Annotated in this window: 53 protein-coding genes and 2 pseudogenes (2 of these 55 running past the window's edge); 40 read left to right on the top strand and 15 right to left on the bottom strand. The window is 70.9% G+C overall.

Annotation, left to right across the window (positions count from 1 at the left end; all coding sequences use genetic code 11):
- The 12 genes from typA to OG413_RS04185 form a co-directional block, all read left to right on the top strand.
- Positions 1-505, top strand: the 3' portion of a protein-coding gene (gene typA / locus OG413_RS04240; protein WP_266803068.1) for a translational GTPase TypA. It extends 1,370 nt beyond the left edge of the window; only the last 505 of its 1,875 coding nucleotides appear in the window; its start codon lies beyond the left edge, outside the window; the stop codon is at positions 503-505.
- A gap of 428 nt (positions 506-933) precedes the next feature.
- Positions 934-2,571, top strand: coding sequence for an ABC transporter substrate-binding protein (locus tag OG413_RS04235; RefSeq protein WP_266803067.1), 1,638 nt, complete (start codon positions 934-936; stop codon positions 2,569-2,571).
- Positions 2,572-2,737: 166 nt separating this feature from the next.
- Complete coding sequence (locus OG413_RS04230; protein ID WP_266803066.1) at positions 2,738-3,670, top strand: ABC transporter permease; 933 nt, start codon at positions 2,738-2,740, stop codon at positions 3,668-3,670.
- Positions 3,663-4,610: an ABC transporter permease gene (locus tag OG413_RS04225; RefSeq protein WP_266803065.1), complete on the top strand. Its 948-nt coding sequence runs from the start codon at positions 3,663-3,665 to the stop codon at positions 4,608-4,610. Before OG413_RS04230 ends, OG413_RS04225 begins: the two co-directional genes overlap by 8 nt.
- An 11-nt stretch (positions 4,611-4,621) precedes the next feature.
- Complete coding sequence (locus OG413_RS04220) at positions 4,622-5,680, top strand: ABC transporter ATP-binding protein (RefSeq protein WP_266803064.1); 1,059 nt, start codon at positions 4,622-4,624, stop codon at positions 5,678-5,680.
- Positions 5,673-6,815 (top strand): ABC transporter ATP-binding protein, encoded by a 1,143-nt coding sequence (locus tag OG413_RS04215; protein WP_266803063.1) that lies wholly within the window; start codon positions 5,673-5,675, stop codon positions 6,813-6,815. The genes OG413_RS04220 and OG413_RS04215 overlap by 8 nt, the downstream gene beginning before the upstream one ends.
- A gap of 153 nt (positions 6,816-6,968) precedes the next feature.
- Positions 6,969-8,600: an ABC transporter substrate-binding protein gene (locus OG413_RS04210; RefSeq protein WP_266803062.1), complete on the top strand. Its 1,632-nt coding sequence runs from the start codon at positions 6,969-6,971 to the stop codon at positions 8,598-8,600.
- A 108-nt stretch (positions 8,601-8,708) separates the two neighbouring features.
- On the top strand, positions 8,709-9,632 hold the full coding sequence (locus tag OG413_RS04205; RefSeq protein WP_266803061.1) for an ABC transporter permease: 924 nt from the start codon (positions 8,709-8,711) through the stop codon (positions 9,630-9,632).
- Positions 9,625-10,602 (top strand): ABC transporter permease, encoded by a 978-nt coding sequence (locus OG413_RS04200; protein WP_266803060.1) that lies wholly within the window; start codon positions 9,625-9,627, stop codon positions 10,600-10,602. The genes OG413_RS04205 and OG413_RS04200 overlap by 8 nt, the downstream gene beginning before the upstream one ends.
- Positions 10,603-10,615: 13 nt before the next feature.
- Positions 10,616-11,593: an ABC transporter ATP-binding protein gene (locus tag OG413_RS04195; RefSeq protein WP_266803059.1), complete on the top strand. Its 978-nt coding sequence runs from the start codon at positions 10,616-10,618 to the stop codon at positions 11,591-11,593.
- A complete protein-coding gene (locus OG413_RS04190) occupies positions 11,583-12,836 on the top strand; it encodes an ABC transporter ATP-binding protein (RefSeq protein ID WP_266803058.1) in 1,254 nt (417 codons plus the stop codon). The genes OG413_RS04195 and OG413_RS04190 overlap by 11 nt, the downstream gene beginning before the upstream one ends.
- A gap of 397 nt (positions 12,837-13,233) precedes the next feature.
- Positions 13,234-14,427 (top strand): hypothetical protein, encoded by a 1,194-nt coding sequence (locus tag OG413_RS04185; RefSeq protein ID WP_266803057.1) that lies wholly within the window; start codon positions 13,234-13,236, stop codon positions 14,425-14,427.
- A 79-nt stretch (positions 14,428-14,506) separates the two neighbouring features.
- Here the strand turns inward: OG413_RS04185 and OG413_RS04180 are convergent, their stop codons facing one another.
- Positions 14,507-16,633, bottom strand: a complete 2,127-nt coding sequence (locus OG413_RS04180) for a S9 family peptidase (protein ID WP_266803056.1) — start codon at positions 16,631-16,633, stop codon at positions 14,507-14,509.
- Between the two features lie 166 nt (positions 16,634-16,799).
- Here OG413_RS04180 and OG413_RS04175 point away from each other — a divergent pair, with 166 nt between their 5' ends.
- From OG413_RS04175 to OG413_RS04140, 8 genes are all read left to right on the top strand, one after another.
- The gene (locus OG413_RS04175) at positions 16,800-16,994 is read left to right on the top strand and encodes a hypothetical protein (RefSeq protein ID WP_003966517.1); all 195 of its coding nucleotides are present in this window, start codon (positions 16,800-16,802) and stop codon (positions 16,992-16,994) included.
- A 129-nt stretch (positions 16,995-17,123) separates the two neighbouring features.
- Positions 17,124-18,095 carry an N-acetyl-1-D-myo-inositol-2-amino-2-deoxy-alpha-D-glucopyranoside deacetylase gene (gene mshB, locus OG413_RS04170; protein ID WP_266803055.1) on the top strand — a complete coding sequence of 324 codons (972 nt, stop codon included), beginning with the start codon at positions 17,124-17,126 and terminating at the stop codon, positions 18,093-18,095.
- Positions 18,092-18,589: a DUF6113 family protein gene (locus tag OG413_RS04165; RefSeq protein ID WP_266803054.1), complete on the top strand. Its 498-nt coding sequence runs from the start codon at positions 18,092-18,094 to the stop codon at positions 18,587-18,589. The genes mshB and OG413_RS04165 overlap by 4 nt, the downstream gene beginning before the upstream one ends.
- Positions 18,590-18,764: 175 nt before the next feature.
- Positions 18,765-20,834, top strand: coding sequence for a hypothetical protein (locus tag OG413_RS04160; RefSeq protein WP_266803053.1), 2,070 nt, complete (start codon positions 18,765-18,767; stop codon positions 20,832-20,834).
- A gap of 194 nt (positions 20,835-21,028) precedes the next feature.
- Entirely contained in the window at positions 21,029-21,985 is a 957-nt protein-coding gene (locus OG413_RS04155; RefSeq protein WP_266803052.1) for an ABC transporter ATP-binding protein, read from the top strand.
- Positions 21,982-22,737 carry an ABC transporter permease gene (locus OG413_RS04150; RefSeq protein ID WP_266803051.1) on the top strand — a complete coding sequence of 252 codons (756 nt, stop codon included), beginning with the start codon at positions 21,982-21,984 and terminating at the stop codon, positions 22,735-22,737. The genes OG413_RS04155 and OG413_RS04150 overlap by 4 nt, the downstream gene beginning before the upstream one ends.
- On the top strand, positions 22,734-23,939 hold the full coding sequence (locus OG413_RS04145) for a sensor histidine kinase (protein WP_266803050.1): 1,206 nt from the start codon (positions 22,734-22,736) through the stop codon (positions 23,937-23,939). The genes OG413_RS04150 and OG413_RS04145 overlap by 4 nt, the downstream gene beginning before the upstream one ends.
- Positions 23,936-24,547 carry a response regulator transcription factor gene (locus tag OG413_RS04140; RefSeq protein WP_266803049.1) on the top strand — a complete coding sequence of 204 codons (612 nt, stop codon included), beginning with the start codon at positions 23,936-23,938 and terminating at the stop codon, positions 24,545-24,547. Before OG413_RS04145 ends, OG413_RS04140 begins: the two co-directional genes overlap by 4 nt.
- A 94-nt stretch (positions 24,548-24,641) precedes the next feature.
- Here the strand turns inward: OG413_RS04140 and OG413_RS04135 are convergent, their stop codons facing one another.
- Both OG413_RS04135 and OG413_RS04130 read right to left on the bottom strand, forming a co-directional pair.
- Entirely contained in the window at positions 24,642-25,301 is a 660-nt protein-coding gene (locus OG413_RS04135) for a response regulator transcription factor (RefSeq protein WP_266803048.1), read from the bottom strand.
- The gene (locus OG413_RS04130; RefSeq protein ID WP_266803047.1) at positions 25,298-26,578 is read right to left on the bottom strand and encodes a sensor histidine kinase; all 1,281 of its coding nucleotides are present in this window, start codon (positions 26,576-26,578) and stop codon (positions 25,298-25,300) included. Before OG413_RS04130 ends, OG413_RS04135 begins: the two co-directional genes overlap by 4 nt.
- Positions 26,579-26,710: 132 nt before the next feature.
- Here OG413_RS04130 and OG413_RS04125 point away from each other — a divergent pair, with 132 nt between their 5' ends.
- Positions 26,711-27,625 (top strand): ABC transporter ATP-binding protein, encoded by a 915-nt coding sequence (locus OG413_RS04125; protein ID WP_266803046.1) that lies wholly within the window; start codon positions 26,711-26,713, stop codon positions 27,623-27,625.
- Positions 27,622-28,470 (top strand): ABC transporter permease, encoded by an 849-nt coding sequence (locus OG413_RS04120; RefSeq protein ID WP_266803045.1) that lies wholly within the window; start codon positions 27,622-27,624, stop codon positions 28,468-28,470. The genes OG413_RS04125 and OG413_RS04120 overlap by 4 nt, the downstream gene beginning before the upstream one ends.
- Positions 28,471-28,548: 78 nt before the next feature.
- Here the strand turns inward: OG413_RS04120 and OG413_RS46860 are convergent, their stop codons facing one another.
- From OG413_RS46860 to OG413_RS04100, 4 genes are all read right to left on the bottom strand, one after another.
- Entirely contained in the window at positions 28,549-28,896 is a 348-nt protein-coding gene (locus tag OG413_RS46860) for an isocitrate lyase/phosphoenolpyruvate mutase family protein (protein WP_323137803.1), read from the bottom strand.
- A gap of 143 nt (positions 28,897-29,039) precedes the next feature.
- On the bottom strand, positions 29,040-30,815 hold the full coding sequence (locus OG413_RS04110; RefSeq protein ID WP_266803044.1) for a coagulation factor 5/8 type domain-containing protein: 1,776 nt from the start codon (positions 30,813-30,815) through the stop codon (positions 29,040-29,042).
- A 264-nt stretch (positions 30,816-31,079) separates the two neighbouring features.
- Positions 31,080-31,646, bottom strand: coding sequence for a GNAT family N-acetyltransferase (locus tag OG413_RS04105; RefSeq protein ID WP_266803043.1), 567 nt, complete (start codon positions 31,644-31,646; stop codon positions 31,080-31,082).
- A complete protein-coding gene (locus OG413_RS04100; RefSeq protein WP_266803042.1) occupies positions 31,643-32,908 on the bottom strand; it encodes an XRE family transcriptional regulator in 1,266 nt (421 codons plus the stop codon). The genes OG413_RS04105 and OG413_RS04100 overlap by 4 nt, the downstream gene beginning before the upstream one ends.
- A 185-nt stretch (positions 32,909-33,093) precedes the next feature.
- Between OG413_RS04100 and OG413_RS04095 the strand changes: the two genes are divergently transcribed.
- Positions 33,094-33,459 (top strand): hypothetical protein, encoded by a 366-nt coding sequence (locus OG413_RS04095; protein ID WP_266803041.1) that lies wholly within the window; start codon positions 33,094-33,096, stop codon positions 33,457-33,459.
- Between the two features lie 48 nt (positions 33,460-33,507).
- On the top strand, positions 33,508-35,337 hold the full coding sequence (locus tag OG413_RS04090) for a WD40 repeat domain-containing protein (RefSeq protein ID WP_266803040.1): 1,830 nt from the start codon (positions 33,508-33,510) through the stop codon (positions 35,335-35,337).
- A 58-nt stretch (positions 35,338-35,395) separates the two neighbouring features.
- Here the strand turns inward: OG413_RS04090 and OG413_RS04085 are convergent.
- A pseudogene (locus OG413_RS04085) lies at positions 35,396-35,927 on the bottom strand (HD family hydrolase); the annotation flags it as partial.
- A gap of 229 nt (positions 35,928-36,156) precedes the next feature.
- Between OG413_RS04085 and OG413_RS04080 the strand changes: the two are divergent.
- From OG413_RS04080 to OG413_RS04030, 11 genes and pseudogenes are all read left to right on the top strand, one after another.
- On the top strand, positions 36,157-37,389 hold the full coding sequence (locus tag OG413_RS04080; RefSeq protein WP_266803039.1) for a helix-turn-helix domain-containing protein: 1,233 nt from the start codon (positions 36,157-36,159) through the stop codon (positions 37,387-37,389).
- Between the two features lie 224 nt (positions 37,390-37,613).
- Positions 37,614-37,931 carry a hypothetical protein gene (locus OG413_RS04075; RefSeq protein WP_266803038.1) on the top strand — a complete coding sequence of 106 codons (318 nt, stop codon included), beginning with the start codon at positions 37,614-37,616 and terminating at the stop codon, positions 37,929-37,931.
- Positions 37,932-38,295: 364 nt separating this feature from the next.
- Positions 38,296-38,826, top strand: coding sequence for an NUDIX domain-containing protein (locus tag OG413_RS04070; RefSeq protein WP_266803037.1), 531 nt, complete (start codon positions 38,296-38,298; stop codon positions 38,824-38,826).
- Complete coding sequence (locus tag OG413_RS04065; RefSeq protein ID WP_266803036.1) at positions 38,823-39,209, top strand: hypothetical protein; 387 nt, start codon at positions 38,823-38,825, stop codon at positions 39,207-39,209. The genes OG413_RS04070 and OG413_RS04065 overlap by 4 nt, the downstream gene beginning before the upstream one ends.
- Before the next feature lie 191 nt (positions 39,210-39,400).
- Positions 39,401-39,904, top strand: coding sequence for a DUF4265 domain-containing protein (locus tag OG413_RS04060; protein WP_266809875.1), 504 nt, complete (start codon positions 39,401-39,403; stop codon positions 39,902-39,904).
- 100 nt (positions 39,905-40,004) lie between these two features.
- Positions 40,005-40,536 (top strand): annotated as a pseudogene (cpt, locus tag OG413_RS04055) (chloramphenicol phosphotransferase CPT).
- 108 nt (positions 40,537-40,644) lie between these two features.
- Entirely contained in the window at positions 40,645-41,517 is an 873-nt protein-coding gene (locus OG413_RS04050; RefSeq protein ID WP_266803035.1) for a DMT family transporter, read from the top strand.
- A 578-nt stretch (positions 41,518-42,095) separates the two neighbouring features.
- A complete protein-coding gene (locus OG413_RS04045; RefSeq protein ID WP_266803034.1) occupies positions 42,096-42,617 on the top strand; it encodes a MarR family winged helix-turn-helix transcriptional regulator in 522 nt (173 codons plus the stop codon).
- Between the two features lie 95 nt (positions 42,618-42,712).
- Entirely contained in the window at positions 42,713-43,177 is a 465-nt protein-coding gene (locus OG413_RS04040; protein WP_266803033.1) for a hypothetical protein, read from the top strand.
- 85 nt (positions 43,178-43,262) lie between these two features.
- Entirely contained in the window at positions 43,263-44,129 is an 867-nt protein-coding gene (locus OG413_RS04035; RefSeq protein WP_266803032.1) for an NmrA family NAD(P)-binding protein, read from the top strand.
- 158 nt (positions 44,130-44,287) lie between these two features.
- On the top strand, positions 44,288-45,412 hold the full coding sequence (locus tag OG413_RS04030; RefSeq protein WP_266803031.1) for an FAD-dependent oxidoreductase: 1,125 nt from the start codon (positions 44,288-44,290) through the stop codon (positions 45,410-45,412).
- Positions 45,413-45,473: 61 nt separating this feature from the next.
- On the opposite strand, the gene OG413_RS04025 is transcribed toward OG413_RS04030, so the two are convergent.
- Positions 45,474-45,932 (bottom strand): MarR family winged helix-turn-helix transcriptional regulator, encoded by a 459-nt coding sequence (locus OG413_RS04025; RefSeq protein WP_266809873.1) that lies wholly within the window; start codon positions 45,930-45,932, stop codon positions 45,474-45,476.
- A 170-nt stretch (positions 45,933-46,102) separates the two neighbouring features.
- Positions 46,103-47,338, bottom strand: coding sequence for an MFS transporter (locus OG413_RS04020; RefSeq protein WP_266803030.1), 1,236 nt, complete (start codon positions 47,336-47,338; stop codon positions 46,103-46,105).
- A gap of 60 nt (positions 47,339-47,398) precedes the next feature.
- On the opposite strand from OG413_RS04020, the gene OG413_RS04015 reads away from it, so the two are divergent.
- Positions 47,399-48,376 (top strand): helix-turn-helix transcriptional regulator, encoded by a 978-nt coding sequence (locus OG413_RS04015; RefSeq protein WP_266803029.1) that lies wholly within the window; start codon positions 47,399-47,401, stop codon positions 48,374-48,376.
- A 197-nt stretch (positions 48,377-48,573) separates the two neighbouring features.
- On the opposite strand, the gene OG413_RS04010 is transcribed toward OG413_RS04015, so the two are convergent.
- Positions 48,574-49,650 carry a transglutaminase-like domain-containing protein gene (locus tag OG413_RS04010; RefSeq protein WP_266803028.1) on the bottom strand — a complete coding sequence of 359 codons (1,077 nt, stop codon included), beginning with the start codon at positions 49,648-49,650 and terminating at the stop codon, positions 48,574-48,576.
- A gap of 25 nt (positions 49,651-49,675) precedes the next feature.
- Entirely contained in the window at positions 49,676-50,680 is a 1,005-nt protein-coding gene (locus tag OG413_RS04005) for a GNAT family N-acetyltransferase (RefSeq protein WP_266803027.1), read from the bottom strand.
- A gap of 117 nt (positions 50,681-50,797) precedes the next feature.
- On the opposite strand from OG413_RS04005, the gene fdxA reads away from it, so the two are divergent.
- On the top strand, positions 50,798-51,118 hold the full coding sequence (gene fdxA, locus OG413_RS04000) for a ferredoxin (protein ID WP_018956287.1): 321 nt from the start codon (positions 50,798-50,800) through the stop codon (positions 51,116-51,118).
- A gap of 175 nt (positions 51,119-51,293) precedes the next feature.
- The gene (gene dapC, locus OG413_RS03995; protein WP_266803026.1) at positions 51,294-52,391 is read left to right on the top strand and encodes a succinyldiaminopimelate transaminase; all 1,098 of its coding nucleotides are present in this window, start codon (positions 51,294-51,296) and stop codon (positions 52,389-52,391) included.
- Between the two features lie 107 nt (positions 52,392-52,498).
- Here the strand turns inward: dapC and OG413_RS03990 are convergent, their stop codons facing one another.
- A complete protein-coding gene (locus tag OG413_RS03990) occupies positions 52,499-52,936 on the bottom strand; it encodes an ATP-binding protein (protein WP_266803025.1) in 438 nt (145 codons plus the stop codon).
- A 298-nt stretch (positions 52,937-53,234) separates the two neighbouring features.
- Positions 53,235-54,167 carry a hypothetical protein gene (locus tag OG413_RS03985; RefSeq protein ID WP_266803024.1) on the bottom strand — a complete coding sequence of 311 codons (933 nt, stop codon included), beginning with the start codon at positions 54,165-54,167 and terminating at the stop codon, positions 53,235-53,237.
- 62 nt (positions 54,168-54,229) lie between these two features.
- Here OG413_RS03985 and dapE point away from each other — a divergent pair, with 62 nt between their 5' ends.
- Together dapE and OG413_RS03975 are read left to right on the top strand one after the other, a co-directional pair.
- Positions 54,230-55,309, top strand: a complete 1,080-nt coding sequence (gene dapE, locus OG413_RS03980) for a succinyl-diaminopimelate desuccinylase (RefSeq protein ID WP_266803023.1) — start codon at positions 54,230-54,232, stop codon at positions 55,307-55,309.
- A gap of 83 nt (positions 55,310-55,392) precedes the next feature.
- Positions 55,393-56,178 carry a TIGR00730 family Rossman fold protein gene (locus OG413_RS03975; RefSeq protein WP_266803022.1) on the top strand — a complete coding sequence of 262 codons (786 nt, stop codon included), beginning with the start codon at positions 55,393-55,395 and terminating at the stop codon, positions 56,176-56,178.
- A 209-nt stretch (positions 56,179-56,387) separates the two neighbouring features.
- Here the strand turns inward: OG413_RS03975 and folP are convergent, their stop codons facing one another.
- Positions 56,388-57,251: the 3' portion of a dihydropteroate synthase gene (folP, locus tag OG413_RS03970; RefSeq protein WP_266803021.1), read on the bottom strand. It continues 9 nt past the right edge of the window; only the last 864 of its 873 coding nucleotides appear in the window; the start codon falls outside the window, past its right edge — the gene reads right to left on this strand; the stop codon is at positions 56,388-56,390.

Genomic DNA, 57,251 nt, shown 5'->3' with positions numbered 1-57,251 from the left:
GGAGTGGATCGTCCCGTCCCGCGGCCTCATCGGCTTCCGTACGGAGTTCCTGACCCAGACCCGCGGTACGGGCATCGCGCACTCCATCTTCGAGGGCCACGAGCCGTGGTTCGGTGACCTGCGCACCCGTCACAACGGCTCGCTGGTCGCGGACCGTTCGGGCACGGTGACGCCGTTCGCGATGGTCAACCTCCAGGAGCGCGGTGTCATCTTCACCGAGGCCGGCACCGAGGTCTACGAGGGCATGATCATCGGCGAGAACTCCCGCGCCGACGACATGGACGTGAACATCACCAAGGAGAAGAAGCTCACCAACATGCGTGCGGCTTCCGCCGACACCACGGAGAACGTGGTGCCGGCCCGCAAGCTCTCGCTGGAGCAGTCCCTGGAGTTCTGCCGCGACGACGAGTGCATCGAGGTGACCCCGGAGACCGTGCGCATCCGCAAGGTCGTCCTGGACGCCAAGCAGCGTGGCCGTACGGCCTCGCGCGCCAAGAACGGCTGAGCCGGGCACTCCGGCGGACGGCCCGTCAGTACGAGCCGAATATGAGGCCCGGTCCCCCGCAGAGATTGTGGGGGACCGGGCCTTTCGTCAACGCGTTTTTCTGCCCCGGGTGTCCGGATATCGGACGTCGCTCTCCGGAACATGTGTTAACGGTCCGTTTCGGGCGTGTCTGTCTGGGATCACTTTGTCCGGATTTCGGGCACAGGGCCCGTACTGATGTTGTCAAACCGAGACCCTTTAAGTGTGGTTTACAGCCCGGGCGTACTTAATAGTTGGCTCCATTGAGCTCGGGTCAATGGGTCACGCACTGTGGGGAGTGCCGACTCACGAGCACACTCGGGGCACGGAAACGATCGCCGTCAGGGGTGTCGGTAGATCTCTCCAGTGCCCCTCTTGTAGTCAAAAGTGGACTCATGAGGAGGAAACCCATGCGCGGTGCCAAGAGCGCCAAGTGGGTCGCGGGAGCGGCAATCATCGCCCTGGCCGCGACCGCCTGTGGCGGCGGCGACGACAGCAAGGAGGGCGACAAGAGCGCGAAGGGCGCTGTTGACGCCAACGGCATCTTTTCCGTCGAGGTCGGTGAGCCGCAGAACCCGCTGCAGCCGGCGAACACGATGGAGTCGAACGGCAGCATCGTCACCGACGCCGTCTTCTCACAGCTCGTCGACTACGACCCCGACGGCAAGCTTGAGATGATCAACGCCGAGTCGGTGGAGACCACCGACTCGAAGCTGTGGACGGTCAAGCTCAAGAAGGACTGGAAGTTCCACGACGGGACCCCGGTCACGGCCAATTCCTACGTCAAGGCGTGGAACTGGGCCGCGAACATCAACAACGCGCAGACCAACGCGTCGTGGTTCGGCGACATCAAGGGCTACGCCGATGTCCACCCCGAGGGCAAGAAGGCCAAGCCGAAGTCCGACGCCATGTCGGGCCTGAAGGTCGTCGACGACTACACCTTCACCATCGAGCTGAACGGCGCCCTGCCGTACTTCTCGTACAAGCTCGGCTACACGGTCTTCTCCCCGCTGCCCGAGTCCTTCTACGCGGACCCGAAGGCCGCCGGCGAGAAGCCGGTCGGCAACGGCGCGTACAAGTTCGTCAGCTGGGACCACAAGAAGCAGATCAAGGTCGTCCGCAACGACGACTACAAGGGTCTCGACAAGGCGAAGAACGGTGGTGTGATCTTCAAGAACTACACCACCCTCGAAACCGCCTACGAGGACCTCAAGTCCGGCAACGTCGACGTGCTGCGCCAGATCGGCCCGAAGGACCTTCCGGTCTACCGTGCCGACCTCGGTGACCGCGCGGTGGACAAGGCGTACTCCGCCATCCAGACGATCGCCGTCGCGTACTACACGGACCAGTTCAAGGGCATCAACCCCAAGGTTGTCCAGGGTCTGTCGATGGCGATCGACCGCGACACCATCACCAAGACGGTGCTCCAGGGCACGCGTGAGCCGGCCACGGGCTGGGTCGCCAAGGGTGTTCTCGGCTACCAGCCGAACGCCACCGGTGACGTCACCAAGTACGACCCGGCGAAGGCCAAGAAGCTGATCGCGGAGGGTGGCGGCGTCCCCAAGAACGCCATCTCCATCCAGTTCAACGCCGATGGCGGTCACAAGGAATGGGTCGAGGCTGTCTGCAACAGCATCACCCAGGCGACCGGCGTCAAGTGCACCGGCGACTCGAAGGCCGACTTCCAGGCCGACACGAACGCCCGTGACGCCAAGCAGGTCAAGTCCCTGTACCGCTCCGGCTGGGTGCTCGACTACCCGGTGAACGCCAACTTCATCAGCGACCTGTTCCGTACCGGTGCTGCCGGTAACCAGGGCGACTTCTCGAACAAGGCGCTCGACGCCGAGATCAAGAAGGCTGACTCGGCCGCTTCGCTCGACGAGTCGGTGAAGGCCTACCAGTCCATCGAGAAGGAGCTGGTGAACTACATGCCCTCCATCCCGCTCTGGTACTACAAGGTCAACGCCGGCTACTCGGAGAAGGTCCAGAACGTCCAGTACGCCCAGGACGGCGACCCGATCCTGACCGAAGTCCAGGTCAAGAAGTAACCACCGACGTAGTCCGCGGGCCGGTGCCGGACCGAAACTGACATCGGTCCCGCACCCGCCTGCACGCCGTGGCCGGGGGGCCCTTCCATGCCGCAGACCACCCACTGGGTGCCTGCGGCGGGGGAGGGCCCGTCGGCTGCCGCTTGCCTATTTACATGGAGGCACGATGGGGCGCTATGTCGCACGACGACTGCTCCAGATGATCCCGGTGTTCATCGGGACAACTCTGCTGATCTTCCTGATGGTCTACACACTGCCCGGTGATCCCGTGCGGGGACTCTTCGGGGACAAGGGGGCCGACCCGGCGACCCTCGAAGCGATGCGGCACAAGCTCGGGCTCGACCAGCCGATCCTGGTGCAGTACTGGGAGTACATGAAGGGCATCGTCCTTCACTTCGACTTCGGTACCCAGATCGCCAGTGGACGCCCCGTCACCGACGTGCTCGGCGACGCGTTCCCGGTCACCCTGCGGCTCGCCGCCATGGCGTTCCTGATCGAGATCGTCCTCGGTCTCGGTCTCGGCATGGCCGCCGGTCTGCGCGCCGGACGGCTGACCGACAACGTCGTGCTGGTCCTGACGCTGCTGATCATCTCGATCCCGGTCTTCGTTCTCGGCTTCATCGTCAAGTCGGTGTTCGCCTTCCAGCTCGACTGGATCTCGCCGAACGTCTCGAACGACGCCACCTGGGGCGAGCTGATCGCGCCGGCTGTCGTTCTCGGGTCACTGTCACTGGCGTACGTCGCCCGGCTGACCCGTACGACCATGGCGGAGAACCTGCGCTCGGACTACATGCGCACGGCCGTGGCCAAGGGACTTCCCAAGCGCCGCATCGTGGGTGTGCACCTGATGCGCAACTCGCTGATCCCGGTCGTCACCTTCCTCGGCACCGACCTCGGCGCTCTGATGGGTGGAGCGGTCGTCACCGAGGGCCTGTTCAACGTGAAGGGCATCGGCGGCACCATCTTCGAGTCGATCGTCCGCCGCGAGGGCACGACCCTGGTCGGACTGGTCACCATCCTGGTGCTCGTCTACCTCTTCATGAGCCTTATCGTCGACCTGCTGTACGCGGTCCTGGACCCGAGGATCCGGTATGCCTGACCTGACCAAGACCGCTCCCGCGCCCGACGACGCCAAGGCTCCCCTCGCCGACCCGTCGGCCGTCGTCAAGGCCGAGAAGGCGCGCAGTCTCTGGGGCGACGCGTGGCAGGACCTGCGCCGCAACTGGTACTTCATCATCTCGGCCGTCCTGATCCTGCTGCTGCTCGTGATCACGGTCTTCCCGAGCCTGTTCACCAGCGCCTCGCCCACCACGGGTGACCTGGTGCACCACTTCCTGGGCAAGCCGGAGCTGAGCAAGATCGGTTCGCCCGAGTGGTTCGGCTTCGACGGCCAGGGCCGCAGTGTCTACGCGCGTGTCATCTACGGCACCCGCGCGTCGGTCATCGTCGGTGTCTCGGTGACGGTCGTCGTGACCCTGTTCGGCGGTCTGATCGGCATGCTGGCCGGTTACTTCGGCGGCTGGGTCGACGCGCTCCTCTCCGGCTTCACGAACATCTTCCTGGGCCTGCCCTTCCTGCTCGGCGCCATGGTCGTCCTCCAGGCGTTCACCGAGCGGACGATCTGGGTGGTCGTCTTCGCCCTGGCGTTCCTCGGCTGGACCCAGATCGCGCGTGTCATGCGCGGTGCGGTGATCACGATCAAGCAGGCGGACTTCGTCCAGGCGGCCAGAGCGCTGGGAGCCGGTACGAGCCGGATCCTGTTCCGGCACATCCTGCCGAACGTCCTGGCCCCGGTGATCGTCGTGGCGACCATCTCGCTCGGTGTGTACATCTCGGCCGAGGCGACCCTGTCCTACCTGGGTCTCGGTCTGGCTCCGCCGACCGTCTCGTGGGGTATGGACATCTCCGGCGGTTCGAGCCAGATCCGGGTGGCCCAGCACATCCTGGTCTACCCGTCGATCATGCTCAGCCTCACTGTTCTGGCGTTCATCATGCTCGGCGAAGCCGTCCGTAACGCCCTCGACCCGAAGACGCGATAAGGAGGGCGCACGTGACCACCGTCAGCAAGACCGCAGAGATCCCGTCCGCGCGCTCGGGTGACGACCATGTCGGCCCGCTGCTCGAAGTCCGCGACCTGCACGTGGAGTTCCACACCCGCGAGGGCGTGGCCAAGGCCGTCAACGGCGTCAACTACAGCGTGGACGCCGGTGAGACGCTCGCCGTCCTCGGTGAGTCGGGTTCCGGCAAGTCCGTGACGGCCCAGGCCATCATGGGCATCCTCGACATGCCGCCCGGCAAGATCCCGCAGGGCGAGATCTTCTTCCGCGGCCAGGACATGCTGAAGATGTCCTACGAGGAGCGCCGCAAGATCCGTGGCCAGAAGATCGCGATGATCTTCCAGGACGCGCTGTCCTCGCTGAACCCGGTCCTCACCGTCGGCTACCAGCTCGGCGAGATGTTCCGGGTCCACCAGGGCCTGTCCAAGAAGGCGGCCAAGGCCAAGGCCATCGAGCTGATGGACCAGGTCAAGATCCCGGCCGCCGCGGCCCGCGTCTCGGACTACCCGCACCAGTTCTCCGGCGGTATGCGCCAGCGCATCATGATCGCCATGGCGCTGGCCCTGGAGCCGGACCTGATCATCGCCGACGAGCCGACCACCGCGCTCGACGTGACGGTGCAGGCCCAGGTCATGGATCTGCTCGCGGAGCTTCAGCGCGAGTACAACATGGGCCTGATCCTGATCACCCACGACCTCGGTGTGGTCGCGGACGTCGCCGACAAGATCGCCGTGATGTACGCGGGCCGGATCGTCGAGACCGCCCCGGTCCACGAGATCTACAAGCGCCCGGCGCACCCGTACACCAAGGGTCTGCTGGAGTCGATCCCGCGCCTGGACCAGAAGGGCCAGGAGCTCTTCGCGATCAAGGGCCTGCCGCCCAACCTGCTCAAGGTGCCCACGGGCTGTGCGTTCAACCCGCGCTGCACCATGGCGCAGGACATCTGCCGTACGGACATCCCGGCCCTGCGCCCGGTGACCGAGCAGGACGGCACCGAGCTGGTCGGCCGCGGCAGCGCCTGCCACTTCTGGAAGGAGACGATCCATGGCTGACATCAAGAAGGAGCCCGTGGACGCCACCCCGAGCGTCACCGAAGTGGAGACGGTCGACGCGGCGACGGAGGCGGAGGCCGTCGCAGCCATCGACGCGCCGGTCTCGCAGGGCGAGCCGATTCTCCAGGTGCGCAACCTGGTCAAGCACTTCCCGCTGACCCAGGGCATTCTGTTCAAGAAGCAGGTCGGCGCGGTCAAGGCCGTGGACGGGATCTCCTTCGATCTCTACGCGGGCGAGACCCTCGGCATCGTGGGCGAGTCCGGCTGTGGCAAGTCCACGGTCGCCAAGCTCCTGATGACGCTGGAGCGCGCCACCGCCGGTGAGGTCTTCTACAAGGGCCAGGACATCACCAAGCTGTCCGGCCGTGCGCTGAAGGCCGTGCGCCGCAACATCCAGATGGTGTTCCAGGACCCGTACACGTCGCTGAACCCGCGTATGACGGTCGGCGACATCATCGGGGAGACCTTCGAGATCCACCCCGAGGTGGCCCCGAAGGGCGACCGGCGCCGCAAGGTGCAGGACCTGCTGGACGTCGTCGGGCTCAACCCGGAGTACATCAACCGGTACCCGCACCAGTTCTCCGGCGGTCAGCGTCAGCGCATCGGCATCGCCCGCGGCCTCGCGCTCAACCCGGAGATCATCATCTGCGACGAGCCGGTCTCCGCGCTCGACGTGTCGGTGCAGGCGCAGGTCATCAACCTGATGGCGAAGCTGCAGGACGAGTTCAACCTCTCGTACCTCTTCATCGCGCACGACCTGTCGATCGTCCGGCACATCTCCGACCGGGTCGGCGTCATGTACCTCGGCAAGATGGCCGAGATCGGTACGGACGAGCAGATCTACGAGCACCCGACGCACCCCTACACCCAGGCGCTGCTGTCGGCGGTTCCGGTTCCGGACCCGGAGGCCCGTGAGGGCCGTGAGCGGATCATTCTCACCGGTGACGTTCCGTCGCCGGCGAACCCGCCGTCGGGCTGCCGATTCCGCACCCGCTGCTGGAAGGCCCAGGACAAGTGCGCCACGGAGATGCCGCTGCTGGCGATCCCCGAGCGCTTCCGGTCCGTGGACACTCCGGCCGCGCACGAGTCGGCGTGCCACTTCGCCGAGGAGAAGGACGTCGTGCACGCGGCGTAACCTCCCCGCGCGGATGATCCACGAGGTGCCCGGTCCCCATGGGGGGCCGGGCACTTTCGCGTGCGCCCGTACGGGGTAAGCAAACATGCGATAGTCCGTCAAATGGGGTGATATGAGGCATTGAGCTAATCAATGGACTCTAGGAGGCACTTCATGCGCGGAGCCACACGGGCCAGGTGGGCCGCATGTGCGGTGGCTGTCGCTCTGGCGGCGACGGCCTGCGGCGGCGGAGGCGACAGCGGCGGTGGTAGCGGTGCCAATGGGATCGTGAGCTCCTCCTGGGGCGACCCGCAGAATCCGCTGGAGCCCGCGAACACCAACGAGGTGCAGGGCGGCAAGGTCCTCGACATGGTCTTCCGCGGGCTCAAGCGCTACGACCCGAAGACCGGCGCGGCCACCGACATGCTGGCCGAGAAGATCGCGACCACCGACTCGCAGAACTTCACCGTCACGGTCAAGGACGGCTGGACGTTCTCCAACGGCGAGAAGATCACCGCCAAGTCCTTCGTCGACGCCTGGAACTACGGTGCCGCGCTGAAGAACAACCAGAAGAACGCCTACTTCTTCCAGTACATCGACGGCTACGACAAGGCCCATCCGGCGAGCGGCAAGGCCAGTACGGACACCCTGGCCGGGCTCAAGATCGTCAACGAGATGACCTTTACCGCCAAGCTCAGCCAGAAGTTCTCGCTGTGGCCGGACACACTCGGCTACCCGGCCTTCGCCCCGCTGCCCACGCAGTTCTTCACGGACCACGCCGGGTGGCTCTCCAAGCCCGTGGGCAACGGCCCGTACACCATCGACAAGTACGCCAAGGGCTCGTCGATGAACCTGCGCAAGTGGGATAAATATCCCGGCCCGGACAAGGCGCAGAACGGCGGCATCGACCTCAAGGTCTACACCGACAACAACACCGCCTACACCGACCTGACGGCGGGCAACCTCGACCTCGTCGACGACGTGCCCGCCTCCCAGCTCAAGAACGTCAAGTCGGACCTCGGCGGCCGCTACATCAACACCCCGGCCGGGATCATCCAGACCATCGCCTTCCCCTTCTACGAGAAGGCGTGGAACACCCCGAACGGCGCCAAGGTCCGCCAGGGCCTGTCGATGGCGATCAACCGGGAGCAGATCACCAACCAGATCTTCCAGAAGACCCGCACCCCCGCCTCCGACTGGACCTCCCCGGTCCTCGGCGCGGACGGCGGCTTCAAGGAAGGGCTGTGCGGCAAGGAGTGCACGTACGACAAGGCAGCGGCCAAGAAGCTGATCCAGGAGGGCGGCGGCATCCCCGGCGGCCAGCTCAAGATCTCGTACAACGCGGACACCGGCTCCCACAAGGAATGGGTCGACGCCGTCTGCAACAGCATCAACAACGTCATGGGCGACAACACGGCCTGTGTCGGCGGCCCGGTCGGCACCTTCGCCGACTTCCGCAGCCAGGTCTCCCAGCAGAAGCTGTCCGGTGCCTGGCGCGCGGGCTGGCAGATGGACTACCCGCTGATCCAGAACTTCCTCCAGCCGGTGTACTACACCAACGCCCCGTCCAACGACGGCAAGTGGAGCGACAAGAAGTTCGACAAGCTGGTCGACCAGGCGAACGCCGAGACGGACAAGGCCAAGGCCGTCTCCACCTTCCAGGACGCGGAGAGGATCCTCGTCCAGCAGATGCCCGTCATCCCGCTCTGGTACCAGAACGGCAGCGCCGGCTACTCCGACCGGATCTCGAACGTCGCGCTGAACTCGTTCAGCGTCCCGGTCTACGAACAGATCAAGGTCAAGTGACCCACTGACACCGGGTGACGGGGGCGTCCCGAGCGTCCCCGCCACCCGGCCCAGGGCTTGCCACGGTCCCCCTTCTCCGCCTGTTCGCCCCGACCCCCGGAGCCCCTCATGGGACGTTATGTGATCCGGCGGCTGCTGCAGATGATCCCCGTCTTCTTCGGCACCACGCTGTTGATCTTCCTCATGGTGAACGTGATGGGCGACCCCATCGCGGGTCTCTGCGGCGACCGCCAGTGCGACCCGGCCACCGCCGCCCAGCTGCGGTCGGAGTTCGGTCTCGACAAGCCGGTCTGGCAGCAATACCTGACGTACATGGGCAACGTCTTCACCGGCGACTTCGGCACCGCGTTCAACGGGCAGCCGGTCACCGAGCTGATGGCCACCGCCTTCCCCATCACCATCCGGCTCACCATCATCGCGATCGTCTTCGAGGTCGTCATCGGCATCAGCCTCGGCGTCGTCACCGGACTGCGCCGCGGCCGGCCCATCGACACCACCGTGCTGATCCTCACCCTGGTCGTCATCTCCATCCCGACCTTCGTGACCGGCCTGCTGCTCCAGCTCCTGCTCGGCGTCGAGTGGGGCATCATCAAGCCGTCCGTGTCACCCGAGGCCCCCGTCAACGAGCTGCTGATCCCCGGACTCGTCCTCGCCTCGGTCTCGCTGGCCTACGTCACCCGGCTCACCCGGACCTCGATCGCCGAGAACGCCCGCGCCGACTACGTACGCACCGCCGTCGCCAAGGGCCTGCCGAGGCGCCGCGTGGTCGTCCGGCATCTGCTGCGCAACTCCCTCATCCCCGTCGTCACCTTCATCGGTACGGACGTGGGCGCCCTGATGGGCGGGGCGATCGTCACCGAGCGGATCTTCAACATCCACGGCGTCGGCTACCAGCTCTACCAGGGCATCCTGCGCCAGAACTCCCAGACCGTCGTCGGGTTCGTCACCGTCCTGGTCCTCGTCTTCCTGGCGGCCAACCTGATCGTCGACCTCCTGTACGCCGTACTCGACCCGAGGATCCGCTATGCCTGAGCCGCAGTCATCGGACGGTGCGATCTCCCCGGCGGGAGCCGGTGGCGCGATGAACCTCGCCCTGGAGGAGGGCACGACCCTGGAGAAGACGCCGGGCGGACCCGAAGGGACGGGACCGTCCGGCAAACCGCACAGCCTCTGGTCCGACGCCTGGCGCGACCTGCGCCGCAACCCCGTCTTCATCATCTCCGCCCTGGTCATCCTCTTCCTGGTGATCATCTCGATCTGGCCCTCCCTGATCGCCGACGGCGACCCGCTCCAGGCCAACCTCGACGACGCCCAGAAGGGCTCCGAACCCGGCCACCCCTTCGGCTTCGACCCCCAGGGCCGCGACGTCTACACCCGGGTCGTCTACGGCACCCGGACCTCGGTCACCGTCGGCGTCTGCGCCACCCTCGGCGTCGCGATCCTGGGCAGCGTGCTCGGCGGCCTGGCCGGCTTCTTCGGCGGCTTCTGGGACGCGATCCTCTCCCGCATCACCGACGTCTTCTTCGGCATCCCGGTGGTCCTCGGCGGGCTCGTCTTCCTCTCCGTCGTCACCAGCTCCACCGTCTGGCCCGTCGTCGGCTTCATCGTCCTGCTGGGCTGGCCGCAGATCGCCCGCATCGCCCGCGGCTCGGTGATCACCGCCAAACAGAACGACTACGTCCAGGCGGCCCGCGCGCTCGGCGCCTCCAACACACGGATGATGCTGCGCCACATCACCCCCAACGCCATCGCCCCGGTCATCGTCGTCGCGACGATCGCCCTCGGTACGTACATCTCGCTGGAGGCGACCCTGTCGTACCTGGGCGTCGGCCTGAAGGACCCCGCGGTGTCCTGGGGCATCGACATCTCCGCCGCGTCCAACTACATCCGCAACGCCCCGCACATGCTGCTCTGGCCCGCCGGAGCGCTGGCGGTCACCGTGCTCGCGTTCATCATGCTCGGCGACGCGGTGCGCGACGCCCTCGACCCCAAGCTGCGCTGAGGAGCCCGTTGCCATGTTGCTCGAAGTGCGCGATCTGCACGTGGAGTTCCACACCCGCGACGGGGTGGCCAAGGCCGTCAACGGGGTCAACTACTCGGTGTCCGAGGGCGAGACGCTGGCCGTGCTGGGCGAGTCCGGCTCCGGCAAGTCGGTCACCGCACAGGCGATCATGGGAATCCTCGACATGCCGCCGGGGAAGATCAGCGGCGGCGAGATCCTCTTCAAGGACCGCGACCTGCTGAAGCTCAAGCCGGAGGAGCGGCGCAAGATCCGCGGCCAGGAGATGGCCATGATCTTCCAGGACGCGCTGTCCTCGCTGAACCCGGTCCTCACGGTGGGACAGCAGCTCGGCGAGATGTTCGTCGTGCACCGGGGAATGTCCCGCAAGGACGCCAGGGCCCGGTCCATCGAGCTGATGGACCGGGTCCGTATCCCGGCCGCCAAGGAGCGGGTGGGGAACTACCCGCACCAGTTCTCCGGCGGGATGCGCCAGCGCATCATGATCGCCATGGCGATGGCCCTGGAACCCTCCCTGATCATCGCCGACGAGCCGACCACGGCCCTCGACGTGACGGTGCAGGCCCAGGTCATGGACCTGCTCGCGGAGCTCCAGCGCGAGCTGAACATGGGGCTCATCCTGATCACCCACGACCTCGGTGTGGTCGCGGACGTCGCCGACAAGATCGCCGTGATGTACGCGGGCCGGATCGTCGAGACCGCCCCGGTCCACGAGATCTACCGGGCCCCCGCCCACCCGTACACCAAGGGGCTGCTCCGCTCCATCCCGCGCCTGGACCAGAAGGGCCGGGAGCTGTACGCGATCAAGGGCCTGCCGCCCAACCTGCTGCACATCCCGCCCGGCTGTGCCTTCAACCCCCGCTGCCCGATGGCCCAGGCCGTGTGCCGCACCGACGAGCCGCCGCTGTACGACGTGGCCGAGCACCGTCAGAGCGCCTGCCACTTCTGGAAGGAGACGCTCGATGCACGCTGACCACTCCGGCGGCCGCAAGGAAGCGCGCGAGGAGGGCGAGGTGGCCGCCACCCTGCTGTCCAAGGCGCGGGAGGGGACGGCGTACGCGAACGGCGACCCGATCCTGGAGGTCCGCGACCTCGTCAAGCACTACCCGCTGACCCAGGGCATCCTGATCAAGAAGCAGATCGGCGCGGTCAAGGCCGTCGACGGGGTCTCCTTCGACCTTTCGGCGGGCGAGACCCTCGGCATCGTGGGGGAGTCCGGCTGCGGCAAGTCGACCGTCGCCCGGATGCTGGTCCACCTGGAACGGCCGACGGCGGGCGTGATCCGCTACAAGGGCGAGGACATCACCAAGCTGTCCGGCCGTGCGCTGAAGGCCGTGCGCCGCAACATCCAGATGGTGTTCCAGGACCCGTACACCTCGCTGAACCCGAGGATGACGGTCGGCGACATCATCGGGGAGCCGTACGAGATCCACCCCGAGGTCGCGCCCAAGGGCAGCCGACGCCAGAAGGTGCGGGACCTGCTGGACGTCGTCGGGCTCAACCCGGAGTACATCAACCGCTATCCGCACCAGTTCTCCGGCGGTCAGCGTCAGCGCATCGGCATCGCCCGCGGCCTCGCGCTCAACCCCGAGATCATCGTCGCCGACGAGCCGGTCTCCGCGCTCGACGTGTCGGTGCAGGCGCAGGTGGTCAACCTGCTGGACCGGCTCCAGGCGGAGTTCAACCTCAGCTTCCTGTTCATCGCGCACGACCTGTCGATCGTCCGGCACATCTCCGACCGGGTCGGGGTGATGTACCTGGGCCGGATCATCGAGATCGGCACCGACGAGCAGATCTACGAACACCCCACGCACCCCTACACCCAGGCCCTGCTGTCGGCGGTTCCGGTGCCGGACCCGAGGGCCCGCGAGTACCGCGAGCGGATCATCCTGCACGGCGATGTGCCCTCACCGGCGCACCCGCCGTCGGGCTGCCGCTTCCGCACCCGCTGCTGGAAGGCCCAGGAGCGGTGCGAGCTGGAGGTGCCGCTGCTGGCGGTCCCGGCGGTGTTCCGGCTGGTGGACTCCCCGGCGAAGCACGACTCGGCGTGCCACTTCGCGGAGGAGAAGCGCGTGGTGGTGCCGGGGGGCCTGCCGGACACCCCGGGGCAGACCCCGGGCCCGGACGTGGAGGCTCCCGGCACAGCACTCAGGAAGGGCCCGCCGCCGGAGAATTCCGATGAGGAAACCGGCAATGCGAACCCGTCCGGAGATTGAGGAACAGCGGCCGTGCGCACCTCTCATGGACGGTCTTCGATCCGGTGCCGAACCGGAATTCCCCGTCAATTCCCCACGGGACAGCGCTTGGCCGGGGCAATGGTGGGCAATGGGGGGCGGAGGGGCGTGGAACGAGAGCTCCGGCCGCTCGACGGGGCCGGGGGAGCCGGGAAACCGGGCGACATGAAGCGATAAATGCGCACCAAATTCGTTAACACGGAAGCAACTCGGCTGTCGCGGCCCCGATATACGCGCGCCTCAGGATGAACAACGTACGGCCGTGCGGGTGCCGTGAACCGGCCGGGGTGTCGTCATGTCGCCCCGGTCGGTTACCCGTTCCCCGCCTTTCCTCCGGATCCCCTTGTCCATCGCCACGGGGCAGTGGAGTATCGCCGGTGTGACATTCACACGGGGAGCAAGAATCACCGGCGCGATTCTCTGCGCCGTACTCGCGCTGATCACGGCGGGCTGGATCGTACGGGACCTCAGGGTGACCGGCGGACCGGCCGAACTGTGGGAGTACTGGGCCGGTTACATGGACGCGCGGGCGAAGGGCGTGCCCGCGACCTCGCAGGGCAGCGGAGTGCTGCTCGTGGTCTATGTGTTGGCCGCCGTCGCCGCGCTGCGTTCCTCGATCGCCGCCCCGGTCCTGGTCGCCACCGGAGTGGTCACCCTGGCCGTGCGCCTCCCCGGGGTCTGGATCACCGGTTCCTCGTGGATGGACGGCAGTTACGCGGACGAGCTGCGCACCCGCGCGATGCTCGGCACCTTCGTCGCGCTGGCCGCCGCGCTCGCGCTCGTCGTCACCGGGGCGGCGGGACGCCGGCCGGCGGACGACGGCGGCGGGGCCCGGCCCGTCCGGCCCGGCCGGGGCGCCGGAGTCCTCACGTTCCTGGTGCTGGGCGCCACGGGGGTGTTCTACCTCGCCTGGGAGGTCCGGCAGGCGTTCGTCCTGCCGGACTACCTCTACCCCGCCTGGTACACCGGCGGGGAGCAGGTCCGGGTCGCGCTCACCGACGCGCCGCCCGGCTGGAACAGCGTGGTGGTCGCCCTGCTCTGCCTGGCCGCGGCCTTCAGCGCCGCCGTCCGCGCGGTCCACTCCCGGCCGCTCGGCCTGATCGCCGCCGGGTTCGTGCTGACCTCCGGGGTCCTGGGTGTCGCCCGCACGGTCCACCACGACCTGCTGGACCGCTTCGCCGACCTGGGGACCGAGTACCAGCTGAACCTGCTGACCCTGTTCTTCTCGGTCCTCGCCGGGGCGGTCACCCTCGTCGCGCTGGGACGCGGGGGCGTCGAGGAGGTCCCCGGCACCGGCGGTCAGGGCTACGGCTCCGGCGGCTGGAGCCAGGGGTGGGGTCCCGGCGCGGGGGCGGGACCGGGTTACGGGCTCGCCCCCGCGCAGGGCTACGGGCAGGGTCCGGGGCAGGGCCCTGGATACGGCTATCCGCCCGTCCCCGGCCAGGCTCCCGGCCACGGCTACCCGCAGGGCGGACCCCAGAGTTCCGCACCGGGTGCCCCGCCCGCCGCCCCGCCGGGCGGGGCACCCGGCTACGGCCCTCCGCCGCCCTCGTCCCCGCCGCCCGGCTGGTGACGGGGCCTCACCAACGGAGCCTCACCAACGGCGGCTCAGCCACCGGCGACAGGCGTACCGGGCCTCACTCGCCGCGGGCTCACGCGCCCGTCAGTCCCAGTGACCGCTTGAGGAAGTCCACCTGGAGCAGCAGCAGGTTCTCCGCGACCTGCTCCTGCGGGGTCATGTGCGTCACCCCGCTCAGCGGCAGCACCTCGTGCGGCCGCCCCGCCGCGAGCAGCGCCGAGGACAGCCGCAGCGCATGGGCGACCACCACGTTGTCGTCCGCCAGCCCGTGGACGATCATCATCGGCCGTGTCTGCTCGGCGGGCTCGGACAGCCCGTCGTCCGTCATCAGGGCGTTGTGCGCGTACACCTCGGGCTGCTCGGCGGGGTCGCCGAGATAGCGCTCGGTGTAGTGGGTGTCGTACAGCCGCCAGTCGGTCACCGGGGCGCCCACGACCGCCGCGTGGAAGACGTCGGGGCGCCGCAGCACCGCGAGCGCGGAGAGATACCCGCCGTACGACCAGCCACGGATCGCCACCCTGGACAGGTCCAGCGGGAAGCGCCCGGCGAGCGCGTGCAGCGCCTCGATCTGGTCGTCGAGGGTGAGGACGAAATTGTCCCGGACGGCCTTCTCCCAGCCCGGCGACCGGCCCGGGGCGCCCCGGCCGTCCGCGACGACCACCGCGAAGCCCTGGTCGGCGAACCACTGGGACGTGAGATGCGCGTTGTGCGCGGCGACCACCCGGCGGCCGTGCGGCCCGCCGTACGGATCCATGAGAACCGGAAGCGGACCGTCCGACTCCTTATAGCCCGTGGGAAGCAGTACGGCGCACGGAATCCGCCGTGCGCCCCCCTCCGTGAGCGTCACCCGCGCGGACAGCACCGGTTCCTGGGCAAAGCTCGCGACCTGGGCGATCCGCTTGCCGTCCCGCAGCACCCGCACGGTCGCCCCCGGTCGCTCCGGGGATGCCGACACCAGCACCGTCAGGGCGCCGGACCGGACCGCGGAGTGCACCCCCGCCCCCTCGGAGATCCGCTCGACGCCCAGCTCGTTGACCCGGTACACATGGCTCTGCCCGGTCTCCGGATCGGCGGCCTCCTCGCCCGCCGTCGCCGACACCAGGACGTCCGACTCCCCGATGTCCAGCACCGCCTGGATGTGCAACTGGGCCCCCGTCAACGGCCGGTCGCCGACCGCGAGCACCCGCGCGCCGCCCTCGTCGGCGATCCGTACGAGCCGCCCGTCCGGTGCCCACGCGGGCACCCCGGGGAAAAGATCAAGCCACACCGGGTCCTCGTCGGCATGCACGGTCCGCGTCGCACCGGTCCCGGTGTCCACCGCCAGATACCGCTGGCCGCGCTGGTCACGGGCCTGCACCAGCAGCAGCGGAGCGCCCGCCGACGACCAGTGCACCTGGGCGAGATACGGGTAGCGCGCCCGGTCCCAGACCACCTCGGTACGGGCCCCGTCCAGGTCCGTCAGGAAGAGCCTCACCTCGGCGTTGGGCGTTCCCGCGGCCGGGTAGGCGACCTCGGCGGGCCTGCGGTCCGGATGCGCCGGATCGGCGATCCACCAACGCTGTACGGCGCTGTCGTCGGCGCGGGCCACCAGCAGCCGGTCCGATTCCGGCGACCACCAGAAGCCCCGGAAGCGCTGCATCTCCTCGGCCGCGATGAACTCCGCGAGGCCGTAGGTGATGTGCGGGGCCTCCGGTTCGGCGAGCGCCCGGTCGTCCTCGCCCGCCGCGCTCACGACCCGCAGCGCGCCCCGCGCGGCATAGGCGATGTGCCGGCCGTCGGGGGAGGGCCGCGGGTCGATCACCGGACCGGGCACCGGCAGCGCCCGCGCCGTCCCGGCCCGCAATTCGGCCACGTACACCTTCCCGGAGAGCGCGAACGCCGCCAACTCGGCCGCGGCGTCCACCGCGTAGCCGACGATGCCCGCCGACCCCTCACGGGTCCGCTCGCGCCGCGCCCGCTCCTGGGGCGACAGCCGCTCCGCCGAACCGCCCAGCAGCGCCTCGGGGTCGGCGGCCACGCGCTCCTCGCCGGTCGCCGGGTCCAGCACCCAGAGCCGGTTGGCGCGGTCGGTGCCACCGGATGAGCGCAGGAAGATCACCCGCGTCTCATCCGGTGAGACGGTGAACGCGCGAGGTGCGCCAAGAGTGAACCGCTGGGTCCGTGCGTGCTGGCGGGGAAAGGACAGCTTCTGCGAGGTCATGGCTCTGAACTTAGACCGCCTCGTCAGTCCGTGCGCCCCTCGTGCTGCTGTGCCCCGATCAATGCGTTGGCACGGATAGTTATGATCCGTAGCGCTCGGTGGGTATGAACCTGCTGGCCCCACGTGTGCTGCCCGTTCCCGACCGTACTGATGGAGGTGAACCGCCGTGGCGCTCTCGATTTCGGCGGTAGTGCTGCTGGCGATCATTGTCTTCCTGCTGATCCGGAAATCCGGACTGAAGGGCGGACACGCGGTGGTCTGCATGCTGCTCGGGTTCTACATCGCGAGTTCGTCCATCGCGCCGACCATCTCCGATCTGACGAGCAACGTGGCGGGGATGATCGGCAGCATCAAGTTCTGACCGTGTGCACCCGTCTTCTGACCGTGTGCGCTCGGCTTCTGTCCGCGCACCGGTCGATGCCGGGTATCCGAGCCCCCCAGCCCCGGATGCCGCTCCCCGGACCCGGGCCGGGCTCGTAGGGTGGTCCCCATGAAGGACCTTCCCGCGCGCCGTCTGCTCCTGGTGCACGCGCACCCCGACGACGAGTCGATCAACAACGGCGCCACCATGGCCAGGTATGCCGCCGAGGGTGCCCACGTCACGCTGGTGACCTGCACGCTCGGCGAGGAGGGCGAGGTCATCCCGCCCGCGCTCGCCCATCTCACCGCCGACCGGGACGACACGCTGGGTGCCCATCGCGTCGGTGAACTCACCGCCGCGATGCGGGAGCTCCATGTCGGCGACCACCGCTTCCTCGGCGGGCCCGGCCGGTTCCGCGACTCCGGCATGATGGGCGCCGGGCAGAACCACCGCCCCGGCGCCTTCTGGGACACCGCCGTGGACGACGCGGCGGCCCCGCTCGTCGAAGTGATCCGGGAGGTCCGGCCCCAGGTCCTCGTCACGTACGACCCCGACGGCGGCTACGGGCACCCGGACCACATCCAGGCGCACCGGGTCGCGATGCGCGCCGCCGACCTGGCCGCGGACCCGGCGTACGGTCCCGGCACCGCCGCCCCGCACACGATCGCGAAGATCTACTGGAACCGGGTGCCCCGCCCGGTGGCCGAGGCCGCCTTCGCCCGGCTGCGGGACACGGCCCCGGACGCCTTCGGGGGGATCGCCGCCGTCGACGACGTACCGGGCGTGACCGGGGACGCGGAGATCACGACGGAGATCGACGGCTCGGCGTACGCGGACGCGAAGATGGCCGCCATGCGCGCCCACGCCACGCAGATCGTGCTGAACGGCCCGTACTTCGCTCTTTCGAACGACGTCGGGCAGCCCGTCTTCACCACCGAGTACTACCAACTGGTGCGCGGAGTCACGGGCGCCACCGGGGGCACGCGGGAGCACGACCTGTTCGCGGGTCTGCCGGACGCGCCTCCCACGCCGGACGAACCGCATGTACCGGGCGAACCGCATGTACGGGACGCGTCGGAAGCGCGGGGAGTGCAGGCATGAGCCAGGACAAGGACAAGGACAAGGCGCGGGCCCAGGCGGGGTCCCAGGCGCGGGCCCAGGCCCATTCGCCGCGCACCAAGGCGCCGCCCAGGAGCGCCGCACGGCCCACCGGCCTGGCCGCTCCGCCGAACCCCGCCCGGATCGCCGCCTACTTCGGCCTCGCGGTGCTGGGGGCCCTGGTCGCGATGGCGGGCTCGCTCGTCCAAGCCGCCTGGTTTCCCGGCGGTTTGCTGATCGCGCTGGCCGCCACGGCGGGCCTCTTCTACGGCGGCCGCGTCCTGTTCGGGACCCAGCTCGGCGCGCTGGCCCCGGCCGCGGGCTGGCTCGTCGCGGTGATCGTCCTGCTGAGCGGCCGCCCCGAGGGCGACTACGTCTTCGGTGACGAACTCGGCCTGACGCTCTTCCTGCTCGGCGGGATGGCCGTCGCTGTGATGTGTGCCACCACCTCCAGGCTGCCGCAATCAGCCACCGGCAACGGCCGGTCCGGTACCTGATGTGCCATGTCCGGTCCATCGAGGACCCCCACAGGTGTGATGCGCAGGTGGAGGTTTCGCCCGCTCGCGGAGTGTCCGTCGGCGGCGGCAAGTATGGTGGTGCGCGCGCCGAGCCGTCCCCTGGCCTGCGGCATGGGGGAAGTACGGGCGGCGGAGCCAATCGGGAGAACCTGCTTTGAGTCGTGAAACTGACAGTTCGTCCTCCGGACCCCAGGGGCGCGGCGGGGCCGCGTACCCGTCGGGTACGCCGCCGTACGGATCCCGCCAGTATCCGTCGCAGGACGGCCCGGACGAGACGCCGGAACCTGCGGACCCGCCCCGGCCCGGAGAGCCGAGAACCGAGACGACGCTGACGACGCGCATCCGGATCAACATCCCCGGTTCGCGTCCCATCCCGCCGGTCGTGATGCGTACGCCGATGGGCGACGGAGACACGTCCGGCGGCCGTTCCCAGTCCGAGCGCACGGGCGGCACGCCGCGGCCCGGCGTGCCCGGTCCCGGGTCCTCGCCCATGGCGGGCGGGACACCCGGCGGACCGGCCGCGGAGGCGCGGGACGGCGGTTCGTCCGCCGAGCCGTCCGCCGACAAGCCGTCCAGGGAGAAGAGCGGCAGCGACTGGTTCGCGCCGCGCAAGACCCCGACGACCACCTCCGTGGTCGGCAACACGGGCGGCACCGGCGCCACCGGGTCCGCCGACGGCGGCACCCCGGCGCCCGGACCGGACAGCGGTGCGGGCACCGGAACCGGTGCGGGGGCCACCCCGCCCCGCGCCGAGCTGCCGTACTTCTCGGACGGCCCGCAGTCCGGCGGCAGCGCGCTGGACGAGTTCGGTGCCGGGGTCCCCGGCGGCGGTCCGCGAGCGACCCCCGGCCTCGGTGTGCGTACGCCCGGCCCGTCCGGTCCCACCACGGGACCGGCCACCGGCAGTTCGTCCCTGACGCCCGACCTCGGCGTGCTCCACGGCATGGGCGGCCCGGCGGGCTCCGGCCCGATGGCGCCCGGCGGTCCGGGGTTGATGGTGCCCGGCGGCCCCGGTGGCGTACCGCCGCGGATGTCGGACGACACCGCGATCCTGACCCCGCAGCCCCCGGCGCCCGAGCCCGGTCGCGGCGGGAATGTCTCCGGCGACACGCTCACCAGCGGCATCCCCGTCGTGCCGAGCGAGCCCCGCTCGACGTTCCCGAGCAGGCCGGCCGGCGGGGCGGGACCGGGGCCGATGGGCAGCGGACCCGCCGGTGCGGCCGTCCCGGCGCCCGGACCCTCGGCCCGCCCGGCCCCGAAGGCCGCGCCCGCCAAGAAGGGCCGCTCCAAGCTGGTCCTGCTCGGCGCGGGCGTCTTCGTGCTGTTCGGTGTCGCCTACGGCGCCGGGCTCCTGATGAACCACTCCGATGTCCCCAAGGGCACCACGGTGCTCGGCGTCGACATCGGCGGCGGTACGAAGGAGGAGGCGGTCGGCAAGCTCGAAGCCGCCCTCGGCGAGCGGGCCCAGGCTCCCCTCCAGCTGTCCGTGGACGGCAAGAAGGAGAAGCTGGACCCGGAGAAGGCCGGACTCGCCCTGGACAGCCAGGAGACCGTGCGCGAGGCGGCGGGCAGCGACTACAACCCGGTCTCGGTGATCGGCTCCCTGTTCGGCGGCGTACGTCCCGCCGATCCGGTGATCCCGGTCGACGAGGAGAAGCTCGGGGTCGCGCTGACCGATCTGGCGGGCGTCTCCGGCTCCGCCAACGACGGCACGATCAGGTTCGAGCCGAACAAGGCCGTCGCCGTACCGGGCAAGGCGGGCAAGGCACTGGACGTCAACCAGTCGCTGATCTCCGTACGGGACGCCTACCGCGCCCAGGTCCAGACCGGAAAGGCGGGCGTGGTCGAACTGCCCGTCGCGAGCCACGAACCGACCATCACCCAGGCCGAACTGGACCGGGCGATGAAGGAGTTCGCCAAGCCCGCGATGTCCGGTCTGATCACGATCAAGGCCGGTCCCAAGGAGATCCAGTTCGGCCCGGCGAGGTCGCTGCCGCAGATCCTGTCCATGAAGGCGATCGACGGCCGGCTGATCGACTACTACGACAAGAAGGCCATCGAAACCCTCTGCGACGGTGTCTTCGACGGCATCATGGCGGTCAAGGGCGACGGCAAGAAGCACCAGGTCAGCCCGGACGACGTGGCCCAGGCCATGAAGACCGCGCTGGCGGGGAAGACCCAGGCCGAGCGCACCGTCACGATCGACCTGACGGGCAAGGGCTGACCGGCCCCGTACCCCCCGTACACCCGCTCGCATGACGCCGCCCCCGGCCGGAACGCTCCGGCCGGGGGCGGCGTCATGCGCACGCGCACGCCCGGCCGTTGGGCGGCGTCACGCGCCCGGCATGACATCTGTCATCCCCCTTTCACGACAGCCGCCCCTGCCGCCCGGACCCCCCTGACGGCCAGGCTGGACGCATGACACCAACAGCCGCACACACGGCCGGACGAACGCCCGCGGGGGCCGTCACGGGAACCGCCGCCGTGCGTTTCGAGAACGTCAGCAAGGCGTACGGGGACGTGAGCGCCGTCGACGGGCTCACCCTGGAACTGCACCCCGGCGAGACCGTGGCGCTCCTGGGCCCCAACGGCGCCGGGAAGTCCTCCACCCTCGACCTGCTCCTCGGCCTGCGCACCCCCGACTCCGGCTCGGTCCGGCTCTTCGGCACCGGCCCGCAGGAGGCGATCGCGGCGGGCCGGGTCGGCGCGATGCTCCAGAGCGGCGGACTGATGGAGGACGTCACCGTCGAGGAACTGGTCCGCCTCGTCTGCTCGCTGCACCCGAAGCCGTACCCGGTGGACGAGGTACTGGCCAGGGCCGGGGTCGCACAGATCGCCGGCCGGATGGTCAACAAGCTCTCCGGCGGCCAGGAACAGCGGGTGCGGTTCGCGCTCGCCACCGCCGGGAACAGCGACCTGATCGTCCTCGACGAGCCGACCACCGGCATGGACGTCACCGCCCGTCAGGCGTTCTGGGCGACCATGCGCGAGCAGGCCGAGCAGGGCCGTACCGTCCTGTTCGCCACCCACTACCTCGAAGAGGCCGACGCGATCGCCGACCGCGTCCTCGTCCTGCACAAGGGCCGCCTCCTCGCCGACGGCACCGCCGCCGAGATCAAGGCCAGGGCCGGGGCCCGCCGGATCTCCTTCGAACTGCCGGGCGCGGCGGACACCGCCGCCCTGCGCACGCTCCCGTTCCTCGCCGCGCTGGACATCAGCGGCGACCGGGTCCGTATTCAGTCGCACAACGCCGACGCGACCGTGCACGCGGTCTACGGCCTCGGGCTGTTCCCCCGCGAACTCGAAGTCGGCGGGCTCGGCCTGGAACAGGCCTTCGTCGCCATCACCGAGGCCGAGGAGGCCAGGACCTCATGACCGGTCCCCTTTCCGGTGCCCTCATCGGACTCGAAGTGACCCGCACCCTGCGGAACAAGAAGTTCATGTTCTTCTCGGTCATCTACCCGTCGGTGATCTACCTGCTGATCTCCGGCACCCAGAACACCACCGACACGGTGCCCGGCACCGATCTGACCATGCAGGCGTTCTTCATGGTCTCGATGGCCTCCTTCGGCGCCCTGACCGCCGTGCTCATGGGCAACAGCGAGCGCATCGCCAAGGAGCGCGAGAAGGGCTGGGTGCGCCAGCTGCGCCTGACGTCCCTGCCCGGCAGCGGCTACGTCCTGGCCAAGATCGCCAGTGCCGCGATCGTCACGCTGCCGTGCATCGTGGTGGTGTTCGTCGTCGCCGCGTCCGCCAAGCACGTCACCTTCGACGCCTGGCAGTGGGCGGCCCTGACCGGCATCATCTGGGCCGGGTCGCTGGTCTTCGCCGCGCTGGGCGTCGCCATCGGCTACCTCGCCAGCGGTGACGCGGTCCGCCCGATCACGATGATCATCTACTTCGGGCTCTCGATCCTCGGCGGACTGTGGATGCCGACCGCCACCTTCCCCCAGTGGCTCCAGAACATCTCCGTCTGGCTGCCCACCCACGCGTACGCTGCTGTCGGCCAGTCCATCGAGATGGGCGGCGCGCCGGAGGCCAAGGACATCGCGCTCCTCTGCGGTTACTTCCTGCTGTTCGCGGGCGGCGCGGCCCGGCTCTACCGGAAAGACACCCTGAAGGCGTGAGCGGCGTGGCAGACGGCGGTTCGCACGAGACGTACGTGGGCCTGGGGCGCCCGCCGCAGGACCGCAGGCAGTTCTTCGTCAAGCTGCTGTGGATCGGCATCTGGCTCGCCTTCATGGGCGCGCCCATCACCGACGTGGCGCACGGCGACCACACCCCGTGGGCCCGCGCGCTCGGCGCCCTCGGGCTGGTGGTGTTCGTGGCCGCCTACCTCGTCCTGGTCTTCCGCCACACCTCCCGGGCACTCGCCCGCACCGGCGTCCTGGCGACGATCGGCTTCCTCGCCGCCCTCGCGGTGACCCTCTCGCTGACGCTCGGCACCCCCTGGCTGGTGCTGTTCGTGTACGTCGCGGTCTCCGCGGGCGCCACGCTGCCGATGCGGCTCGCCTGCTGGCTGATCCCGCTGACCAGCGGCGTACTGGTGCTCATCGGCCTCACCGGCGACCACCCGCGCGAGATCATCACGGCGCTCGTCTTCCCCGCGCTGCTCGGCGGGTTCGCCATGACCGGCGTACGCCAGATGATCCGTACGACGATCGAGCTGCGTGAGGCCCGCGCGACGGTCGCGCAGCTCGCCGCCAACGAGGAACGGCTGCGCCTCGCCCGCGACCTGCACGATCTGCTGGGCCACTCGCTCTCCCTCATCACGCTCAAGAGCGAGCTGGCGGGCCGGATGCTCCCCGGCCAGCCGGAACTCGCGGCCGCCCAGGTCGCCGACATCGAACAGGTCAGCAGACAGGCCCTGGCGGACGTGCGCGACGCGGTGTCCGGCTACCGCCGTCCCACCCTCCCCGGCGAACTGGCCGCGGCCCGTACGGCGCTGGCCGCCGCCGGAATCGCCGCCGGGATCCCGTCCGAGGCCCCCGGCGACCTCCCCGAGGAGCCCGAGGAGGTGCTCGCCTGGGGGCTGCGGGAGGCCGTCACCAACGTCGTACGGCACAGCGGCGCCCGCCACTGCACGGTGACCCTCACCCCGCGCCAGACCCTCGCCGGGCCGGTCCTCGAACTGCGCGTCGCCGACGACGGCCGGGGCCCGGCGGGCACGAAGGCGGGCAACGGCCTCACCGGCATCGCCGAACGCCTCGCCGCGGTCGACGGCACGCTCTCCACGGAGCCGGTGTCCAGGGGGCCCGCCTCCACGGGTGGAGGTTTTGCCCTGACCCTCCGCGTTCCCACCGGATCGGGCCTAGGATCCGGGGAATGAGCATGATCAGACTTCTCCTCGCCGAGGACCAGTCCATGGTCCGCGAGGCTCTCGCGGCCCTCCTCGGCCTGGAACCCGACATCGAGGTGGCCGCCCAGGTCGCCCGCGGCGACGAGGTCCTGGCCGCCGCCCGTGAACACCGCGTGGATGTCGCCCTGCTGGACATCGAGATGCCCGGGATGACCGGGATCGAGGCCGCCGCCGAACTGCACCGCGAACTGCCCGGCGTGAAGATCGTGGTCGTCACCACGTTCGGCCGCCCCGGCTATCTGCGCCGCGCGATGGAGGCGGGCGCCGACGCCTTCCTGGTCAAGGACGCCCCGGCGTCCCAACTCGCGGAAGCCGTACGCAAGGTGCTCGCCGGGGAGCGGGTCATCGACCCGACCCTCGCGGCAGCCGCGCTCGCCGACGGGGCGAGCCCGCTGACCGACCGCGAGCGCGACGTGCTGCGCGCGGCGGCCGACGGCTCGACCAACGCGGAGATCGCGGGCGCGCTCCACCTCTCGCAGGGGACCGTGCGCAACTACCTCTCCACGGCCATCCAGAAGATGGTGGCCCGCAACCGGGCGGAGGCGGTCCGCATCGCCCGTGAGAAGGGCTGGCTGTAGGTCCCGCCCGGCCGGAGGTCCTGCGAGCGGCGCCTCAGGGCCGGGGTGCGCCCGGACACGGTCCGGGTGCGTGCGGTTCGTGGGGCTCGTGGGCTCACCGCGTGGTGGTCGACACCAGCCCCGCCTCGTACGCGATGATCACCAGCTGCACCCGGTCCCGGGCGTCCAGCTTGGCGAGCAGCCGGGTCAGATACGTCTTCGAGGTGGCGACGCTGATGCGGAGCTGTTTGGCGATCTCCGTGTTGGACAGCCCACCGCCGACCAGGGTCAGCACCTCGCGCTCCCGGTCGGTGATCGCGGTGAGCGGTCGTCCGGCCGGGGCGGACGCGGGGCGTCCGGCGAACTCCTTGATCAGACGGCGGGTCACGCTCGGGGCGATCAGGGCGTCCCCGGCGGCGACCACCCGGATCGCGGCGAGGATGTCGTCCAGCGCCATGTCCTTGACCAGGAATCCGGCCGCGCCCGCGCGCAGGGCGCCGTAGACGTACTCCTCGTCGTCGAACGTCGTCAGCACGACGACATGCGCGGACGTGGCGCCCGCGGTGATCAGCGCGGTGGCCTCGATGCCGTCCATGCCGGGCATCCGGATGTCCATCACCACGACATCGGGGCGCAGTTCCCCGGTCAGCCGGACCGCCTCGGCGCCCGTACCGGCCTCGCCGACGACCTCGATGTCCGGGGTCTCGGCGATGACCATGCTCAGGGCGGCCCGCACCAGGGGCTGGTCGTCGGCGAGGACGACGCGGACCGTCATCGCGTCGCCCCCACCGGCACCGGAACCGGAAGCCGGGCCGCCACCCGGAAGCCGCCCGCGGGGTCCGGCGCGGCGCTGAAGTCGCCGTTCAGCAGGGCCACCCGCTCCCGCATGCCGGTCAGGCCGAACCCGGTGTCCGTGCAACCGCCGCCGCCCCGCCCGCCGTCGGTGACCTCGATGGCCAGCTCCTCGTCGCCGTACTCGACGGACACCCGGCAGGAGCCGGTGGCGGCGTGCCGGACCACGTTGGTGACCGACTCCTGGATGATGCGGAACGCCGACAGGTCGATGTCCGGTGGCAGTGGCCGCCGTTCGCCCCGCCACCGCACGTCCACCCGGACCCCGGCACCGGTCGTCGCCGCGGCCAGCCGCTCGACGTCCGCGAGCCCCTCGGCGGGACGCAGGGGCGCCGCCCCGCCCGGCCGCGCCCCGGAATCCGGCGCCGGTCCGTGCTGACGCCCATCCGGCCCGTGGTCCCGCCCCTGTGCGGGTTCGGGCCGGCGCAGGGCGACGAGCATCCGGCGCAGGCCCGACAGGGTCTCCCGCCCGGCCGTCTCCACCGCGATCATCGCGTTGCGCGCCGCCTCCGGCCGGGTGTCGATGACGCGGGCCGCCGCACCGGCCTGAAGGGCGATGATGCCGATGCTGTGCGCGACCGTGTCGTGCATCTCGCGGGCGATCCGGAGCCGTTCGGCGGTGACCGCCTGCGCCGCCGCGCGGGCCGTCAGCTCCTGTGCGTACTCACGCGTCCGGCGCACCGACATCCCGGCCAGACAGGCGATCACGGCCAGCAGGGAGACGACCTCCCAGGAGGTCCAGCTGGTGTCGGCGCCGTGCGGGAGCCGCAGGGGAAGGCCCAGCAGCGAGCGCAGCAGCACATAGCCGGGCAGCACCGCGACGGTCACGGCGAACGCGGGGCCCCAGCTGCGGCGCGACCGGGTCGCCACGATGAAGCCGAGGGCGATGTCGAGGGCCAGATGGTGGAGGAACGCGACCCCCACCGAGCCCACCGCCGGCGCCGCCCCGAGCGAGCCGACGGCCAGCAGGGCGAGTGCGGGCAACGGCCGGGCGGACAGCAGCCGACTGCCCGTCAGCGCCGCGGCAGTGGCCGCGACCAGGAGCAGCCAGTCCTCGGCCGTCAAGAGGGGAAGACCGCTGGGCATCCCCGGAATGCCGAACTGCGCGCGTATCGAGGAGAGCGTGGCGGCACTCCACACCACGGCCGCCCAGACGCCCGGCGGCACACGTCTGAGCAGGGGAAGGGTCGGCATCGGCATGGCCCGATCGTAGCCACGCGCACTGGCGGCGGCATCGGCCCACGGGTGTACACCCACGGTCGACAGGCCCGCCCAGGAGTGTCAACGGCGGGCCGATGACGTACGGGGGCAGCCGACGGCACCGTGGGCACCGTGATCGAAGTCAACGAACTCACCAAGCGATACGGTCCGACCGCCGCCGTCAGCAACCTCACCTTCACCGTGCGCCCCGGCCAGGTCACCGGCTTCCTCGGCCCGAACGGCGCGGGCAAGACCACCACCCTGAGAATGCTGCTCGGACTGATCGAGCCCACGGCCGGGACCGCCACCCTCCAGGGGCGGCCGTTCCGCCACCACGCCCGCGGACTGCGGCACGTCGGCGCGCTCCTCGACGCGGGCGACGCCCACGGCGGCCGCACCGCCCGCGCCCACCTGTGCGCCCTGGCCCGCAGCAACGGCATCCCGCGCACCCGGGTCGACGAGGTGCTCCGGGAAGCGGGCCTGGCCGGCGCGGCCCGCCGCCGCATCGGCGGCTTCTCCCTCGGCATGCGCCAGCGCCTCGGCATCGCCACCGCGCTGCTCGGGGACCCTCCGGTGCTGCTGTTCGACGAGCCGCTCAACGGGCTCGACCCGGAAGGCGTGCTGTGGGTGCGCGGCCTGTTCCGGCGGCTCGCCGCCGAGGGCCGCACCGTGTTCGTCTCCAGCCATCTGATGACCGAGATGGAGAACACCGCCGACCGGCTCATCGTCATCGGCCGGGGTGAACTGATCGCCGCGGAGAGCCTGACGCGATTCGCGGCGCGGGGGACCCGGCAGAGCGTGAGCGTACGCACCCCGGACACGGCCCGGCTCACGCCGCTGCTCACGTCGGAGGGCGCCTCGGTGCACCGGGAGCCCGCGGACGACCTGCTCACGGTGACCGGTCTGGACGCGGCCCGGATCGGCGAACTCGCCCTGCGCCACCGCCTCCCGCTGCACGAACTCACCACCCGCAGATCCTCCTTGGAGGAGGCGTTCATGGAACTGACGGCCGACAGCGTCGAATACCCCGCAGGAGACCCCCGATGACCACGGTGAGCACCGTCCCCGTCGGCAGCACGACCGACTCCGGCCCCCGTTCCCGGTTCGCCGACCTGCTGGCGGCCGAGTGGATCAAGACGTGGTCGCTGCGCTCGACCCCGTGGACGTACCTGATCACCGCACTGGTGGTCGTCGCGTTCAACGCGGGTACGGCGTACGACCACTACAAGTACTGGTACGAGTACGACGAGGGGGGCCGGACCGACTTCGTCGCCAACGGCATGCCCCTGCTCGACGCCTTCACCACGAACGCGGGCATGCTCCTGGCGCTGGCCGCCGGTGCGATCGGGGCCGTGTCGGTCACCGGCGAGTACGGTTCCGGCCTGATCCGCACGACGTTCACCGCCGTTCCGGCCCGCCGCTCGGTGATGGCGGCCAAGGTGATCGTGCTCACGGCGGTCATGACCGTGTTCGGCGCGGCCGTGGCGGGGGGCTCCTTCTGGCTGACCCAGGCGATCCTGTCCGGGCGGGACGCCGGAGTCTCCCTCGGCCACCCGGGCGCCCTGCGCGTCGTCGTGGCCTCGGCGCTGCTCGCACCGGTGTCCGCACTGGTCGGCCTGGCGCTCGGCACCCTCCTCCGGCACGGAGCGGGCTCGGTGGCCGGCTCGGTCGGGGTGCTGCTCCTGCTGCCGATGGTGGTGAGCGACCGCCGGTATGTGACGGCGGTCGTCGACCACACCCTGCCGGTCAGCGCGTGGACGCAGCTGACCGACATGCGGAACCTGCCCGTCCCGTTCCCGTGGACGAATACGGGGGCCTGGGCCGTGTACGCGGTGTGGGCGCTGGCAGCGGCGGCGGTCGCGGTGACGGCGGTACAGCGCCGGGACCAGTAGAGGGGGCCGATCCGCGTAGTGGAGGCCCCGCGCGGTGGGGCCTACTGCCCTCACCCACGGACCTCACCCCCACTGCCCTCACCCGCTGGCCGAGAGCAGCAGGTTCAGCTCCTGGTGGCCGACCGGTTCCTCGGGCACGGGGCAGGTTCCGGTGGTCAGGAACTCCCGGGCGGCCCGCCGCGCCGTTCCGTAGGCGGCCTCGGCCAGGGCGGAGCCGAGGCTGACGCGGGCGGCACCGAGGCGCCCGAACTCGGCCACTCCCAGGCTCCAGGCGGCTCCGGCGCTGGTGATCGCGAGGGCGGTGGCCCCGGCCTCCTCCACGAGCCGGGCACCGGCGGCGTCCCAGACGTTGGCGAGGGCGAGCGGGGCGGCGGGGCCGTGGTGCAGGGAACGGAAGGTCAGGGCGGCGGTGTGCTGGTTGCTCATGGCCCCGGTGCACCAGCCCGGTGCGCGCGGAGTCCGGCAGGTTTGCGACCTGTACGTCGGCGGGGCGGGGAGCCAGGACCGGCTCCCCGCCCCACCCACGGGAAGGGCCGCCCCGCCTTCCCGTAGGACGGCCCCACCCCGTCCTACGGGAAGGACACCACCTGCGAGGGAATGGTGTCCGAACCGGACGTGGGGGACCCGGTGTTGTTGATGACGTGCTCGTACTGGCCCTTGCCGCCCAGCGAGACGACCAGCAGATCGTGGAACCGCACGCCCGGCTTCACCGGGGCCTGGAATCCGTGCTGCTGACGGATGGTCGGGTCGACGTTGAAGTAGCAGTAGCTCCCCATGCCCCAGCCCTCGTGGGTGGTGACGGAGTCGTCGACCTTGTAGGCGGCGAACCCCTTGATGTCACCGTTCTGGATGGCGGCCTGATTGGGGGCGTCGTACGCCTTCTCGTTCTGGAAGAAGATCGTCCGGCCCCGCTCGCCGGACCACCGCACGTCGTACTTGTTGAAGTGTTCGACGAACAGCCCGGTGGCCAGGACGTCGTCGCCCTTCACATGGACGCCGTAGTCGGCCCGGTTGGTCTCCCAGCCGACGCCCTGACCGTGGTCGGCGCGCCAGACCCAGGTGTGGTCGATGATCGTGTCGTCGCTGTTGACGACGATGCTGGTCGTCGCCCTGCCGGGACCGGCGCCACCGATCCGTACGAACACGTCCTGGAGCGAGGTCGGGTTGGCCGAGTGGTCGGCGGAGGCGTTGTCGGGTCCGACCTCCACCAGGGTCTCGGAGTTGACCGGACCGGCGTCGATCAGCAGACCGGCCAGCTTCACCCCGTCGACGTCCCCGACCTTGATCGCGGTCACCCCGTTGTCCGGGATGATCGTGGCGAGCCCGAGGCCGAGGGCCACGGTGTTCGGGCGGTCGATCTCGATGGTCCGGTCGACGTGGTACACGCCCGGGGTGAAGAGCAGGTGCAGCCCCTGATCGACGGCCTCGTTGATGGTGGCGGCGCTCGCCCCCGGCTTCACGACGTAGAACTGGTTCAGGGGGATCGACTCGCCCTGCGGGGTCCCGTTGCCCCACGAAGTGCCGCGCGCGTTGGTGCGCTTGGCGGGGACGAACACCTTGTAGTCGGCGCCGTCCAAGTAGAGGAACGGCTTCTCGCGCGAGACGGGCGTGGTTTCCAGCGTGGTGTACGGAGGCTGCGGGAAGCTCTGCGCGGGCGCGCCCTCGACGCCGGAGAACGTCATGTTCCAGACGCCGTTGCCCCAGCCGCCGATCGTGCTGTCCCGGGTGTACCACTGCTGCTGCGAGTACGGCGAGATCGTGCCGTCGATCCTGCTGTCGGCGATGTAGCCGCCGCTGGCCCAGCCGTATCCGTCGGGAGCGAGATTGAGCCCGCCCTTGACGTGCATCCGACGGAAGGGCGCGGCCTGCGAGACGGCCCACCGGTTGGTGCCGTTGACCGGCTTGAGCGCCAGGTTCTCCGCCGACCGCCAGAAGTTCTGGGTGGCGTTGCCGTTGAACCACCCGGCGTCGACGGTCACATCGCCGTTGAAGGTGGTGTCGTCGGGGTTGAGGCCGAGCCCGGCGATCGAGGTGTAGAAGCCGAGCTGGGCGTTGATGTTGTTGTACGTGCCCGGCTTGAACATCAGCGCGTAGCGGTCGCCGCCGAACTGCGCGGACTCCTGCTTCTTGAAGATCTCGTCGACCTTGGCCTGGATGCCGGGCGTCGACGGATCGAAGACCAGCACATTGGGCCCGAGGTCGCCGCCGCCGGGAACGGCCGCGGCCTCGTCGCCGAAGGCCGTACCGGCGGTGGGGACGGCCATGATCAGCGAGAGTGCGAGCGCGGTGAGGCCGAGCACGCGGGAGCGGCGGTATCTGCCTGCCGGTGTGGGGGGAACATGCATGAAGGTACGTCTCCTGGGGTCGTGGTACGGGTGCACGACGGACGGTCGGGAGAGCCCATGGGGGACGGGGCCGGGGAAGGCCCGCGGCGGGCTCGACAGGAACCGATGAGAGCGCTCTCACGTGCGAGTGATGCTTCCCGTGTTGCCCTGGACACGTCAAGAGGTGTGCGTCAGAAGGCCCGCCCGAATGCGCTGGGCGCAACAATTAACGGCAACCGAACGGCAATTGACCCGTAATCGCCCCGGTCGGCGGGCCCGTTGACTTCACAGGATGATCTCGCGGGGGGTCAGCGCGCCTTCCAGCTCGCGCACCAGGACCGAGAACCGCGGACCGTCCGGAAAGGGCTGCTGATCGCCGATGTGCCGATACCCCCAGGACGCGTAGAGGGCCAGGACCCGGGGGTGCTCCGGGTCGCACAACAGCGTGACGCGCTCCTCCGGCCGCGGGCGCAGCAGATCCTCGTGAATGCGGTGCGCCGCGCCCGTGCCCCGCCACGGGTCGCGCACCATCAGCTCGAAGAGGGCGAGCGTGCGGGACCCGTCCTCCTCCGCGAAGCCCTCGGGCAGCGGGGTCGTCATGTGTGACCACCAGCGGGCGCCCCGGCGCAGCGGCGCGCCGTACGCGTACCCCACGGGCTGGTCTCCGTCGTAGCCGACCACCGCTTCCCACCCGCCGCCGCCGGCGTGGTTGGTCAGCCGCTGGTCGAAGCGCGTCAGGCTGGTGAAGGGGACGTGCAACTCGTCGGCGTACACCTCCGCGTAGACGTCCAGGAGGACGGGACGTATCTCCGGCAGGTCGTTCGCGGTGTAGCGGCGCAACTGGACGGTCATGGTGACGGTGTCCCCTTCGCTGTTCGCTGGAGCCAGTCCTGGGCGTGTGATGCGGGGTGCGCCGCCAACTGGCGGCGGAAGTCGTCGAGAAGACTCACGATGCGCCGGCTGCCGGGCGCGGTACCGGCCGTGGCCAGCGCCCGGTCGGCGGTCGCGCAGGCCGCCTCGATGTCGCACTGACCGAGCTGGGCCAGGGCGAGCTGGGCGGTGTAGTAGACGCGGTTGCGGGTGAATCCCGGACTCAGCAGCGCGAGCGCCTGGTGGATCCGCGCCTCGGCCGGCTCGGCCCGCCCGAGGCGGTGGTGGACGATGCCCGCCAGCCCGTGCAGTTCGGCGTGGTCGTAGAAGGCCAGCCAGGTGGGCCGATGGCTCAGGTCCGCGCGGGCGAGCGCGTCCTCCGCGTGCCCCAGCGCCCGCAGCGCCGACCGCTTGTCGCTGAGGCGGGAGTGGGCGAGCGCGATGCGCGCGTGTGCCTGCGAGGCGTACAGCGGATCACGTCGCGCCATACCGGCGTCCCGTACCGCCTGCGAGGCGTGCAGCGACTCGATGAGACTGCCCCGCTGACCGGCGAGTATGGCGACGTTGTTCCACACCCGGTGCATGGCGTCCGCGTCCCCGGACAGGCCCGCGAGCGTCACCGCCCGGTCGAGGTGGTGCGCGGCGCGCTGCTGGTTGCGGGAGTCGAGCGCGGCCCAGCCGGCGGTGCTTGCCGCGTTCGCGGCCGCCGCGTAGAGCATCGACCGTACGCGGGCCGAGGCGCGGCCCGAGTCCAGCAGCGACAGGGCGTGCCGCATCCAGGTCAGGAGCTGGGCCTCGATCCGCGCCGTACCGCCGACCCTGCACTCCTGCCGGTAGAGGGAGGCGAGTGCCTGCCCGACCCGCCTGACGTCGGAGATGCCGACGGTGGTGCGGCCCGGAGGCAGGACGACCGTCGCGGCTATCACGGCGGCCCGCTGGGTGAAGTCCCGCCGCTCCACCGGAGCCGCCCGGATGTTGTCCGGGGGCGCGCTCCGCTGCCGGGGGATGAACCCGAGCTCCTCGGCGGAACACCCGAATTCCCTTTCCAGGGCGATCCGTTGACGCGCGTGCGGCCAACGGGTGTTACCCGTCAGGTAATTCCGGATATGCCGGTCCTGGAGAGACCCCGGGCGCCCCGTCAGACTCTCGATGTGGTCGTTGAGCCGACTCGCGAGCTCATGCTGCTTCAGCCCGGCGGCGCTCATACGGGCGGCCAGCAGAACATTGCCGGTCTTCCTCGTCATGAAACTCACGGTAGCGGTATCCGCACCGGCGATGACCGGCGCGCCGGTCGAAATTGCCGGTTTCCGGCGACTGAACGGAACCGTGAATTGCCTTGGTCCCAGGTCCGTTCACCGCTCTCCTTGATACATCACCGCCAGAAGGACAGCCGGTGGCGGCCACCACCGGCCACCTGTGAGGAGGACATGTGACCGAGGCCGACGCCACTTGGCCGCGCACGACCATCGGCATCGAGGCGATCACGACGGCCGTCGATCACGCGCTGGCCCCTCGCGCGGTCCTTCCGCCGCGCAGTGTGATCAATGCGGGTACGGATGAGTTGATCGGCCGTTTGCGGTCGTTGATGGCTGTGGACGACTACGGCCACGACGAGCCGGGGCGGGGTGCGGTCCGGGTGCTGTTCCGGGTGGCGTACCGGAACCTCGACCTCGCCGTACGGCCCGATGACACGACTTCGGACGACGACGCGTACACGTACTGGCGAACGATCGCGAGCCTGACGGCCGCGTTCCGGGATCTGTACGTGAACCAGTCGACGGAGGCGACGGGGTGAGCGGGCGGGGCGGTTGGGGCGGCCGGCGGGGGTGGATACGGTCGGGTCATGCCTGACGATCTGCGCGATGGTGGTGCCCGTGCCGGTGCCGGTGCCGGTGCCGGTGCCGGTGTTGATCCGGCCGTGACGGAGGGGTGGTTGACGGATCCGGGGTTCCTGGTGAACGGGGATCCGGGGCGGGTCGAAGCGCTGCTGGACGGGGCGTCGGGGCGGGCGGCGCGGCTGTCGGCGGCGGTGTACCGGGCTTCGGCGCATCTGCATCGGAACACCGGTGCCGGGGTGCGGCGCCAGCTGCTGGCGCTGGACGCGGCCCGCTACGGGGACCGGGACCTGTCGGCGCGGATCACCGCCGTACCGGTGGAGGACGAACCCGCCGCGCTGTGGGGCATCGAGTGGGCCACCGGTTCCCAACTCGACCGGTCCCGGCGTACGTTGACCGGCCATGCCGAACCGGTGTGGGCGGTGGCGACGGCGGTGCTCGACGGCCGCCCCGTGGCGGTCACCGGCGGCGACGACCGGACGGTGCGGGTCTGGGACCTGGCCACCGGCAGGCAGACCGGGGAGCCCTTCACCGGCCATACCGGACCGGTGGCGGCGGTGGCGACGACGCTGCTGGACGGCCGCGCCGTGGCGGTCACCGGCAGCGTTGACCGGACGGTGCGGGTGTGGGACCTGACCACGCGCGAGCAGGTCGGCGAGCCTCTCGGTCACCCCTATGCGGTGTGGGCGGTGGCGACGACGGCGGTCGATGGCCGTCCCGTGGCGGTCACCGGCACCAGCGAGGACACGGTCCGGGTCTGGGACCTGACCACCGGCCGGCAGATCGGCGACCCCCTCACCGGCCACACCGGCGTGGTGTTCACGGTGGCGACGGCGATGCTGGAGGGCCGTCCCGTGGCGGTCACCGGAAGCCACGACGAGACCCTCCGGGTGTGGGACCTGACCACGCGCGAGCAGATCGGCACCCCCCTCACCGGTCATGTGGGCGGGGTGCGGGCGGTGGCGACGGCGGTGGTGGATGGCCGTTCCGTGGCGGTCAGCAGCGGCGAGGACGAGACGGTGCGGGTGTGGGACCTGGCCACCGGCGCGCAGATCGGCGACCCTCTCACCGGCCACGACGGCTGGGTGCTGGGGGTGGCGACGACGACGATCGCGGGCCGCCCCCGCGTCGTCAGCGGCGGCGAGGACCGGCGGCTACAGGTGTGGGACCTGATCACCGGCAAGCGGGTCGGCGAGCCGCTGCTCGGCAGTACCGACAAGGTACGGGCGGTGGCGACGGTGGTGGTCGACGGCCGTCCCCACGCGGTGACCGGCAGCCAGGACGGCATGGCGCGGCTGTGGGACCTGACCACGGGCGGCCAGGTGCGCGAGCCCCTCACCGGTCATGTGGGCGGGGTGCGGGCGGTGGCGACGGCGGTGGTGGATGGCCGTTCCGTGGCGGTCAGCAGCGGCGAGGACGAGGCGGTGCGGGTGTGGGACCTGGCCACCGGCGCGCAGATCGGCGACCCCCTCACCGGCCACGACAGCTGGGTACGGGCGGTGGCGGCGGTGATGGTGGATGACTGCCCGGTGGCTGTAACCGGCGCCGACGATCAGACGGTACGGGTGGGGGACGTGGCCACGGGCCGGGGGATCGGCCAGCCCCTCACCGGTCACACCGACGAGGTGAACGCGGTGGCGACGGCGGTGATGGATGGCCGTTCCGTAGCGGTCACCGGCAGCGACGACCGGACGGTGCGGGTCTGGGACCTGGCCACCGGCCGACAGCTCGGACCGGAGTTGGCCTTCCCCCTGCCGGTCTACGCCGTGGCCGTGGCGTCGGATGGCCGGTTGGTGGTGGGCTTCGACTGGGAGGTCGCGGTGCTGGCCCGCGTCTGACCGGGCGTGGGTGGTGCGGGCCCGGCTCGTCGGATGCGACTGCGGACACGGCCTGGCGGAGGTAAGTGCGCTGCCACTCCGCGAGGGACATGTTCTGAGCAGCCTCAGCGAGCTGGAGAGCAGAGGGAGTCTTGAGCTTCGCCCCGGTCGAGTCCACCCACTCCTGGGCTGCCGGATAGCCCTGTTGGAGGTATTCGAGGCCCTGGATCATGCACTCCAGCTTGTCGGCGTCGTGGGCGACGAGTACTTCGAGGGAGTCGCTGTTCTCGTACTCGGGGACGATCGCCTTTGATGCCGTCGGCGACGGACGGGTGGGCGTCGGCGACCTGGTCAGCGGTGACCTGCTCGTTCTTCGCGACGTCGATGTAGCGACGTCCGATCCAGGGAATGTCCCCGATGCGGGTTTCCTGCGTGTCGTGGAAGGTGGCGAGGAGGGCGACTCTCGCGGGGTCGGCACCTTCCATCATCGCCAGCACCGCACCGATCACCGCAGTGCGCCAGGAGTGCTCGGCGATCGTTTCGGGGTCCTTGACTCCGGCGATCCACCAGCCGCTGCGCTTGGCGCGCTTGAGGGCGCCCATCTCCAACATGTACCCAACGGTGCCGGTGTCGTTGGCGGTGTTGTCGGTGTCGGTCAGGCCGTCCCCTCCAGTAGTTGGGCATCGCGTCCAGTGTGACCACCCTGAGGCCCCAACCAGCACGTCAACTCGGGCGGGCGGTAGCTCGCAGGGGGTAAGCCTCCGGTGGCGAGGTCCGATCGCCGCCAACGCGGGTACCGTGAATGAACGTACGCCTTGACGAACGGGAGTTGAGTCGAGCATGGCGCAGTGGGACGACTACAGCACAGGTACCCGTATCAAGTTGCTGCGCGGCAAGGTTACGCAGCAGAACCTCGCCGATCTCACCGGGTTGTCGATCGGGGCGATCCAGAAGGCGGAGCAGGATCAGCGTATGTCGCTGCGGACCCTGCTGAAGATCGCCGATGCATTGGGCACCGACATCTCAGTGATCCATGGGCAGCAAGCTCCTCACCGGATGCAGAGCCGCGACGACCGCACGGCGTTGCAGCGCCTGTCCCGCGCGGTTCACGACACGTCCGCAGGCTTTCTTCCGAATGACATCGAGCCCCCCACGCTCGTGGAACTCGGCGATTTCACCCGCCGGGTGTGGAAGCTGTACTGGAAAGGGCACTACAGCGAAGCGGCGGGCATTGCCGCCCCGTTTCTGGCCGAGGCCGCTGCGCGGTTGCGTGAGCAGCCCGACGGCGAGCGGGCCGAAGCGTGGGAGGTGCTTTCGGACGCGTATCGCATCGGCGCGTACTGCGCGAACCTGATGGGTGCTCGCGACCTTGCGTACTCGGCGATCGGTCACGCCCGGGGCGCCGCCGAACGGGCAGCGAGCCCCATGCGGCTGGCGCTGGTCGATTCCGGGCGGTCCTGGATCTACCTCCGTGACGCGCGCCTGGATGATGCCTTGGTCTTGGCCGAGAAGGCGGCGCTCGACATCGAGCCCCGGTTCTCGCGGGCCACCGCGGACGAGCTGACCGTCTACGGATCGCACATCAACTTCGCCGCTGTCGTCGCGTCTCGGGCGGGCAATCAGGTGCGTGCTGAAGACTTCCTGTCCCAGTCCCATGCCACGGGTGCTCTTATGGGCGGTGAACACGGTTGCTACGGGACGCTGTTCGGCCCGGTCACCGCCACCACGCAAGCCGTTGGTATCAATGTGGCCCTGGGGGAGACCGGCAAGGCGCTGAAGCTCGCGGAGTCGATCAAGGACACATCGCCGCTTCAGCACGCGGCCCGGAACCGGTACGCCATGGACAAGGCGCTGGCACAGGCTGACGCGAAGATGTGGGACGCGTCCCTGGACACCCTTGAGCGGGCTCTGGTGGGTGCGCCGGAGTGGGCTCGGCACCAGGCGCTGCCCGGCGTCATCGTGGAGAAGGTCGGGCGTGCTTCCACCGCCCGGCTACGGCGGATCTCGAAGCTCATCGGCGCATCGCCCGCATCCGGCGGTTTTCGTACCGCCACGCGGCGCACCGCCCTGTAGTCGCCCACGACGGGCGACTGCGCACCTCGCGGATCCCCAAGGCCACCCGGCGCGGGCGAGTTGGGGTCCGGCGGGTTTCGGAAGTCGCCCATCTTGTGTCTTCAGCGGTGACGCCGGTGAGGCCACAGTGTGGCCATGGCCCAGAACTCCGCAGATGCGATTGCCCGACGGGCGCTTTGGACGCGGCCCGTGGCTCCCTCACCCGCGTGGGGGTCGTCCTTTACGTGTGTGTTCCCGAAAGCGCGGACCCGGCCCCGCTTCTCAACGCTGCCCGGACGTACGCCTTCGCCCGAGACTTCAGGATCGTCGCAGAGTGCGTCGACACGAGCGGACGCGGGCGGGAGCTCGTGGCGCGGACGGCGTGGGCGGACATGCGCGCGCACCTCACCGACAGCACCGCCCAGGGGCTGATCGTGAGCAGCGACGGCGACATCGCGCTGACAGGCGTGCGGTGGGCGGACGCGGTGGCAGCTCTGAGACGTCCTGACCTCTTCGTCCAGTGCGCGGAGCAGCCCATGGCCGCAGGGGTCGAGGAGCCGTGATCCTGCCCGTGATTCGCGCGCTGCGAAGCCGTGGCTCGGAGGCTGGCCTTCGGTCCTGCGGACGACGGCACGGAGACGCGGGAGCGTGTGCCCGGCCGTGCTGCGGGCCGACCCGGTCGCGTCGGCCCGCAGCCCGGTACACGCGGCTCCGCCCGGTGACCCCTCGGCGTCGTGGGCCCGGCTGTGCCGGATAGCCGTGGCTGTGCCGGCTCTCCTCGAAGAGCTGGAACCCGAGCCCATTCCCTGATCTCCGGGCCCGTCCCGTTGCCTACCCCGTCCGCGGGGCGGGCCCGGTCCCACCCTGTCCCGGTGCCGTCCGCGTCGGAACGGTCGTACGCCGACGGCACCATGTGAACGGAGCCTCATGAGGCCGCATCCCATCAGCCTGATCACGCCGCCCGCATGCCGCATCGGCGGGCTGGCCTGGATTCCCAACGAGCGCGGAGAGGTCCTGACCGTCCGCGCGAACTACGGTGCCAAAAAGGGTTTTCACCAGCTTCCGGGTGGTCACGCCGGAGAGCATCAGTCGAATCTGGCTGCCATGGTCACGCACGTTCGGCGGGAGACCGGGATCGAGCCCGCGCCGGTCCGCCTGCTGGGAACGCACTGGGTCCCGTACAACGCCGACGTACCCGCGGCCATGGGCCAGAACTTCATCTACCTCTGCGACGACATCCCGACGAGCACGGACATCGTGCTCCCGCCGGCGGCGGACGACGAGGAACCGCAGTTGTCCGGCCACCTGTGGCAGACACCGGATACGGCCCGCGGCACCATGCGGGCGTACCAGCTCCGACGCTTCCTCGGGCTCTGGAACGCCTGGCAGGACAACACGACCGCGACCCTGCACAGCGGGCACCCCGTTCTTCCCGCCTCGGTACGGGAGGCGTCGTGACGCGTCCCGAGGTTCTCGGCGCCGAACCCGACAACGACGGGGCTCCGCCGCCCGAGCCCCTCGATGTTGAAGCGATCACGACGGCCCTCGACCACGCGCTGTCCCCCCGCCAGGCTCTTCCGCCGCGCAATGTCATCAATGCGGGTACGGATGAGTTGATCGGCCGTTTGCGGTCGTTGATGGCTGTGGACGACTACGGCCACGACGAGCCGGGGCGGGGTGCGGTCCGGGTGCTGTTCCGGGTGGCGTACCGGAACCTCGACCTCGCCGTACGGTCCGATGACACGACTTCGGACGACGACGCGTACACGTACTGGCGGACGATCGCGAGCCTGACGGCCGCGTTCCGGGACCTGTACGTGAGCGAAGGAGCCTCCGAATGAACGCCACGGACCGAGAGGGTGCCGCGCTCAGGCAGACGTACGTCGACTGCCTCGGCGCGGCGGACTCGGTCTGGGCGGCGGCCCTCACGGACGTGGCCCGACACGTCTCCGCCCCCCCCCGGATCCGGGTGCTGCCGACCGCCGGGTGCGCGGGTGCGCGGGTTCGCGGGAGAGAGGGGAGCATGGGACGCATGACCTCACCGGCTGCCCCCGAACGGCCCCCGGGCATGCGCGGCCAGATCAAGATCTGGTTCCGCTTCCTGCCGCGCGCGGGATGGCTCCCGTACGACACCGAGGGGCTGTGGGCGACGCGGCTCGGCGAGGACACCGCGCGGGTGGACAACGTCCCCTTCCTCCAGGACGGGTTGGCCGAGGGCGAGGCCGTGCGGTTCACCACCGACGGCGACGCCGTGCACTGGGCCGGCGGGCGGGTGCGGGCGTCCGGGAACTGCACCGTGCGGGTGCTGCCCGTGCCCGACGGGCCGCTCGGGCGCAGTGCGCGGGCGGTGCATGAGCGGCTGGCGCCGTTCGGGCTGGGCGGTGAGGTGTTCAGCGCCGAGTTCCCGCTGGTGGCCCTCACCGTGCCCGCCGACGCGGATCTCGCGCGGATCAAGGCGCTGCTCGTACGCGGGCGGGACGAGGGATGGTGGCACTTCGAGGTGCCCTGCGCCACCGACGCCTGGCGCGCCGCCTGAGGGCTGCCCGTTCGCCTTCCGACCGGGAAGGGCCCGGCGCGGGCGTACCCGGCGAAACCCGTTTCGGCCGTCGTCGCGGCGCCTCTACGGTGGGCCGGTGATGACACAGGTGATCGTTCTCAACGGTGGTTCCAGTTCGGGGAAGTCCGGGATTGTCCGCTGTCTTCAGTCGGTGCTGCCGGACCCGTGGCTGGCCTTCGGGGTCGACACCCTGGTCGACGCGATGCCCGCGTCCCTGCTGACCTCCGACATGGGCATCGCGTTCGCTCCGGACGGTGAGGTGGTCGTCGGTCCCGAGTTCCGGACGCTGGAGACGGCGTGGATCGAAGGGCTCGTCGCGATGGCCGGTGCGGGTGCCCGGATCGTCGTCGACGAGGTCTTCCTCGGCGGAGCTGAGTCCCAGCAGCGGTGGCAGCGGGCCCTCGGCGGGCTGCGGGTGCTGTGGGTGGGCGTCAGGTGCGACGGGGCGGTCGCCGCGGGCCGCGAGACCGCGCGTGGTGACCGGGTCGCCGGGATGGCGGTGGCACAGGCGGACCTGGTCCACCGGGGCGTGTCCTACGACCTTGGAGGTGGACACGACACACACCGAGTCGATGGAGTGCGCGCGGATCATCGCCGCCCGGGTCGAGTGAATCGGCCTCCGCGCGCGTGAGCCCCGCTGCGGCGATGTACCGATCCGCGAGCACGGCATACGCTACCGGCGCCCCCGCCCCAACCGCCGCTCATGGAAAGGCCGTGCGATGCCGGTCGCCCTGGTGCTTCTGCTCTCCGGGACCTGGCTGTTGTCCGGCGCCCTGGTCACCGGGACCGATCCGCTGATCGTCGCCGTCGGCCGTACCGCCGTCTGCTGCGCCGCGCTCACCGCCGTCGCCGCCTCCACGGGGGCCGGCCGGGCCGATCTGCGCCGTGCGGCCGCCCGGCCCGGCACCGTATGGCTGCTGGGGCTGCTCGGCTTCGCCGGATACGCCGCGGGCACCCTTCTCGCCATCCCGCGCATCGGCACCTCGCTCACCAACCTCGTCGTCGCGCTGATGCCGTGCGCGTCGGTGGTGGTCGGGACCCTGTTCTTCGGTGAACGCTCGGCCCCGCGCAAGGCCGCCGGGGCGGTGCTCGCCTGCGTGGCGGCGGCCGGATACGCGGCACTCGGCGCCGACGCGGGCGATATGGACGGCACGGGGCTGCTGCTCGTGGCGGGCGCGACGGCGGCCTTCGCGGTGTACGGGTTCCTGTACCGGCAACGCCTGTCCGGGCTGCCGCCGTTGGCCGTCCTGCCCGTGCTGCTCGCGGCGGCCACCTGCCTGCTGCTGCCGATGGCCCTGCCCGCGCTGATCGCCCATCCGCCGACACCCGCCGCGACCGGCGGGATCGTGGTGCTCGGCGCGGTCGTCTACGCGCCCGCCTACCTCGTACAGCACCGGCTCATCCTCCTGCGCGGGCCGGTCTTCACGGCCGCCGTCCAGCTCGCCGTTCCGTTCACCGTGCGCCTCGGCGACTGGGCGCTGGGCACCGCGCCCGCCCCCACGCCCGCCGAACTCCTGCTCCTCGCCCTGTGCTGCGGGGGGATCGCCCTGGTCACCGTCCAGCCGCAGGGGCAGCTGTCGATGAAGGGATGATCCCCTTGCGGCCCGGCGTGCGTGTGCGTCTGCGCGGACGACGGTGGCGGCACCCGCACCCGCTTCCGCACCCGTACCCGCTTTTGCACCGGCCCCGGGTGTCCGCTGACTGGCCATCACGTGCGTTCGGCGGCATGACGGCACCTTCTTCCCTCTGCCCGACGTCCTGAAGCTGCTCGGCCAACTGGACAGCGCGACGCAGCGGGAGCCCGTCGTCGGCTATCTGTCCGGGGATGTCGCGCCCGGGACCACCCGGCTGTACCGCAACCGAGGCAGAGACGAGACGCTGGTCGCCCGCTGGTGACGCCCGACCGCAGACCGCCGCACGAAGCTCATGACCTACAGCCGACGTACCAGCCAGGGCGACGACGACGTCGGCCGCGGACCGCGCCTTCCCCGCTTACGGGCTCGGTGGCATCCCCTGCGCCGCAGGCGGGCTCGACGGGCTCCGGAATTTTCACGAGGAGTACCCGCGAAACAAGGCCACCGGGTGCCGTTCGGATCCCACGGATCGAGGCCGGCGCCCAGGCTGCGGAACACGGCTTGACCGGTATCTAGTTAGCTGCCATATTAGTTTTATGAGTGACGAGGACGCGAACTCCGGCGCTGTGCCCACGCTCGATCAGGCGCGGAGTCAGATCGCGCGGTACGGGCTCGACGCCGACCCGCAGGCGGTGCTTGTGGCGGTGCGTCTGATGGCTGCCGGGGTGCGGCTGGACCGTGCGTCCGAAGTGCACTTCTCCCGTTTCGGGTTGTCGATCGGGCGCTACCGCCTCCTGGTGGACCTTGAGGACGGTGGTGGGGAGAAGTCGCCGTCGCGCCTCGCGAAGAGCCTTGGTGTCTCGCGTGCCACGGTGACCGGCCTGGTGGATGGGCTGGAGTGCGAGGGTCTTGTGGCCCGCCGTGCGTCCACGGAGGACGGGCGGGGTGCGGTGGTCGTGCTTACGGCGCGCGGTGTCCATCGGCTGCGCGGTATGGCCGCGGACCACTTCGCGCGCCTCCAGGCGCTGGTCGGCGGGCTGGCCGCCGACGAACGCGAGCTGTTCCTGGACCTGCTGGAACGGATTACGCGGGGAATCGGCGCGCTGACCGCCGAGTAGCGTCCCGCGCCGTACGAGAAGCTGCCGCATCGACCGGGTGACAGTCTCTCCATGCCCACATAGTTAGGTTCCTAATAACTTTTCGAGGAGTGTACGTGAGCCCTGCCCGCAACAAGGCCGCCCAGCGCGGTTCCGCCGCCCGCCGGTTCACGCTCTGGAAGGAAGTCGTCGTCGCCTACCTGGCCCCCGCGCTCTCGGCCGGGCTCGGTGGAGTCCTCGGCGGGCAGCCCGGACTGGCGACGGCCGCCTTCACCTCCATCGGGATCACGTCGGCCGTAGTGGCCTTCATCGTCGGCGGGTGGCTGCACCGCCGGGGCCGGCCGCGCCGGTGGACGACATCGGTGCCACGTCCGGTGATCACCATCGGACTCGGCATAGCCGCTACTGGAATCGCGGGCCTGGCCGGGTGGTTCGCGTCCGGCTGGTTGCCCTCGCACACATCGGTGCCCGATGCCGGGTGGCTGGATCGGCTGCGGATCGACCTGCCGTTGTCGGCCGCCCTGGCGACCACGATCGTCACCTGGCGATGGAGCGGCACGGCATCCCGGCCGCAGAAGTGACCCGGCCGATCCCCACCCGGCCGATCCCGACCCGTTTGATCTCCACCCGTTTCCCTGCTCCCACCTGCACCACGAAAGGCACACCGTGATCACCATCATGGGCGCGACCGGCGCCACCGGCGGCGCACTGCTCCGGCGTCTGATCGAGCTGGGCGTCCCCTGCCGTGCCATCAGCCGTACTCCGGACGAACTGCGCGCCGCGATCGGCGGGGAAGCGCCGGTCGAGGTCGTCGGTGCGGACGCTGCGGATCCCCGCGCGCTCCGAGCCGCGTTCGACGGCTCCACGCAACTGTTCCTCGCCATGGCCAACAGCCCGCGACAGGTCGCGCTGGAGATCAACGCGATAGACGCCGCGGCCGCGTGCGGGGTACGGCACGTCGTCAAGCTCTCCGCCCCGGCCGTCGAGCCCGACTCGCCGGTCGGCGTCTCGCGCGGGCACTGGCGGGTCGAGACACATCTCGCGACAACCGGCATGGCGGCCACGCTGCTGCGGCCGTACGCGTTCATGCAGAAGCTGCTCCTGAACGCTCCGGCGGTCGCCGAGGGCGTGCTCATCGCGGCGATGCGCGACGTGCCCTGCAACTACATCGACGTCCGGGACATCGCCGACGTCGCCGCGGAGACCCTCCTTCGCCCCGGCCTTGACGGGGTCACGTACGAGCTGACCGGCCCGCGGGCCTTCAGCTGTCCGGAACTCGCTCATCTTCTCGGTGAGCTGACCGGTCGGCCCGTCCGCCACATCGACCTGCCACCGGACGATTTCCGCGGCCATCTCGTCCGCACCGCGCGCCTGCCGGACTGGCTGGCGAACCATGTCGTGGAGATCCAGCAACTGGCCATCGCGCGTCCGGAGTCCCCGAACGGGACGGTGGAGACCGTCCTCGGCCGCCCCGCCCGGACGCTCGACGCCTTCCTCCGCGAGCATCTCGCCCTGTTCGCGCCGGTCACCTGACCGGCATCCGCCGGTGGCCGGGCGCTCCTGGGTAACCGCCAGGAAGGCTGTCCGCCTTCTCGGGCCGGACCGTCGGCCCGGTCCTGCGATGTTTGCAGTTCGTTTTACGAACTAATATGGTTCGTGAGACGAACTGAATTCTTCTGGGGGTTGAAAACATGCGTCGTACGGTCGCGGTCATCGGCGGAGGTTATGGCGGCGCCGCCGTCGCCAAGGCATTGGACGAGGACACCGACGTCGTCCTGGCGGAGCCCAAGGACGCATTCGTGCACGCCGCGGGTTTCCTGCGCGCACTGGTCCGGCCGGACTGGGCGCACAACATCCTCTTCCCGTACGACAAGCTGCTCCGACGCGGCAGGGTCATCCAGGAACGCGCCGTCTCCGTGGACCCCGGTGGCGTCACGCCGGCCTCGGGCGCTCGCGTCGACGCCGACTACCTCGTTCTCGCCACCGGCTCCGGCTGCCCCTACCCCGCCAAGACGGACACCGACGTATCCGGCGAGGCGCTGGCGCGCGTGCGTGCCACCCACAAGGAACTCGCCGACGCGGAACGGGTGTTGATCGTCGGAGCCGGGCCGGTCGGCCTGGAGCTGTCCGGCGGGATCAAGGCGGTGTGGCCGGACACGCGGGTGACCGTCATCGACCCGGCCGGGCAGCTGATGCCCGGGTTCGATCCGGCGATGCGCGAGGAGCTGACCGCCCAACTCCGCGAACTGGGCGTGGAACTGCGCCTGTCCACCAGCCTGACCGAGGAGCCGCCGACCGGGCCGGGACGGGCGAAGACCTTCACCGTCGGCACAACTGGAGGCGAAGGCGGCGCAGGCGATCGCGCCGGCCACTCCGCGGACATCACCGCCGACATCTGGTTCCGCTGCTGCGGCGTCAGCGTCAACAGTGGCTACCTCGCGGACTCGCTGCCCTCGATACGTACGTCGCGGGGGCAGGTCCGTGTGACCGAGAGGCTCAACGCCGAGGGGTACGGCCACATCTACGCGCTCGGCGACCTCACCGACCTCGACGAGGCCAAGATGGCGGGCCACGCGATGAAGCACGCCGCCGTGGTGACGCAGAACATCCTCGCCCAGGTGCGGGGCGAGGAACCGGTCGCGGTGTACCGGACGTCACCCGTCCCCCCGGTGCTGCTCCCGCTCGGCCCCAAGGGCCGTGTCGGCCAAGTGCCCACTCCCGACGGGCCGTCCGTCCTGTCGGCGGAGGCGGTGGCCGAGTACAAGGGGGCGGACCTGCTCACCGGCCGGTTCACCGAGCTGTTCGGCACCGGCTGAGCCGTGGACGCGGTGGAGGCCCGCCCGCCGCCCGGTGCGGGGCCGTCCCCGCACCGTGCTCTCAGGTGCGCTCCGCGTGGACGGGCCCCTCGCCCGCCTCCATGAAGACCGCCGGTACCTCGTTCTCCCGCACCAGGCGCCCCAGCAGCTCCGCGAGCCGGTCGCGGTCCGCCGGGGCGAGACCGTCCGGCAGGTCCCCGATGCGCCGGGAGGCCTCGTCGTAGAACTCGCGGGCGAGCCGTCCGCCCCTGTCGGTGAGGGCCACCCGGATCGCCCGCCCGTCCCGGGGGTCCGGCTCGCGGCGTACGAGTCCGAGCTGCGCGGACCGGTCCACCAGGCCGGTGAGGCTCGACTTGGCCAGCCCGAGCGTCGCGCCCAGCTCGCTCATCCCGTACGGCTGGGTCATCAGCACGCAGAGCAGCTGCCCCTGCTGCGGTGTCAGGCCGTAGGCCCGGCCCGATTCGGCGTACACGGCATTCACCAGGAACGAGGAACGCACCAGTGCGGTGACGATCCCCATGTGTTCATCCGCTGCTCTCCCCATGCGGCCAGAATACGGGAGCGGCCGGGTCTGTTACGCCTCCGAGTCTTTCCGGTCCACTTGATTCGTGTCACGAACTGGAGAGGAGAAGAGGGAAAGCCGCTCCCGGAACGAGAGCCGCTCCTGGCACGCAAGGCGCTCTCTTCGAGTTACGCCGCCGCCTGGTCCGGCAGCGGTTCGGGGCGGGCGGTCCGGCCGCCCCGCCCCCCGCTGTCACCACCCGGTCCGCGCTCGGGCCGCAGCCCGGGGGCGAGGGCCAGCGTCACCGCGAGCGAGAGCGCCGCCAGCACGACGATGCCCGTCGCCGGGGAGGTGAGCTGGGCGACGCCTCCCGCGAGCGCGGCGCCCACTCCCTGCATGGTCAGCATCCCGGAGGTGTGCAGGCCGAGCGCGTGCCCGCTCAGCTCGTCCGGAGTGAGCGCCATCAGGCGTTCCTGGAGCAGCAGGCTCGCCGAGAACCCGGTGGTGGCGAGCACCACCGCCACCACCGCCACGGGCAGCGACGGGTGCAGCGCGAAGACCAGGTACGGCGCGGCGAGGAGCAGCCGCAGCGGGTTGCCCAGCCGGTCCCGCCACCGCCGGGTGACGAACCGGCCGAGCACCGTGTCCCCGGCCAGCATGCCGAGGGCGCCGCAGGCGAAGAGGAGCCCCGCGTGCCGGGGGTCGTAGGAGAGGTACAGCGACTCGCACCCCACCACCAGCCCGTTGGGCACCCACAGGGCCAGGTAGACATAGCGGCGCGGCACCGACGACCAGAGCAGGGCGTTGGTCCGCCAGGTCTCCTTCATCGACGGGCGTCCGGCGGCCCGCGGCGGCCGGGCGGTGAGCCCGCAACGGGCGGTGGCCGCGGCCACCAGATACAGGGCCGCGCCGACGAGCAGGGTGCCGCGCGCCGACAGCGTGGTCACGAGCACCCCGCCGATCGCGAACCCGCCGATCTGCATGGTGCCGACCGACATGTTGATCACCGACCGGCCGAGCAGGAAACCTTCCTTCGGAAGGATTTCGTTGAGCAGTCCGTACCGCACTCCGCCGCCCAGGGACGAGACCAGCCCCACGAACAGGAGGACTCCGAAGAGGGCCCACAACGGCATGCCGGGGAGGGCCTGTACGGCGGCGCCCAGGCCGAAGAGCAGCGCCAGACCGGTCAGCGCCCCGCGCGGCGGCAGCCGGTCCGCCGCCGACAGGAGCGTGGCCGGGCCCAGCATCTGGGCGAGGGAGGTGCCGAACATGGCCAGCGAGGACAGCAGCGGTGAGCCGGTGCGGGAGTAGACCAGAGTGCCGAGGGCGAGGCCGGTCGCGGTCTGGGCCGCCACCTCTACGGAGACGGTCGCGAAGAGCGGGGTGAACTCCGGAGTCCGGAGGAGTTCGCGGTAGGTGCGCATGGCCGGAGTCTCGGGGCGTGGTCGCGGGGGTGGTTATTGTTTCGCCGGGAGGCGAAAGCAATGGGCTGGTGGCAGATCAGCGCGGACACGCTCGCGGGCAGCCGGTTCGTCGTATCGCCGCTGACCGAGACCATCGCGAGCATGAAGCTCCTGGAGCGGGGGACGGCCGCCCATCCGGGGGAGCGCGTCTGGCTCGACGCCCATCTGCCCGCCTACCGGCGGCGGCAGACCGATGACCCGGTCTCCGCGATGATCGTCCGGGCCGCCCTGGCGCCCCTGTGGAACGCCAACTTCCTCACCCCCACGCCCACGGTCACGCCCGTGGGGGAGGTGCCGCCGGACTTCGCCCAGGAGCTGTCGCGGATGCGCGCCACCCCGCCGGAGGACGCCCGCGCCGACCTGGTGGAGACGCTGCGCGGACCGCTGCCCGCCCGGCTGGACCGTGACGACCTGGCGCCGCGCACCGCCGACGTCCTGGAGTGGGTGTGGACGCACACGGTGCTGCCCCTCTGGCCACGGCGGCGCCGGATCCTGGAGGCCGATGTGGTCGCCCGCGCGGCGGAGTTGAGCCGGGGCGGCTGGGCCGCGGCGCTGAACGGCATGCGTCCCGGCATGCGCTGGCTGGGGGAGAGCCGGCTCCAGATCAACACGCAGGACAACCCGCCGCGCGAACTGGCCGGGTCCCAGCTGCTGTTCGTGCCCGTCACCTCGAACCAGTCCTGGGTCTCCTGGGACGCCCCGCACCGGTACGGCGTGGTGTATCCGTGCTCGGGCGCGCTCGCCGAAGCGGACCGTACGCCGGTGCCCAGGGCCCTGGGTGCGCTGATCGGGCCCGCACGGGCGGGTGTCCTCGTGCTGCTGTCGACCCCGCTGAGCACGACGCAGCTGGTGGCGCTCACGGGGCAGGGCCTGGGCTCGGTGGGCCGTCACCTCAAGGTCCTGCTCGACGCCGGGCTGGTCGGGCGCCGCCGGGCGGGACGCTCCGTGCTCTACTGCCGCACGGACGCCGGAGAGGCCCTGGTCCGCACGACACGGTGACCCCGGCGGCCGGGCATCACCGGCGGCCCGCCGCCGGTCGGTTCGGAGCGCCCGTGCCCGCCGCGGTCGGTTCGGAGCGCCCGTGCCCGCCGCCGGTCGGTTCGGAGCGCCCGTGCCCGCCGCCGGTCGGTTCGGAGCGCTCGTGCCCGCCGCGGTCGGTTCGGAGCGCTCGTGCCCGCCGGTCCGCCCGCCGCCGGTCAGTTCAGCAGCGCCCGCGCCGCCCGTGCCCGCCGCCGGACCGCGTCGGCCGTCGCCGGATCGATTCCGGCGACGATCTCCGCGTACTCCTCCATCTCCACCGCCCCCCGCACGAACTCCCCGCGCTGGACAAGGAGCTGGGCCCGTTCGTAGCGCAGCCTGGCCGGGTGCGAGGGCAGCAGCAGCGACAGGTCGACGGCCCACAGCGCCACATCCGTGTGCTCGGGGCGTGCCGCGGCCCAGGCCCTGATGTTGTTCAGGATCCGCAGCACGATCTCCAGGGGCCGCGCGGGCACCAGCATCGATTCGGTCAGCGGTGCCCCGGTCGCCCCGGCCACCATCAGCTCGGCGTCCTGCCCGCTCAGCGGCGCGCCACCGGCGAACGGATCGGCCAGCACCCGTTCCGCCGGATCGCCGAAACCGATGACGAAGTGACCGGGCAGCGCCACCCCGTACACCGGTGCGCCCGCCCGCCGCGCGACCTCGATCCAGATCACGGACAACAGGATCGGCAGCCCGCGACGGCGGCGCAGCACCTGCTGGAGCAGCGAGGAGTCCAGCCGCTGGTAGTCGGCCGAGGCCCCGGCGAATCCGCACCGTTCACCGAGCAGCTCGGCCAGGACGGAGGCCCAGGCACGGGCGGAGCGCACTCCGTACGGCAGCAGTCCGGCCAGCCGGTCGAGTTCGATCTGCGAGGCGTCGATGCCGTACGGATCCGGGGAAGCCCCGCCGTGCGCGTCCGGAACGTCCTCCCCGTCCGCGCTGTCCGGCACGTCCGTCCCCGATACCGGCACGTCCGTCCCCGATACCGGCACGTCCTGCCCCGACCCCTGCGCGTCCGACCCCGACACGTCCGACCCCGACACGTCCGACTCCGACGCGTGCGACCCCGGCGCCGACGACCGCCCACTCAGCGGTCCTGCCTCCGCGCCCAGCAGCAGGCAGAGCAGCGCGAGGTCCGGCCGCTCGGAGCGGGCCTCCTCGGCGAACTGCCGCCGCCGTTCGGCCGCGCCGGAATCCTGTGGGCCCCGGGAGCCGGGAGGGCCCTGGGAGCCGGGAGGGCTGGGGGGACTCATATGCGACACGTATCCCTGCTGGTCCTCATGGCGCGGACCGGAAGTGGTGATAGCGGTGGTGAAGCGCGAAGCCCATTCCGTCGTACAGCGCCCGCGCCCCGTCGTTGTCCGTCTCCACCTGGAGCCACGCGGCCGACGCGCCCTCCTCCAGCGCGCGTCGCGCCAGCGCGGTCATCACCGAGGTCGCCAGCCCGCGCCGCCGGTGCTCGGGCCCCACCTCGAAGGCCATGAACCCGGCCCACCGCCCGTCCACGACGCACCGCCCGATCGCCGCGGGCGCCCCGCCCTCCGGGTCGCCGGGCACGGTCGCGAACCACACGGAGGGCCCGGAGCCGAGGACGTGGAGCACATGGGCGCCCGGGGTGTCGAAGCGCTGGTAGCGGGAGAGCCACGCCGCGTCCGGCTCACGGCTCAGCCGGACCGCCGAGACATCCGCGTCCAGATCCCCGACCGGCGCCAGTGCCCCGATCCGTACCTCGGCCGACACCTCGCGCAGCCAGCCGTGCCGCTCCAGCTCCGCGCACAGTGCCTCCTGGGTGCCCTCGGCGCCGGTCGCGGTCTGGATGTACGCGGGCAGATCCCGCTCCCCGTACCAGCGCTGTACGCGCCCCAGCGCCTCGCCGACCGGCAGTCCCGGATCACCGAGCGGGAGCACGGAGTTGGCGCGCCGGGTGAAGCCGTCGGCGGCACGCAGCCGCCAGTCGCCCAGCGGCTCGCTCTCCACCGGCTGCCAGGCCCGCGCGCAGACCCGGGCGAGCTCGTCGAAGGAGGCCGCGGGCCCCCGCCGCCGGGCGGGCGCGGCGGGCACGACCTTGCCCGCTACCAGCGCGGATTCCGCGATGTGGACGGATTCACCACTCTTCGGTGTGATCGACAGCACATGGTTGTCCCACGATGTGAGAACCCCGACCGTGTCCGTGAACATGGCGCCTTGGTCGACCCCTTGGGAGCGACGCCTGACCGACACGCGTTTTCCCACGTCAGCCGGTGTGACGCGGACCTCCAGCCGTCCGCCGATGGTGAATTCCACAGCTCTCTCCGCCCCTCCTGTTCGGTTCGTGCCCGGGAACGGAGATACTAGGTGCGGGCATCGACGACGCCGCGCTCCCGCGCGAGAGCCAACGCCCTACCGAGGAGGAACGACAGCGTGACCTACGTCATCGCGCAGCCTTGTGTCGACGTGAAGGACAAGGCCTGCATCGAAGAGTGCCCCGTCGACTGCATCTACGAGGGCCAGCGGTCCTTGTACATCCACCCGGACGAATGTGTCGACTGTGGAGCCTGTGAGCCGGTCTGCCCGGTCGAGGCCATCTTCTACGAGGACGACACCCCGGAGGAGTGGAAGGACTACTACAAGGCGAACGTCGAGTTCTTCGACGACCTCGGCTCACCGGGCGGCGCCTCCAAGCTGGGCCTGATCGAGCGCGACCACGCGTTCATCGCCGCGCTGCCGCCGCAGAACCAGTAAGCAGCGGCCGCACGTGCGCCGCCCGGTCCCGTACGGCTCGTCACCGTGCGGGACCGCGGTGTTTTCCGGCGCGCCTCCGAGGCCGCCCGGCGCCCCTCGCGACCGTGTGCGGCCCCGGCGGCTCCGTGACCCCTCGTCATTCGCATTCGCCGCCCGTACGAGAAAGCAGAGTTCCGTGTCCGCAGCAGTCTCCTCCCGTCTTCCGGTCTTCCCCTGGGACAAGCTCGCGCCGTACAGGACGACGGCCGCCGCCCACCCTGACGGCATCGTCGACCTGTCCGTCGGCACGCCGGTCGACCCGGTGCCCGAGCTGATCCAGCAGGCGCTCGTGGCCGCCGCGGACAGCCCCGGCTATCCGACGGTGTGGGGCACCGCGGCCCTGCGCGACGCCCTCACCGGCTGGGTGGAGCGGCGTCTCGGCGCGGTCGGGATGGCCCACGAGAACGTGCTGCCGGTCGTCGGCTCCAAGGAGCTGGTGGCCTGGCTGCCGACCCAACTGGGCCTCGGCGCGGGCGACAAGGTCGCCTATCCGCGGCTGGCGTACCCGACGTACGAGGTCGGCGCCCGGCTCTGCGGCGCGGAGCCCGTCGCCTATGACGACCCCACCGAGCTGGACCCGGCGGGCCTCAAGCTGCTCTGGCTCAACTCGCCGTCCAACCCGACGGGCCGCGTCCTGTCCAAGGACGAGCTGATCCGGATCGTCGCCTGGGCGCGCGAGCACGACATCCTGGTCTTCAGCGACGAGTGCTACCTGGAACTGGGCTGGGAGGCCGAACCGGTCTCCGTGCTCCACCCGGACGTCTGCGGTGGCCGGTACGAGGGCATCGTCGCCGTCCACTCGCTCTCCAAGCGCTCCAATCTCGCCGGATACCGCGCGGCCTTCATCGCGGGCGACGCGGACGTCCTGGGCGAGCTGCTGCTGATTCGCAAGCACGGCGGGATGATGGCGCCCGCCCCGGTCCAGGCGGCCACCGTCGCGGCGCTCGGCGACGACACCCATGTCGTGGAGCAGCGCGCCCGGTACGCGGACCGGCGCACCGCCCTGCGCGCCGCGCTGGAGGCCCACGGCTTCCGCATCGAGCACAGCGAGGCGAGCCTGTACCTCTGGGCGACGCGCGACGAGCCGTGCTGGGAGACGGTGGCCCACCTCGCGGAACTCGGCATCCTGGTGGCGCCCGGCGACTTCTACGGACCCGCGGGCGACCGCTTCGTGCGCGTGGCGCTCACGGCGACCGACGAGCGGGTGGCGGCGGCGGTCGAGCGGCTGTCCTGATCCGCGGACACCCACGCGCCGAGGGGCCTCGGGAGTGCGCACTCCCGAGGCCCCTCGGCGCGTTCTGTGGATACCTGTGCGGGGATCAGCCGATCCCGTTGGGAGTATCAGCCGAGCGGCAGACCCTTCAGGGGCAGGCCGCCACCCAGGCCGCCACCCAGGCTGTCGGTGGGCAGGCCGCCCGCGGTCGCCGCGGTGGCCGTGCTGCCGACGAGCTCACCCGTGTGGCCCGCGGTCTCGCCGACGGTCTTCTGGGCGGCCGGGACGGCGACCGCACCGGCCTTGCCGACGGTCTTGCCCACGGCCGGAATGGCGGTGCCGACGAGCCGGCCGCCGGTTTCGCCCACGGTCTTGGTGCCCTGCTGTGCGGCGCTGTCCACGGTGTCGCCGAGACCGGCGCCGTCGAGCGAGGTCAGGCCGCCCAGGTCGGGGGCCGGCGGGAGCTCCGCGGCACCTGCGGCGCCGGCCGCACCGACCACGGGGGCCGCGCCTGCGGCGATCAGCAGCGCGGCACGGGCGATCCGACGGGTCAGGGGGAGGGACATGATGCTCCTTCGACGGGAATTCAACAGACTCGGGAATCTGTCTGTCCGGTGATCGGACGCACTGACAACCGGTCCGGGGGCGGGGAAGGTTGCGGTACGGCAAGGTAAAGAGTGAGTAATGCGTCCGATAATCCGCAGCGGAGGAACCCGGGCAAACAATGCGTGGAGCGACCGCCGGGCGAACCGTCACTTCCCTGTGACGGCAAGGGAATCGGCCCGTGCGGACCGTGCTGGTGAAAGAGCCGTCGACCGGGCTGCCGGAGACCGGCCGGATGCTTCGTACGGGTGGTCGGCCGTACTACTGCGCGAGCCCGATCCTGACCTCGGTCGTGCCCGATTCCGTACGCTCTGCGCGTTCCGTCCGCCAGCCGTCGTCGGCCGTCCACACCCGGTCCGCGAAGGCGACCCGGTCGATCCGCAGGGCCTCGGCCCGCGCGACGGCCCAGTGCGCCAGCTCCCAGCCGCGCTGCGGCGCCGTGCCGCCCCCGGCCTCCGCCGCTGCCGCTGTGGCGGGCACGGGCACCGAGACCGACGTCGCGGCGGACGCCCCGGCGGCCCTGGCCGACGGCAGTACGTCCTTGCCGAAGGCGCTCACCAGCTCGGAACGGACCTTCGCCGCGTCGCCCGGACCGGTCGCGGTCGCCGCGGACGGGAAACAGTTCAGCGTGGTGGGCGCACGCCCGGTCAGCGCGGCGGCCAGCAGCGCGGCGTCCGGCTCGTGCTTCGCGTACGCCTGCGGGAACCCGCTGAGCTGCACACGCTGCGCGGCGACCGTCAGCGGGAGCCGGGAGTAGCCCGGGACCTCGGCGAGACGGTCGTAGAACATCCCGGCCGAATAGACCGGATCCATGATCTGCCGCGCGGTCCCCCAGCCCTGCGAGGGGCGCTGCTGGAAGAGCCCGAGCGAATCCCGGTCACCGTGATCGAGATTGCGCAGCGCGGACTCCTGCAGGGCCGTCGCCAGCGCGATGGTCACCGCACGCTCCGGCATGCCGCGGGTGGTGCCGACCGCCGAGATGGTCGCGGCGTTGGCGGCCTGATCGGGAGTCATCTCGTACGTACGGTCCTCGCCCCGCGTCCCGTCGGCGGAGCGCACGGTGCAGTGGGGCGCCCCCTTGTTGCCGGAGACGTACTGCACGGCCAGATATCCCCCCAGGGCCACGAGCACGGCGAAAGCGGCCACGACTCGGAAGAGGCGGCTGCGGCGGGCGGGCGTGGGGGTCCGGGGCACGGGGCCCACGGTACTGGAGGGTACGACCGGGGCGGATACCGAAGTCCCTTAGGGTCGTGGCCATGGCCGAAAGCACGCTTGACCTCACCCTGGACGGACCGGCGCTCACCGCCCGGCTCGTGGACTTCCCCTCCGTCAGCGGGGAGGAGACCGAGCTGGCCGACGCGATCGAGACGGCACTGCGCGGCCTTCCGCATCTGACCGTCGACCGGTACGGGAACAATGTGGTGGCCAGGACGCGGCTGGGGCGTGCCGAGCGTGTCGTGCTCGCCGGACACATCGACACCGTGCCGATCGCCGACAACGTCCCGTCCCGGCTCGACGACAACGGCGTGCTGTGGGGCTGCGGAACCTCCGACATGAAGTCGGGCGTCGCCGTCCAGCTGCGCATCGCGGCGACCGTCCCCGAGCCCAACCGCGACCTCACCTTCATCTTCTACGACAACGAAGAGGTCGCCGCCCACCTCAACGGCCTCGGGCACGTCGCCGAGGCCCACCCCGACTGGCTCGACGGAGACTTCGCCGTCCTCCTGGAACCCTCCGACGGCCAGGTCGAGGGCGGCTGCCAGGGCACGCTGCGGGTCTACCTGCACACGGCCGGGGAGCGGGCCCACTCCGCGCGCAGCTGGATGGGCGCCAACGCCATCCACGCCGCGGCACCGATCCTGGACAGGCTCGCCGCGTACGAACCGCGCCGCCCGGTCATCGACGGGCTCGAATACCGCGAGGGCCTCAACGCCGTACGGATCGAGGGCGGCGTCGCCAACAACGTCATCCCTGACGCCTGCGTCGTGGTGGTCAACTACCGGTACGCCCCCGACCGCGGCGCCGAGGAGGCCCTCGCCCACGTCCACGAGGTCTTCGCGGACTGCGGAGTCACCGAGTTCACCGTCGACGACCACTCCGGTGCCGCCATGCCCGGCCTCGGCCATCCGGCGGCCCAGGCGTTCATGGCGGCCGTCGGCGGCACGGCCCAGCCCAAGTTCGGCTGGACGGACGTCTCCCGCTTCGGCGCGCTCGGCGTGCCCGCGGTGAATTACGGCCCCGGCGACCCGCTGCTGGCCCACAAGCGCGACGAACACGTCGTGGCCGAGCGGATCACCCACTGCGAGGACCGCCTCCGCTCCTGGCTCACCAGCTGACTCATGGGCTTCCCCTGCGCGTAACCTCCGTGGATCTACGCTGGCCGGACAAGCACATCGCAGGTCGGCGGAGGGAGCAGGTCATGGGCAACCCCGAGGATGCACGCAACGCACGGGGCGCGGAGGTTCCCGAGGGCGCGGTCAGGCCCGAGGAACAGCGAATGGGCCCGGTGCTGCGTCGCCGGGACCAGGTGCAGCCCGGCACGACCGATCAGCGGCTGCTGGACTCCGAGGGCGATTCCGAGTGGGTGCACACCGACCCCTGGCGGGTGATGCGCATCCAGTCGGAGTTCGTCGAGGGGTTCGGCGCCCTGGCCGAGCTGCCGAGCGCCATCAGCGTCTTCGGTTCGGCCCGCACACCGGTCGGTACGCCGGACTACGAGGCGGGCGTACAGATCGGCCGGGCGCTCGTCGAAGCGGGCTTCGCGGTGATCACGGGCGGCGGCCCCGGGGCGATGGAGGCGGCGAACAAGGGGGCGCGGGAGGCCAAGGGGGTCTCGGTCGGCCTCGGCATCGAGCTGCCGTTCGAGTCGGGCCTGAACCCGCACGTCGACATCGGCGTCAACTTCCGTTACTTCTTCGTCCGCAAGACGATGTTCGTGAAGTACGCCCAGGGCTTCGTGGTCCTGCCAGGCGGCCTCGGCACGCTGGATGAACTCTTCGAGGCGCTGACCCTGGTCCAGACGGGCAAGGTGACCCGCTTCCCGATCGTGCTCTTCGGCTCGGCGTACTGGAGCGGCCTCGTCGACTGGCTGCGGGACACCGTGGTGGCGCAGGGCAAGGCGTCCGAGAAGGACCTGCTGCTCTTCCACGTCACGGACGACGTGGAGGAGGCGGTCATGCTGGTGACCAAGGAGGTCGGCAGGTAGGGCCTTCGCCCGAACCGATCCGGACCGGACCGGATCACGGGAGCGGGGCAGGGCAGCGTCCAGGCCCCGGCCCCGCTCCACCCCCTTGCGGGCCGCACAAGCCCCCCTCCACGCCACGCCACACGCCACGCCACACCCCGCGCCGCGCTGCGCGAACTCCGCTACGCCAGCCCCCGGCTATCCCAGCCCCCGGCTATCCCAGCCCCCGGCTACGCCAGCCCTCTGCGCGCCACCGCCGGGGCCCGCAGCCCCGCGATCGACGCCACCATGTCCAGCACCTGCCGCGTCTCCGCCACCTCGTGCACGCGGTACACCCGCGCGCCCAGCCACGCCGACACGGCCGTCGTCGCAAGGGTGCCGATCACCCGTTCCTTGACCGGGCGGTCGAGGGTCTCCCCGACGAAGTCCTTGTTGGACAGCGAGACGAGCACCGGCCACCCGGTCTCCGCCATCTCGCCGAGCCGCCGCGTCGCCTCCAGCGAGTGCCGGGTGTTCTTCCCGAAGTCATGGCCGGGGTCGATCATGATCCCGTCCGTCCGCACGCCCAGCTCCACGGCCCGCTCGGCCAGCCCCACCGTCACCCGCAGGATGTCCGCCATCACGTCGTCGTACGCGACGCGGTGCGGCCGGGTCCGCGGCTCGGCGCCGCCCGCGTGCGTGCACACCAGGCCCGCCCCGTACCGCGCGGCGACCTCCGCCAGCTTCGGGTCGACCCCGCCCCACGCGTCGTTCAGCAGATCCGCGCCCGCCTCGCAGACCGCCTCGCCCACCTCGTGGCGCCAGGTGTCCACGCTGATCACCACATCCGGGTGGCGGCGGCGGACCTCGGCCACGAACCCGACCGTACGGCGGGCCTCCTCCGAGGCGGTCACCTCGGCTCCGGGGCCGGCCTTCACCCCGCCGATGTCGATGATCGCTGCGCCCTCGGTGACCGCCTGCTCGACCCGGGCGAGCGCGGGCTCGTCCCGGAACGTCGCGCCCTGGTCGTAGAAGGAGTCCGGGGTCCGGTTCACGATCGCCATGATCACCGGCTCGTGCGGCCCGAATTCCCGCCGTCCGAGCCTCAGTGCACC

The sequence above is a fragment of the Streptomyces sp. NBC_01433 genome (assembly GCF_026340105.1).
GTDB lineage: Bacteria > Actinomycetota > Actinomycetes > Streptomycetales > Streptomycetaceae > Streptomyces.
This window is presented reverse-complemented; position numbering and strand designations above follow the sequence as displayed.

Excerpts from the sequence above, each read along its gene's own strand:
- OG413_RS04235 (WP_266803067.1), top strand. The coding sequence starts at position 934 with ATGCGCGGTGCCAAGAGCGCCAAGTGGGTCGCGGGAGCGGCAATCATC.
- OG413_RS04230 (WP_266803066.1), top strand. The coding sequence starts at position 2,738 with ATGGGGCGCTATGTCGCACGACGACTGCTCCAGATGATCCCGGTGTTC.
- OG413_RS04225 (WP_266803065.1), top strand. The coding sequence starts at position 3,663 with ATGCCTGACCTGACCAAGACCGCTCCCGCGCCCGACGACGCCAAGGCT.
- OG413_RS04215 (WP_266803063.1), top strand. The coding sequence starts at position 5,673 with ATGGCTGACATCAAGAAGGAGCCCGTGGACGCCACCCCGAGCGTCACC.
- OG413_RS04210 (WP_266803062.1), top strand. The coding sequence starts at position 6,969 with ATGCGCGGAGCCACACGGGCCAGGTGGGCCGCATGTGCGGTGGCTGTC.
- OG413_RS04205 (WP_266803061.1), top strand. The coding sequence starts at position 8,709 with ATGGGACGTTATGTGATCCGGCGGCTGCTGCAGATGATCCCCGTCTTC.
- OG413_RS04200 (WP_266803060.1), top strand. The coding sequence starts at position 9,625 with ATGCCTGAGCCGCAGTCATCGGACGGTGCGATCTCCCCGGCGGGAGCC.
- OG413_RS04195 (WP_266803059.1), top strand. The coding sequence starts at position 10,616 with ATGTTGCTCGAAGTGCGCGATCTGCACGTGGAGTTCCACACCCGCGAC.
- OG413_RS04190 (WP_266803058.1), top strand. The coding sequence starts at position 11,583 with ATGCACGCTGACCACTCCGGCGGCCGCAAGGAAGCGCGCGAGGAGGGC.
- OG413_RS04180 (WP_266803056.1), bottom strand. The coding sequence starts at position 16,633 with ATGACCTCGCAGAAGCTGTCCTTTCCCCGCCAGCACGCACGGACCCAG.
- mshB (WP_266803055.1), top strand. The coding sequence starts at position 17,124 with ATGAAGGACCTTCCCGCGCGCCGTCTGCTCCTGGTGCACGCGCACCCC.
- OG413_RS04165 (WP_266803054.1), top strand. The coding sequence starts at position 18,092 with ATGAGCCAGGACAAGGACAAGGACAAGGCGCGGGCCCAGGCGGGGTCC.
- OG413_RS04155 (WP_266803052.1), top strand. The coding sequence starts at position 21,029 with ATGACACCAACAGCCGCACACACGGCCGGACGAACGCCCGCGGGGGCC.
- OG413_RS04150 (WP_266803051.1), top strand. The coding sequence starts at position 21,982 with ATGACCGGTCCCCTTTCCGGTGCCCTCATCGGACTCGAAGTGACCCGC.
- OG413_RS04140 (WP_266803049.1), top strand. The coding sequence starts at position 23,936 with ATGAGCATGATCAGACTTCTCCTCGCCGAGGACCAGTCCATGGTCCGC.
- OG413_RS04135 (WP_266803048.1), bottom strand. The coding sequence starts at position 25,301 with ATGACGGTCCGCGTCGTCCTCGCCGACGACCAGCCCCTGGTGCGGGCC.
- OG413_RS04130 (WP_266803047.1), bottom strand. The coding sequence starts at position 26,578 with ATGCCGATGCCGACCCTTCCCCTGCTCAGACGTGTGCCGCCGGGCGTC.
- OG413_RS04120 (WP_266803045.1), top strand. The coding sequence starts at position 27,622 with ATGACCACGGTGAGCACCGTCCCCGTCGGCAGCACGACCGACTCCGGC.
- OG413_RS46860 (WP_323137803.1), bottom strand. The coding sequence starts at position 28,896 with ATGAGCAACCAGCACACCGCCGCCCTGACCTTCCGTTCCCTGCACCAC.
- OG413_RS04110 (WP_266803044.1), bottom strand. The coding sequence starts at position 30,815 with ATGCATGTTCCCCCCACACCGGCAGGCAGATACCGCCGCTCCCGCGTG.
- OG413_RS04105 (WP_266803043.1), bottom strand. The coding sequence starts at position 31,646 with ATGACCGTCCAGTTGCGCCGCTACACCGCGAACGACCTGCCGGAGATA.
- OG413_RS04100 (WP_266803042.1), bottom strand. The coding sequence starts at position 32,908 with ATGACGAGGAAGACCGGCAATGTTCTGCTGGCCGCCCGTATGAGCGCC.
- OG413_RS04090 (WP_266803040.1), top strand. The coding sequence starts at position 33,508 with ATGCCTGACGATCTGCGCGATGGTGGTGCCCGTGCCGGTGCCGGTGCC.
- OG413_RS04080 (WP_266803039.1), top strand. The coding sequence starts at position 36,157 with ATGGCGCAGTGGGACGACTACAGCACAGGTACCCGTATCAAGTTGCTG.
- OG413_RS04070 (WP_266803037.1), top strand. The coding sequence starts at position 38,296 with ATGAGGCCGCATCCCATCAGCCTGATCACGCCGCCCGCATGCCGCATC.
- OG413_RS04060 (WP_266809875.1), top strand. The coding sequence starts at position 39,401 with ATGACCTCACCGGCTGCCCCCGAACGGCCCCCGGGCATGCGCGGCCAG.
- OG413_RS04050 (WP_266803035.1), top strand. The coding sequence starts at position 40,645 with ATGCCGGTCGCCCTGGTGCTTCTGCTCTCCGGGACCTGGCTGTTGTCC.
- OG413_RS04045 (WP_266803034.1), top strand. The coding sequence starts at position 42,096 with ATGAGTGACGAGGACGCGAACTCCGGCGCTGTGCCCACGCTCGATCAG.
- OG413_RS04030 (WP_266803031.1), top strand. The coding sequence starts at position 44,288 with ATGCGTCGTACGGTCGCGGTCATCGGCGGAGGTTATGGCGGCGCCGCC.
- OG413_RS04025 (WP_266809873.1), bottom strand. The coding sequence starts at position 45,932 with ATGGGGATCGTCACCGCACTGGTGCGTTCCTCGTTCCTGGTGAATGCC.
- OG413_RS04020 (WP_266803030.1), bottom strand. The coding sequence starts at position 47,338 with ATGCGCACCTACCGCGAACTCCTCCGGACTCCGGAGTTCACCCCGCTC.
- OG413_RS04015 (WP_266803029.1), top strand. The coding sequence starts at position 47,399 with ATGGGCTGGTGGCAGATCAGCGCGGACACGCTCGCGGGCAGCCGGTTC.
- OG413_RS04010 (WP_266803028.1), bottom strand. The coding sequence starts at position 49,650 with ATGAGTCCCCCCAGCCCTCCCGGCTCCCAGGGCCCTCCCGGCTCCCGG.
- OG413_RS03990 (WP_266803025.1), bottom strand. The coding sequence starts at position 52,936 with ATGTCCCTCCCCCTGACCCGTCGGATCGCCCGTGCCGCGCTGCTGATC.
- dapE (WP_266803023.1), top strand. The coding sequence starts at position 54,230 with ATGGCCGAAAGCACGCTTGACCTCACCCTGGACGGACCGGCGCTCACC.
- OG413_RS03975 (WP_266803022.1), top strand. The coding sequence starts at position 55,393 with ATGGGCAACCCCGAGGATGCACGCAACGCACGGGGCGCGGAGGTTCCC.